Below are 54,411 nucleotides of genomic sequence, written 5' to 3' on the forward strand. Positions count from 1 at the left end.
CCGAAAGTAGTTGGGGGCTTCCCCCTGTGAGGATAGGACGTTGCCAGGCACTTGACCGATCTGTAGATTGCAGATCGGTCTTTTTGTGTTTTCTAAAAAGTCTTATCAGTTGCATTTCTTTTTTTAGATGATTACTATTAAATCAAACAATAGTCAAAGATGGTCAGAGAGGTGGTGCCAATGCAAAACATCACAGATATCATCGAAGCCTATTTAAAGCAAATTTTACACGACGAAAAGACGATTGAAATCAAACGTCAAGAAATTGCACAACGTTTTGACTGTGTTCCATCACAAATCAACTACGTCATTAATACTCGTTTTACGGTCGAAAAGGGTTATTTCGTTGAAAGTAAACGGGGTGGCGGCGGATACATTCGGATTCAAAAAATCGTTGTGCTCGATAGTCACGATCTATTAGACGAAGTCAGTTCATGGATCGGTGATCATTTGACGGAACAAGCTGCAGAAGATTATTTGATTCGTTTGATGAACGAACAATTACTGACGCGGCGGGAAGCTATTTTGATTCAATCGCTGTTGCAAAAAGAGAGTTTGCCAATGGCGGTCGAAGATCAACACCGGATGCGTGCCCACTTGATGCGGACGCTTCTTCAAACCATGAAGCGACTCTAGTCGTCGGACATTGGAGGAATGCACGATGCGTTGTCAACGATGTGGCGAACGAGAAGCAATCGTCCGTGTCAAACTTCCACAAGAATCGGAAACCGATGAAAAATTCTTATGCTCGGTTTGTGTGCGGGAGTTAGCACGTGAATATCAAGGGACGGCGTGTCCGTCTTGCGGTATGACCCGTCAACAATTGCTTCATCTTCGTAAAGTCGGTTGCCCGACTTGTTATTCATTTTTTAAAGACGAAGTCGACGGTATGGTTCGTCAGTTCCAACACGGTCATACGCAACATTATGGCTCACGACCTGATGAGGAATCCGTTGAAAAACGATTGAACCAGCAACTCAGTCGACTCAAAGAACAGCTCAACCGCAAAATCTTAGCAGAAGATTATGAAGAAGCAGAAGTCATAAAACAACAGATTGAGAGTGTCGAGGAGGATTTGCGTCATGTTTGAAGAGTTGCTCCAACACCCTTTAAGCGAATCGATGAATCAATCTTCTCCTTTTGACGACATCGTCGTTTCGACACGGATCCGATTGGCGCGTAATACGACACGTTACCCGTTCTCAACGATGTTGTCAGAAGCACAAGCCAATGCACTCATTGAAGAGACAGAACGCCAACTAAACGGGATGAAAGGGTTCCGGTTTGGTCGCGTCGATCAAGCAGATGTCCTGACGCGAACCGCTTTAGTAGAAAAGCATCTAATCAGTCCAGCGTTAGCGAGTCATCCGCGGACAGGACTCTTCATTAGTGAGGATGAGCAGATCAGTGTCATGGTAAACGAAGAGGATCATTTCCGAATCCAGACGTTATTACCGGGACTTCAACTTGAAGAAGCGTTTCGGATCGCAAAACAAGTCGATCGCTTGATCAGTGAACGATTTAAAATTGCTTTTGATGACACGCTCGGTTATTTAACGACGTGTCCGAGTAACGTCGGAACAGGTCTTCGTGCTTCCGTGATGTTGCACTTACCGGGACTGGTCCTGACGAATCAGATTCAAGGCTATATCAAACACTTACGACAGCTCGGATTCGCGATTCGTGGGCGTTACGGCGAGGGAAGCGATGCCTCTGGTCGCATGTTCCAACTTTCGAACCAACGGACGCTTGGGGCAAGTGAGGATATGCTGATCACGGACTATCAATTTGCCGTCGAAGCATTAATTGAAGCAGAACAGGCAGCACGAAAAGGATTATTGGAGATGTATCAAGAAGAACTAGAGGACAGACTATATCGTTCCTACGGTATCCTGACATCAGCTCGACTGATTACAGCGCGGGAAGCAACGGAACGACTATCGGATGTTCGCTTAGCAGACAGTCTGGGACTAGAGGTCATTCTTCCTCCAAATCTTTTTCATCAACTGCTCGTTTCATTACAAACAGGTTTTCTACAAAAGCATTTCGGGAAACAATTAACATCTAGAGAACGGGACATCGAACGGGCGAAACGAATCCGGACGATGTTAACCGAACAGACAAACAGGGATCACACACAAGGAGGTTTTGCATAATGATGTTTGGACGATTCACAGAACGTGCACAACGTGTATTGGCACTTGCTCAAGAAGAGGCAGTACGGTTGGGGCACCACAATATCGGAACAGAACACATTTTACTCGGACTTGTACGTGAAGGAGACGGAATCGCTGCGAAAGCCTTAACAGCACTCGGTCTCAGTTCAGATAAAATTCAGATGGAAGTCGAAGCATTAATCGGTCGCGGACAAGATGGTGCAACGACGATTCACTATACACCACGTGCGAAAAAAGTCATCGAGTTATCAATGGATGAGGCACGTAAACTAGGTCACTCTTACGTTGGAACAGAACACCTCTTGCTCGGATTGATTCGAGAAGGAGAGGGCGTTGCTGCTCGTGTCTTGAATAACTTGGGCATCAGTCTTTCAAAAGCCCGTCAGCAAGTACTCCAGTTGCTCGGGAACAGCGAAACGACAGCAAACGCGTCGCAAGCAGGTTCAGGTGTCGCAACACCAACACTTGATGGTCTTGCTCGTGATTTGACACAACAAGCGCGCGAAACACGTCTTGATCCAGTTATCGGTCGTGCGAAAGAAATTCAACGTGTCATCGAAGTCTTGAGCCGCCGGACGAAAAATAACCCGGTCTTGATCGGGGAACCAGGGGTCGGTAAAACGGCTGTCGTCGAAGGTCTCGCTCAACAAATCATCAACAATGAAGTACCGGAGACGTTACGCAATAAACGTGTTATGGTACTCGACATGGGGACACTTGTCGCTGGTACGAAATACCGTGGTGAATTCGAAGATCGTTTGAAAAAGGTCATGGATGAGATTCGTCAAGCGGGGAACATCATTCTCTTCATTGATGAGTTGCATACATTGATCGGAGCGGGTGGAGCAGAAGGTGCGATCGATGCATCGAACATCCTTAAACCATCGCTCGCACGAGGCGAACTCCAGTGTATCGGAGCAACGACTCTTGATGAGTACCGGAAATACATCGAGAAAGACGCGGCACTCGAACGTCGTTTCCAACCGATCCAAGTCGCAGAGCCAACAACGGATGAAGCAACACAAATCCTATTTGGTCTTCGCGATCGTTATGAAGCACACCACCGTGTGACGATCACAGACGAAGCGATTCAAGAAGCCGTCACATTGTCAGATCGATACATTTCGGATCGTTTCCTTCCGGATAAAGCGATCGATTTGATCGACGAAGCGGCATCGAAAGTTCGGTTGCGTTCATACACAGCACCACCGAACTTAAAAGAAGTCGAAGCGAAACTTGAAGGCATCCGCAAGGACAAGGACGAAGCGGTCCAAAGCCAAGAGTTCGAAAAAGCAGCAAGCCTCCGTGATACGGAACAAAAATTACGCGATGAGCTTGAGCGTTTGAAAGAGGAATGGCAGAATAAACAAGGCAACGAAAAACTTGAAGTCACAAAAGATGACATCGCACAAGTTGTTGCCAACTGGACAGGTGTACCGGTCACGAAGATCGCGGAAGAAGAGACGGATCGTCTCCTTCGCCTCGAAGAAATCCTTCACAATCGTGTCATCGGACAAAATGAAGCCGTTAAATCGATTTCAAAAGCCATCCGTCGCGCACGTGCTGGACTGAAAGATCCAAAACGTCCGATCGGTTCGTTTATCTTCCTCGGTCCTACTGGGGTTGGTAAAACAGAACTCGCCCGTGCGGTTGCCGAAGCGATGTTCGGAGATGAGGATGCAATCATCCGGATCGACATGTCAGAGTACATGGAGAAACATGCAACGAGCCGTCTCGTCGGTTCACCTCCAGGATATGTCGGTTACGAAGAAGGCGGTCAATTGACTGAAAAAGTTCGCCGGAAACCATACTCGGTCATCTTACTTGATGAAATCGAGAAGGCGCACCCGGAAGTCTTCAACATTCTCTTGCAAGTACTTGATGATGGACGCTTAACAGACTCGAAAGGTCGGACGGTTGATTTCCGTAACACGATCATCGTCATGACATCGAACGTCGGTGCAAGTGCCCTTAAACGTAATAAATATGTCGGATTTGCTGTTTCTGAAGATACGGATCGCGAATACAAAGACATGAAAGATAAAGTCATGGAAGAACTTAAACGGGCGTTCCGTCCAGAGTTCTTGAACCGAATTGATGAAACGATCGTCTTCCACTCACTCGAGAAACAACACATCGAAGAGATTGTGAAGTTGATGGCGAAAACCCTTGAAAAACGTTTGGCTGAACAGGAAATTCATTTCGAATTGACACCAGCTGCCCTCTCGAAGATTGCCGATATCGGATACGATCCAGAGTACGGTGCACGTCCAATCCGTCGTGCCCTTCAACGGGAAGCGGAAGACCGGTTGTCAGAAGCATTGCTCGCAGGCGATATCCAAAAAGGAGAACGTGTTGCGCTTGATGTCGAAGAGAACGAATTCATCGTTCGCCGGAATCACGTGAGTTCTGCAGCAACGGAATAAGCACTGAGCACAGGGCCAGCTTTCGCACTTTCTGAGCGAAGCTGGTTCTTTTTTTGAAACAGAAAGGATGAATCGATTGGCTAAGTTAAAAACAAAATTCGTTTGTCAAAGCTGTGGGACCGAATCACCGAAATGGATGGGACGTTGTTCAGGATGCGGAGAATGGAACACGATGGTCGAAGAAGTCGTCGAAGAGAAAAAAGGGCGGCGCGGTGCCGCTTTCGTTCATACGACAACAAAACAATTGAAGCCAGAGCGCCTCGCGAACATCGTCTCGCAAGAAGAGAGTCGCGTCTTTACCGGAAGTGGTGAATTCGACCGTGTCCTCGGAGGCGGTATCGTTCCAGGTTCGATGGTGCTTGTTGGAGGAGATCCGGGGATCGGGAAGTCGACGATTTTACTGCAGACGAGCGCACGTCTTGCCCAACGTGGCGAAAAAGTGCTCTACATCTCAGGAGAAGAATCGCTCAAACAAACAAAATTGCGGGCGGAACGGCTTGGCTTACCGACACAGGATTTGTTCGTCCTGAGTGAGACGGATATGAACATGATTGAACGTGTCGTCGATGAAGAACAGCCACGTTTTTTAATCATCGACTCGATTCAAACCGTCTACATCGATGAAATCCAGTCCGCACCCGGGAGCGTGACACAGGTACGTGAATGTACGGCGATGCTGATGAAAATTGCGAAGAGTCGCGGTATTGCGATCTTCATCGTCGGTCACGTCACGAAACAGGGTTCGATTGCTGGACCACGTTTACTAGAGCACATGGTGGATGCCGTCTTGTATTTCGAAGGCGAACGTCATCATACGTTCCGGATTCTGCGTGCCGTCAAAAACCGATTTGGTTCAACGAATGAGATCGGAATTTTTGAGATGCGGGAGTCTGGTCTTGAAGAGGTCTTGAATCCGTCAGAAATTTTCCTCGAAGAGCGGACATCCGGTGTATCCGGTTCGACGATTGTCGCTTCCATGGAAGGGACACGGACCGTCCTTGTCGAACTGCAAGCACTGATTTCACCGACATCATTCGGGAATCCAAGACGGATGGCGACCGGAATCGATCAAAATAAGGTGGCCTTATTGATGGCTGTTCTTGAGAAACGGTCGGGTCTTCTCCTTCAGACACAAGATGCGTACCTCAAGGCAGCCGGGGGTGTGAAGCTTGATGAACCAGCGATTGACTTGGCGGTTTGTGTGGCAATTGCTTCTAGTTTCCGTGACAAGCCGACGCGTCCGACGGATGTCGTGATTGGTGAGGTCGGATTGACAGGTGAGGTTCGCCGTGTATCGCGGATTGAACAACGTGTAGCAGAAGCAGCTAAACTCGGTTTCACGCGGGCGATCATTCCGAAAAACAACTTAGGTGGTTGGACGTATCCAGACGGAATTACGGTCGTCGGTGTCGAGAGTGTGGACGAAGCATTACGTGAAACGATTCCGTTTTAAGCTGGAATGACGCAAAAAATGGGGGAACTGTAATGGATATGTAAACAGTTTCCCCTCCTTCCGGCGTAGGTAGTTCAAATCAGTACATGTTACAATGAACTTAAAATAAGCAAAGGAGGTGAGAAGATTGAAAATCGTCATTCGGGTATTTTTTGCATTACTCGGACTTGCCCTCGGGATTTTGTTGCTTCCTCAGTTCTTCCAATTAATTGAAACGGCAACGAATACGACATTCCCTGCATGGTTGATGAGCGAATACGTAACTGGAACGATTGGTGCACTCATATTCTTATTAATTGGATTATTCATTACGGATTCGGTAATTCGACTTCTCCGATTTTTAGAAGAACGACTCGTCAAAGCCCCAGTAGCAGATCTCTTTTTTGGAACATTTGGTTTGTTGATTGGGTTGGTACTAGCCTTCCTCGTCAGTACATTGATTGATTTAGTAGGTATTCCTGTCCTCAGTAACGTCTTAACGATCTTCGTGACCGCGTTGTTCGGATATCTTGGCTTTACGGTCGGGTATCGTAAACGTCATGAATTGACGAAAATCTTCTTACGTAGTAACCAAAGTGAGAAAAAGGCGACGCCAGAAGTCGTCGTCCCAGTTAAATCAAACAGCAAGGTACTCGATACGAGCGTCATCATCGACGGACGAATTACGGATATCACGAAGACCGGTTTTGTCGAAGGAAAACTGATCGTCCCGCAATTCGTCATCGGTGAGTTGCAGTACATCGCCGATTCTTCGGATACGTTGAAACGAAACCGTGGACGTCGTGGACTCGATGTTTTAAAAGAGTTACAAGAGATTCCTGGAGTCGAAGTCGAAATTTATGATGGCGATTTCGAGGATGTACCGGAAGTCGATATTAAACTGATCAAACTCGCGGAACTCGTCAAAGGGATCGTCGTCACGAACGACTATAACTTGAACAAAGTCTGTGAAGTCCGACATGTTCCTGTTCTTAACATCAATGACCTGGCGAATGCCGTCAAACAAGTCGTCATTCCAGGAGAAGAGATGACCGTTCTTGTCATCAAGGAAGGAAAAGAACAAAAACAGGGCATTGCCTATCTCGAAGATGGGACGATGGTCGTCGTCGAAGGCGGAAAACATCTGATTTCGAAAACGATTGGCGTTGTCGTCACAAGTGTCTTGCAGACGTCAGCTGGACGAATGATTTTTGCGAAACCACAAGAAAAATGAGACACTATGCCTAGAGAGACATCGAGAGGCATTCGGATAGACCCCGCAACGGATTCGATTTCATGATCGAGTCCGTTTTCGGTGTGATGGAATGGATCACGATGATCAGTGAGAAAGAAAAGAGGGAATGGGATGTCTACAGCCACATATCGCGTCGTCATCCCCGCTGCCGGTGCCGGTAAGCGGATGGGCGCAGATCGTAATAAATTGATGCTTGAACTAAGAGAACGTCCAATCATCGCTTGGACACTAGATGTCTTCGAGGCAGATCCAGCATGTACGGAAATTGTCCTTGCGATCAATCCATTAGAACAGGAATGGTTTACAAGTATTATCGCGTCTTATAAGACATCGATTAGACTTGTCGCGGGTGGTGCCGAACGTCAGGAAAGTGTTCTCCGTGGTCTTGAAGCGTTAGAAGGCGAAGGAATCGTTCTGATCCATGATGGTGCCCGACCGTTCATTTCACAAGCAGCGATTCATGCAGTCGTCCAGGCGGCAGTCCTAGATCAGGCAGCGATTCTTGCCGTGCCGATTAAAGACACGGTCAAACGGATTGAAGCGAACCATATCAGCGAGACCGTCCCGCGGGAACACCTGATGGCAGCCCAGACACCACAAGCGTTTGATCTTGCGACGATTCGCACGGTTCACGAAAAAGCGGCAACGAAATACCTAGGAACCGATGATGCAAGTTTGATAGAATGGGACGGAGGAAAAGTAACGATCGTCCACGGTCACTACGAAAATATCAAGATGACGACACCGGACGATTTGTGGTTCGGTGAAGCGATTCTAATGAAACGAGGGAAATGACGATGATTCGAATTGGACAAGGTTTTGATGTACATGCCTTTGCAGAGGATCGGAAATTGATTTTAGGCGGCATCGAGATTCCGCACACGAAAGGATTGCTCGGTCACTCGGATGCAGACGTCTTGTTACATACGATTGCCGACGCGGCACTTGGTGCAATCGCAGCAGGGGATATCGGAAAACATTTTCCGGATACGGATCCGGAATTCAAGGATGCCGATTCAGCAAAATTGCTGCAGCATGTCTACGCGCTCGTTAAACAACAAGGGTATGAGCTTGGCAACCTAGATGCGACAGTCATCGCACAGGCACCAAAGCTTCGTCCGTACATCGACACGATGCGTGCGCGGATCGCGGAATTACTTGAAGCGGACATTGAACAGATCAATGTCAAGGCAACGACGACGGAATGGTTAGGTTTTACGGGACGAGAAGAGGGAATCGCTTGTCAAGCAGTGATTCTACTGAAACGAATCGAAGAATAAGGTATACTAGATAAGCGAATTTTAGTCGAAGGAGTGATTGGCAATGGCAGAAGTACGAGTACGTTATGCCCCAAGTCCAACAGGACACTTGCATATCGGGAATGCCCGGACTGCATTATTTAACTATCTGTTTGCGCGCCACTTAGGCGGTAAGATGGTATTACGAATCGAGGATACGGACCAAAAGCGGAACATCGCAGGTGGTGTCGAGAGTCAAATGAAGAACCTCGAGTGGCTCGGTGTCGATTGGGACGAAGGTCCAGGTCGCGGTGGCGAGTACGGTCCTTATTCACAAATGGAGCGTCTCGATATCTACCAAAAGTACACGGACGAGTTACTTGAAAAAGGACTTGCTTACCGTTGCTACATGACATCGGAAGAGCTCGAAGCAGAACGCGAAGCACAAATCGCACGCGGAGAAGCACCACGTTATTCAGGAGCGCACCGTAACCTGACAGCAGAACAAGAAGAAGCGTTCCGCGCAGAAGGTCGCACGCCGTCGATTCGGATTCGTGTACCGGAAGATGTCACGTATACATGGAATGATATCGTTAAAGACGACGTCTCATTCGAATCAAAAGACTTCGGTGACTGGGTCATCGTCAAAAAAGATGGCATTCCGACGTACAACTTTGCCGTCGTCATCGACGATCATTTAATGGCGATCAGCCATGTTCTTCGTGGGGATGATCATATTTCGAACACACCGAAACAGATGATGATCTATGATGCGTTCGGTTGGGAATACCCGACGTTCGGTCACATGACATTGATCGTCAACGAATCACACAAGAAACTTTCGAAGCGTGATCACTCGATCATTCAGTATATCGAGCAGTATAAAGAGCTCGGTTATCTCCCGGAAGCATTGCTCAACTTCATCACGCTTCTCGGTTGGTCACCAGTCGGTGAACAAGAAATCTTCACGAAAGAAGAGTTCATCGAAATCTTTGACGCGGATCGTCTGTCGAAGAGTCCAGCTGTCTTTGACCAAAACAAATTGGCTTGGATCAACAGCCAGTACATGAAACATCAATCGTTCGAAGAAGTATTCGAAGCCAGTCTTCCGTTCTTACAAGAAGCAGGTCGCGTCGAAGCGTCACCTTCAGAAGAAGAGCTCGCTTGGGCACGTGATCTCGTTGCGTTATACCGCGAACAGATGACGCATGGCGCGGAAATCGTCAAGCTTTCAGAGATGTTCTTTGAGGACGAAGTGGTGTATGATGAAGAGGCAAACACTGTCTTGAGTGGCGAGACGGTTCCGACTGTACTTGCAGAATTCGCGAACCAGTTACGCGCTCTCGAAGAGTGGACACCAGAAGCAATTAAAGCATCGATCAAAGCGACGCAAAAAGCGACTGGTCAAAAAGGAAAGAATTTATTCATGCCAATTCGTGTCGCGACGACAGGACAGACGCATGGTCCAGAACTCCCGAACACGATTCAATTACTAGGAAAAGACCGTGTGCTTGCACGGCTTGAAGCAGAATAACGAAAGCGTAGACGAGGAAAGTAACGATGCGTCTTCTTCTCCAGAGACAAGCTCGAATGGTGCGAGGGCTTGAAGAAGCGAATCATGAAATGCCCCTCTGAGTGCTGCCCGAAATCCGTGAGAGTAGGCGCAGACGTATCTCCGGCGTTAACGGACGTCGAGAGGGACGAGTCAATCGTCCAAACAGAGTGGGACCGCGCTTCGTTAGCGTCTCTGTGCAGCAATGCATAGAGGCGCTTTTTCTTATGGAGAGGAGAACGTATATGACACGGATACGAGAAGATATCCGCAATGTGTTTGAGCAAGATCCAGCTGCCCGCAGCACGTTAGAAGTCATTTTGACATACCCGGGCTTACATGCGATTTGGATGCATCGCCTGGCCCATCGACTCTGGAACGCAAAGTTTCGCTTACTCGGTCGATTAATTTCGCAGTTCAGTCGCTTTTTGACAGGCATCGAGATTCATCCAGGAGCGACGATTGGACGCCGATTCTTTATTGACCACGGGATGGGTGTCGTCATTGGTGAGACGACGATCATTGGGGATGATGTCACGTTGTTTCAAGGCGTGACACTCGGCGGAACGGGGAAAGAAACAGGAAAGCGTCATCCGACGATTGAAGACGGCGTACTTGTCTCTGCCGGTGCCCGTGTCCTTGGTGATATCACGATTGGGGCATACTCAAAAATCGGTGCTAGTTCCGTCGTCTTAAAACACGTTCCTCCCAATGCGACTGTCGTAGGCATTCCGGGACGTGTCGTCATTCAAGACGGCATGAAGGTCGAAGCACCACTTGATCATCGTTTCCCGGATCCGGTCAGCGAATGCCAAGAGCGGATTGAAATGGAACTAGAAGTATTAAAACAAGAAATTGAACGGATTAAAGGAGGGCGACGTCATGATTCAACTGTACAACAGCATGACCGGAAAAAAGGAACCATTTAAACCATTAGAAGAAGGAAAGGTCAAGATGTATGTCTGTGGCCCGACGGTTTACAACTACATTCATATCGGGAACGCGCGTCCAGCCATCGTTTTCGATACGGTCCGTCGCTACTTCACATACCGCGGATACGAAGTTAAATATGTCTCGAACTTCACGGACGTCGATGATAAGATCATCCGGACAGCGAACGAACTCGGAGAAGACTATCATGCGTTGACGAAACGTTTCATCGAGGCGTATCACGCGGATACGGGCGCCTTGAATGTCCAAAAAGCGGATATCCATCCACTCGTCACGGAAACGATGGACGATATCATCGCCTTCATCGAAGTCCTCGTCGAAAAAGGCAATGCCTACGCATCAAGCGGGGATGTCTACTTCCGGACGCGTAGTTTCAAGGATTATGGTCAATTGAGCCAACAGTCGATCGATGAATTGCGCGCAGGCGCACGAATCGAAGTCGGAGAGAAAAAAGAAGATCCGCTTGATTTCGTGCTCTGGAAAGCAGCAAAACCAGGAGAGCCGGCATGGACAAGTCCATGGGGCGAAGGGCGACCAGGCTGGCACATCGAGTGCTCGGCGATGGCGAAGAAATATCTCGGGGAGACGATCGACATTCATGCTGGTGGACAAGACTTGAAATTCCCGCATCATGAGAATGAGATCGCCCAGTCTGAAGCATGCAACTCACAGAAATTCGCGAACTACTGGATGCATAACGGGTTCTTGAACATCGAAAACGAGAAGATGTCGAAGTCGCTCGGTAACTTCTTGACGGTCCATGAAGCGATCCAAGCGGTTGATCCGATGGTGTTACGTTTCTTCATGTTATCGGTTCAGTATCGTCACCCGATCAACTACAGTCGTGAACTGATCGATCAAGCAGCGAATGGTCTCGCACGGATTCGGGAATCGGTCGCAAACATCGAACACCGCCTTGACATGACGGCTGATCTCGGAACAGGTGACGAGAAGTGGTTGAATCGTCTAGCGGCGATCAAGGAACATTTCATCACATCGATGGATGATGATTTTAATACAGCGAACGCTGTGACGGATTTATTCGATCTTTCGAAAGAAGCCAACTTGTACCTCGGAGAAGCACATGTGTCGAAACAGGTGCTCGAACAGTTCCTCGCACTCTTCTCGGAATTATCAGATGTCCTCGGTGTCACGTTGACAGTCGACAAAGGCTTACTCGATGAAGAAGTCGAACAGTTGATCGAAGAGCGGAACACAGCCCGTCAAAATCGTGACTTCGCACGAGCGGACGCAATCCGCGATCAGCTGCGTGATCAAGGCATCTTGCTGGAAGACACAGCGCAAGGGATGCGGTGGAAGCGCGGATGAAGAACTACAAACAACTGAATGCACTCGCGTTAGCGTACATGGGCGATGTCGTCTATGAGATTCGTGTGCGGGAGCGATTGCTCGAACAAGGTTATGTGAAGCCGGGCGAGTTGCATAAAGTAGCTGTCCGGTACGTTCGGGCTCAAGCACAAGCGACGGTCGTGACGCACTGGTTGAACACGGATGCGCTGACGGAAGAAGAAGCAGCGGTCGTTCGGCGCGGAAAGAACGCGAAATCCGGTTCTGTCCCGAAGAGCACGGACGTCCACACGTATCGCTACGCGACAGCATTTGAAGCATTGCTCGGTTATATTTATCTTTCAGAAGGAGGGGATCGCCTTGAAGAACTCATCGGACAAGCGTTCGAACTACTCGAAGCCGAAAAAACAGACGAATCCTAAGGCTACCGGTGCGAAGCCGAAAACGAAGGCACAGCGCCCAGCACAAGAGAAACGAAAAGCCGCTCCAGTCAAGGAACAGCCCGTCGTGATCGAACCACTCGAAGAAGGACAAGATTTCTTGTCAGGTCGTAATCCGGTCCTAGAGGCATTGCGGAGTGGACGAGAGATGAACAAGCTGTTCTTGCAGGAAGGACAACAAAAAGGACCGCTTGCCGTCATCCATGCGATGGCGCAGGAAGCGGGCATTCAAATCCAGCTCGTCCCGCGTTCGCGGTTAACCGGTTTAGCTGGAACGGAAAATCACCAAGGTGTCGTCGCAGCGGTTGCTGCGTATGAGTATGCCGAGATGGAAGATATCTTCGAGCTTGCACGTCAAAAGGATGAAACACCGCTCTTGATCATGCTTGATGAGCTCGAAGATCCACACAATCTCGGATCAATCTTGCGGACGGCAGATGCTGTCGGGGCACACGGGATCATTATTCCGAAGCGTCGCTCAGTCGGATTGACACAAGTCGTTGCGAAAGCATCAACAGGCGCGATTGAACATATCCCGGTCGTTCGCGTGACGAACCTCGCTCGGACGATGGAGGATCTAAAGAAACAAGGCATCTGGTTCGTGGGAACGGATGCACGTGAAAGTGACGACTACCGGACACTCGATGGGACGATGCCGCTCGGAATCGTCATTGGAAGTGAAGGAAAAGGAATGAGCCGGCTCGTCCGTGAGAAATGTGACTTCCTCGTCCACCTCCCGATGGCAGGACATGTCACGTCGCTCAACGCATCGGTGGCGGCTTCGCTATTATTATATGAAGTCTACCGGACTAGAAAGCCGTATGCGCGATGAAATATGATCGTCTCATCGTAGATGGCTACAATATCATTGGCGCATGGCCAGAATTTAGGACGTTGCGGGAGCAAGACTTTGAATTAGCACGGGAACGGTTGATTCATGCGATGGCGGAGTACCAAGCCGTCACAGGGATCAGCGTTACGATCGTCTTTGATGCCTATCTGCAACCGGGCCGTGAGTCTCGGATGCAAAAAAGTGGAATCGAGATCGTCTATACACGGGAGAACGAAACGGCAGATGAATGGATTGAAAAGACAGCTGCTGATTGGTTACAGGATATTCGGGTCAAGCTAACAGTAGCGACGAATGATTACACGGAGCAGTGGGTCATCTTCACGCTTGGCGCACTCCGTATATCGGCGCAGGAACTCCGGCGTGAATGGAAAGCGGCAGTTGCCGTCATCAAACAACAGACGACGTCCGCGAAGACAGCGGCTCAACCGCGCTCGAAGATTGATTTACCGGAAGACGTCCTCGCACGTCTCGAAGCGATTCGTCGCCGAAAGAATTCAGATACATGATATGAACCATTCGCATGAGCGATCCACCGTTCTCCTTTATTCGGAAGAACGGTGGTTTTTTATAGAAAAGATACATTTTGGATACAACAAAAGAGGTCATGCCAATTTTCATTGTCGTGCGACAGGTAATTATTGTATAATTAAAAACAATTGAACTATTCGTCAATGATGCTTGGAGGGATACAGGATGAGTTTGGTTTCGTTCGACCAGTTTGAGTGCATGACCGATGAAGCGCTTGTAGAACAAGCGAAAGAGTTCGATAACAGCGATGCGCTCGAATTTTTGATCGAGCGGTATCGAAATTTCGTACGCGCCAAAGCCCGTTCTTATTTTTTGATTGGGGCAGACCGAGAAGATATCATTCAAGAAGGAATGATTGGTCTCTATAAAGCGGTACGAGATTACCGAACGGATAAGCTCGCCTCGTTTAAAGGATTTGCCGAATTATGCATCACGCGACAGATGATCACTGCGATTAAGACAGCAACACGTCAGAAACATATCCCATTAAACTCGTACATCTCGCTCGATAAACCGATCTATGACGATGAATCAGAGCGGACGTTACTGGATATCATCACGTCGACAGCACCTTCTGATCCACAAATCTTGATCGTCAACCGGGAAGAATACGCAGACATCGAATCAAAGATGGAGGAGATTCTGAGTGATCTCGAACGAAAAGTCCTCGCGCTCTATCTTGACGGACGGACGTATCAGGAAATCTCCGACGACCTTGATCGTCATGTCAAATCGATCGATAATGCCTTGCAACGCGTCAAGCGGAAGCTTGAACGTTACCTCGAAGCACGAAAGATGACGGTCTAACAGAGAGGTAGATTGACCGTAATCCCTTCCTATGCTACTGTATAACTAGCGCCTTACTAGCGAGACGCCGCTCATAGGCGTTTTTTTTTACGCTCTTTTTTGGGAAGGAAAGTAACACAACAGAAGAGAAGAGTGGCAAAGAAGGAGGGCTTTGAGATGGCGAAGAAAGTAGGCCTTGCTTGTGATAATTGCGGTGCCCGCGACTATACGACGATGAAAAAAGAGGACGTCACTGTCCGCTTGGAATTGAAGAAATTCTGCCGTCGTTGTAACGCGCATACGATTCATAAAGAAGCGAAATAAGGCTTCATCTGTCCCGATTTATTACATCCTGGAGGGAAAGTACGATGAAATTTTTGCGTGACGTATGGAATGAATTGAAAAAGACGAGCTGGCCAAAACGGAAAGAGCTGACGAAATACACATTGACGGTCATCGGTATGGTGATCTTCATGGGTGTCTTCATCTTCGGCGTCGATTCAGGGCTTAGCGCATTGATGAGCTGGTTGATTAAGTAAAAAGAAGAGGTGGCCTACCATGGAGAAACAATGGTTTGTCGTCCAAACGTATTCCGGATTCGAAAACAACGTCAAGGCGAACCTTGAACGTCGGATTGAATCCATGAACATGGACGAAAAAATCTTCCGTGTACTCGTTCCGATTGAAACAGTACAAGAAGAAGTAACGAACAAAAAGGGAGAAACGAAAATCAAGGAACGTGAAGTCAAGATCTTCCCGGGGTATGTCCTCGTCGAGATGGTCATGACGGATGATTCTTGGTATGTCGTCCGGAATACTCCGAACGTCACGGGCTTCCTCGGATCAGTCGGCGGCGGTTCAAAACCGACACCACTCCTTCCGGAAGAAGCAGAAAACATCCTTGGATCAATGGGTCTCGTCGATCTGAAGAGCCGTTACGACTTCTCACTCGGACAAATCGTCCGAATCAAAGAAGGAGCTTTTGAAAATCTCGAAGGTACGATCGAGGAGCTTGATACAGATGCTGAGAAAATGAAAGTCTCTGTTGATATGTTCGGTCGCGAAACGAAGGTCGAGCTTGATTTCGCACAGGTCGATAAAATCGATTAAGTTTCCTATTGCGAATGTTTTGTTTTAATGATACAATTTTTCGTGTTTGATGTTGTGCTTATTTCGATAAATAACTCGTCGAATAGAATGAGTGGGAGGACGCGCAACGTCCAATTAAACCACATTAAAGAATTAAGGAGGTGTGTCTCGTGGCGAAGAAGGTTATGAAACTCGTAAAACTTCAAATTCCTGCGGGCAAAGCAAACCCAGCTCCACCAGTTGGACCGGCACTCGGTCAAGCAGGTGTGAACATCATGGGCTTCTGTAAAGAGTTCAACGCTCGTACACAAGACCAAGCCGGCTTGATTATCCCTGTAGTCATCACGGTTTTTGAAGATCGTTCATTCACATTCATCACTAAAACTCCTCCAGCAGCAGTTCTCTTGAAGAAAGCAGCTGGAATCGAGAGTGGTTCAGGTGAACCGAACCGTAAGAAAGTAGCGACTGTCAAACGTGACAAAGTTCGTGAAATCGCTGAAACAAAAATGCCAGACCTTAACGCATCATCTGTTGAAACAGCAATGTTGATGGTTGAAGGTACTGCACGTTCTATGGGTATCGTAATCGAAGACTAATGTCTTTTTGATTACCATGAACAACGATGAGGGTCGCAGGCGGATAGTTTCTTGAAGCCTGCTACCCTTTCATTATGTGGGAGGATTTTCCGCACAACCACAAAGGAGGAACCTAAAATGGGTAAGAAGTACAAAGAAGCTGCTAAGCTTATCGATCGTACGGTTTCATACGAACTCGCAGAAGCTGTAGATTTGACTAAAAAATCTGCAACTGCGAAATTCGATGAGACTATCGAATTGGCTGTTCGTCTCGGAGTAGATCCGAAGAAAGCAGACCAACAAATCCGTGGAGCAGTCGTATTGCCGCACGGTACTGGTAAAACACAAAAAGTTCTCGTCTTCGCGAAAGGTGAGAAATTAAAAGAAGCGGAAGCTGCTGGAGCAGATTACGCTGGTGATGCTGAGTACATCAACAAAATCCAACAAGGATGGTTCGATTTCGACGTTATCGTCGCGACACCAGACATGATGGGTGAAGTTGGTAAACTTGGTCGCGTTCTCGGACCAAAAGGCCTCATGCCAAACCCGAAAACAGGTACAGTTACATTTGACGTCACAAAAGCAATCAACGATATCAAAGCTGGTAAAGTTGAGTACCGTGTCGACAAATCAGGTAACATCCACGTTCCTGTCGGTAAAAAATCATTCGATAACGAGAAACTCGTTGAGAACATCAACACAGTTATCGAAACTCTCGTAAAAGTTAAGCCTGCTACTGCTAAAGGTGTATACCTTAAGAACATCGCGATCGCTTCTACAATGGGTCCTGGTGTAAAAGTATCTTCAGCTGACTTCGCGAAATAATTTCGTCTAAAACGAACTTGACAACGTTCTAAGAACGCTGTTACAGTATAAAACGTTGATATATTTCGACATACCGTAGACAGAAGGTGCTCACATGGGCATAAATCCTTCCGAGGTGTTCTTGCTCAGAGAGCCTGTTTGTTCAGGTATCCTTTTTGACGATTACGCCTCCTCTGCTCTGCAGACGGAGGCTTTTTATTTGAAATCGAGCAGCCCCTCGCACCGGTACATTTCATCTACCAGGAGGTGCAACAGAAATGGCAAACGAAAAAGTTATCGCTGTCAAAGCGGATCTCGTATCTGAGATCGCTGAGAAACTCCAAGCGAGCGCAGGAACAGTTGTCGTCGACTACCGTGGTCTCACAGTAGAAGAAGTCACTGAACTTCGTAAACAACTCCGCGAAGCGGGCGTTGAATTCAAAGTTTACAAAAACGGTCTCCTCCGCCGCGCGGCAGTTCAAAGCAACCTCGAAGGTCTTGATGAAGTCTTCACAGGTCCTAGTGCGATCGCCTTCAGCAATGAAGACGTTATCGCGCCAGCTAAGATCTTGAACGACTTCGCTAAAACGCACAAGGCTCTCGAACTTAAAGGTGGTATCATCGAAGGCAAAGTCACTTCAGTAGAAGATGTCAAAGCCCTTGCGGAACTTCCATCACGCGAAGGTCTCCTTTCGATGCTCCTCAGCGTGCTTCAAGCGCCAATCCGTGGACTCGCGGTGGCAACGAACGCAATCGCAGAGAAAAAAGAAGAACAATCTGCTTAATTTCTGCTTAGCGGGATAGGCAACTAACACAATTTTCACACCCCAACGTGGGCTAAATCAAAGGAGGAAAACCATAATGGCTTTCAACAAAGAGCAATTTATCGAAGACCTCAAGGGCATGACTGTTCTTGAACTTAACGAACTCGTAAAAACAATCGAAGAAGAATTCGGCGTATCAGCAGCAGCTCCAGTAGCAGTTGCAGGTGCTGGCGCAGGCGCAGCAGCTGAAGAGCAAACTGAATTCGACGTTATCCTTACTAACGCTGGATCTGGTAAAATCAACGTCATCAAAGCAGTTCGCGAATTGACTGGTCTCGGTCTTAAAGAAGCGAAAGCTCTCGTAGACGGAACTCCAGCACCAGTTAAAGAAGGCGTTTCGAAAGAAGACGCTGAAGCAATGAAAGCTAAGCTTGAAGAAGCTGGCGCTACTGTAGAAGTTAAGTAATTTTCTTCTTCCGTAGAAACAAAAGAAGCTCGCATTGCGAGCTTCTTTTGTTTTCATCTTTTACATGAGAGGGGAAGGAAGCATGGCGGATCATTATTATACGAATGACCCTTCATCGAAACGAGATCCGAAGACGTGGGAATATGTTCTGCGTGGTCAGACGCTCCGCTTTACATCGGATCATGGTGTCTTTTCGAAGAACGGAATCGATTTTGGTTCCCGTCTGTTGATCGAGGCATTCACGGAACCGGCTGTAGCGGGAGACATCTTGGATGTCGGTTGCGGATACGGACCGATGGGTATTGCGCTTTCGAAGTCGACTGGTCGTCCGGCACACTTGATCGATGTCAATGAACGGGCGCTCGAACTAGCGGCAGACAATGCGCGCGCGAACGGTGTTTCCGTGACGACCGGTGTGAGTGACGGGTATGATGGGGTAGGCGAATCGACATTCGCAGCGATCGTGACGAATCCACCGATTCGGGCAGGAAAAACGGTCGTTCATCGTATTCTCCGGGAAGCATATGATCACCTTGTCGTCGGCGGCGAGCTTTGGGTCGTCATTCAAAAGAAACAAGGTGGACCATCAGCGAAGAAATTGATGGAAGACGTATTCGGTATGTGTGAGACAGTTACCCGCGATAAAGGGTACTCAATATTTAAATCAATTCGGTCTTGACAAATCGAAGGATTTGTCGTTGACCGCATGTTGTGTCTATGATAGTATTATAAAATGCCATTGGAGTGATTTTTGGATAAGATGTTTGAAAGCAGCTGGCGTTCTCGACTACAGATGATTGAGTAGACAAGACGTCGCTTTTTTGCGCTTATCAATCAAAAAATGGCTTCAATGTTCGATATTACACCCGTCCTTCTCTATAAGAAGAAGTGGGTCTGAGAGGTGAATCAGTTGACTGGTCAACTTGTTCAGTACGGTCGTCACCGTCAGAGAAGAAGCTATGCACGTATCAGCGAAGTATTGGAACTTCCAAACTTAATCGAGATTCAAACGAATTCGTATGAGTGGTTCCTGCGGGAAGGTCTTCGTGAGATGTTTCATGACATTTCGCCGATTTCCGATTTCACAGGGAATCTCGTATTAGAATTCATCGACTACTCGCTCGGAGAGCCGAAGTATTCGATCGATGAATCGAAAGAGCGCGACGTGACCTATTCGGCACCACTACGCGTTAAAGTCCGTCTTCAAAATAAAGAGACGGGTGAATTGAAAGAACAAGAAGTCTTCATGGGTGACTTCCCGCTTATGACGGAGTCGGGAACATTCATCATCAATGGAGCGGAGCGCGTAATCGTTTCGCAGCTTGTTCGTTCGCCAAGTGTTTATTACAACAATAAGTTAGATAAGAACGGTAAGCGTGGATTCTCCGCGACAGTCATCCCAAACCGTGGTGCATGGCTCGAGCTCGAGACAGACGCGAAAGACATCGTTTATGTTCGCATTGATCGCACGCGTAAGATTCCAGTAACGGTTCTTTTACGTGCTCTTGGTTTCGGTACGGATCAGGAAATCATCGATCTTCTCGGTGATGATGAGTACCTCCGGAATTCACTTGAAAAAGATAATACGGAATCAACGGAAAAAGCCCTCATCGAGATTTATGAGCGTCTACGTCCGGGAGAGCCGCCGACAGTCGAAAACGCAAAAGCGTTGCTCGTGTCGCGCTTCTTTGACCCGAAACGTTATGATTTGGCAAACGTTGGTCGTTATAAAATCAATAAAAAGCTTCATCTTAAGAACCGTCTCTTCGGTCAAAAACTTGCGGAAACGCTTGTTGATCCTGAGACAGGTGAAGTCATCGCGGAAGCAGGAACGGTCCTTGATCGTCGTATGCTCGATAAAGTCCTTCCATTCCTTGAAGGATCCGTTGGTTACATCGAAGCGACGCCTACAGGCGGCGTGACGCAGGGTGAGGCTTTCAACTTACAGTCAATCAAGGTGTTCGCACCGGACGATGCTGAAGGTGAACGCATCATCAATATCATCGGTAACGGTAACATCGATCGTGACATCAAGCACATCACGCCTGCTGACATGATTGCTGCCATCAACTACTTCTTCAACTTGTTGCATGAAGTCGGTACGACAGACGATATCGACCACCTTGGTAACCGTCGTCTTCGTTCAGTCGGTGAGCTGCTCCAGAACCAATTCCGGATCGGTCTCTCACGGATGGAACGTGTCGTTAAGGAACGGATGTCGATTCAGGATCAGAATGCGATCACGCCACAGGCATTGATCAACATTCGTCCAGTTATCGCATCGATTAAAGAGTTCTTCGGTAGCTCGCAGTTGTCTCAGTTCATGGATCAAACGAACCCGCTTGCGGAATTGACGCACAAACGTCGTCTTTCAGCACTCGGACCTGGTGGTTTGACACGTGAGCGCGCTGGTTTCGAAGTTCGTGACGTACACTACTCGCACTATTCCCGTATGTGTCCGATCGAAACGCCAGAGGGACCAAACATCGGTTTGATCAACTCGTTGTCTTCGTACGCGAAGGTCAATGAGTACGGCTTCATCGAAGCGCCATATCGTCGTGTCGATCCAGAAACGGGCGTCGTCACGGATGAAATCCACTACATGACTGCTGACGAAGAGGATCTCTACGTCGTCGCACAGGCAAACATGTTGTTGACGGAAGAGAAGACGTTCCAAGATTCACACGTCCTTTCACGTTTCCGTGGACAAAACTTGTCTGTCGAACCAGCACGTGTCGATTACATGGACGTTTCGCCGAAGCAGGTTGTATCTGCCGCAACGGCTTGTATCCCGTTCCTTGAGAACGATGACTCGAACCGTGCCCTCATGGGAGCGAACATGCAACGTCAGGCCGTCCCACTTCTGAACCCGGAATCTCCGATTGTCGGTACAGGAATGGAGTACGTGTCTGCGAAAGACTCAGGAGCCGCTGTCGTTGCGAAGCACGCAGGGATCGCTGAGCGTGTCACGGCGCGTGAAATCCTTGTCCGTCGTACGACGGAAGTCGATGGCAACATCGTTGAAGGTGAACTCGACCGTTACAAGATTCAAAAATTCATCCGTTCTAACCAAGGAACGTGTTATAACCAAAAACCAATCATCAAAGCAGGCGACCCAGTCGATAAAGGCGAGATCCTTGCAGATGGTCCATCGATGGACGGTGGGGAACTTGCGCTTGGTCGCAACGTACTCGTCGGTTTCATGACATGGGATGGTTACAACTATGAGGATGCTGTCATCATGAGTGAGCGTCTTGTCAAAGATGACGTCTACACATCGATCCACATCGAAGAATACGAATGTGAGTCGCGTGATACGAAACTCGGACCGGAAGAAATCACACGTGATATTCCGAACGTCGGTGATGATGCCTTGAAAAACCTCGACGATCGCGGAATCATCCGCGTCGGTGCGGAAGTCAAGGACGGCGATATCCTCGTCGGTAAAGTTACGCCGAAGGGTGTAACGGAATTGACAGCGGAAGAACGTCTTCTTCATGCAATCTTCGGTGAAAAAGCACGTGAAGTCCGTGATACATCTCTCCGTGTACCACACGGTGGTGATGGAATCATCCTCGACGTCAAAATCTTCGATCGCGATAATGGGGACGAGCTCTCACCTGGTGTCAACCAGTTGATCCGTGCTTATATCGTTCAGAAGCGTAAGATTCACGAGGGTGACAAAATGGCGGGTCGTCACGGTAACAAAGGTGTTATCTCGCGTATCCTTCCAGAAGAAGACATGCCGTACATGCCAGACGGTACGCCAATTGACATCATGTTGAACCCACTTGGGGTTCCATCACGGATGAACATCGGGCAGTTGCTCGAGCTTCACCTCGGGATGGCAGCACGTCAACTCGGCATCAAAGTCGCATCACCGGTATTCGATGGTGCGCGTGAGGAAGATGTTTGGGCAACGATTGAAGAAGCAGGTATGGATCGCGACGCGAAGACTGTCCTTTATGATGGTCGTTCGGGTGAAGCGTTCGACAACCGCATCTCTGTCGGTGTCATGTATATGATTAAACTTGCTCACATGGTCGATGATAAACTTCACGCACGTTCGACAGGACCATACTCACTCGTCACACAACAACCGCTCGGTGGTAAAGCCCAGTTCGGTGGTCAGCGTTTCGGTGAGATGGAAGTATGGGCACTTGAAGCATACGGCGCAGCCTACACGCTCCAAGAGATCCTTACAATCAAGTCGGATGACACGATCGGTCGTGTTAAAGCGTACGAAGCAATCGTTAAAGGTGAGAATGTACCACAACCGGGCGTACCGGAATCGTTCCGAGTCCTCATTAAAGAGCTTCAATCCCTTGGTATGGACGTCAAGATGATGTCTGCTGATGATGAAGAAATCGAAATGCGCGACGAAGACGAGGACAATATCCCGAACGCGACTCCAGCACTCGAAGAAGTTCAAGCGCCTGTCGCACCAGTTGTTACTGAAGAGGAATAAGCGAAAGGGAGGTCCACCCCTTGGTAGATGTTAATAGATTTGAATATATGCAAATCGGCCTCGCTTCCCCCGAAAAGATCCGTTCATGGTCTTTCGGGGAAGTGAAAAAGCCGGAGACGATCAACTATCGTACACTCAAACCGGAGAAAGACGGTTTGTTCTGTGAACGTATCTTTGGTCCAACAAAAGACTGGGAATGTTACTGTGGTAAATACAAACGGATCCGCTATAAAGGAATCATTTGTGACCGCTGTGGCGTTGAAGTCACGAAGTCGAAAGTCCGTCGTGAGCGCATGGGTCACATCGAGCTCGCAGCACCGGTTTCGCACATCTGGTACTTCAAAGGAATTCCTAGCCGTATGGGACTCGTCCTCGACATGTCACCGCGTGCGTTAGAAGAGATCATCTACTTCGCGTCGTACGTCGTCACAGATCCAGGCGAATCGACACTTGAGAAGAAACAACTCCTTTCAGAGAAAGAATACCGTGCCTATCGTGAGAAGTTCGGTCGTTCGTTCACTGCTGAAATGGGTGCGGAAGCAGTTCGTAAATTGCTCCGTGACGTAGAACTCGATAAAGAAGTCGCTGCATTACGTGAAGAGCTTCGTATGATTCAAGGACAACGTCGTACGCGTGCGATCAAACGCCTTGAAGTCCTCGATGCGTTCCGTAACTCAGGCAACAATCCAGAATGGATGGTGCTTGAAGTACTTCCAGTCATCCCACCGGAACTTCGTCCGATGGTTCAACTCGATGGCGGACGTTTCGCAACGTCTGACTTGAACGACTTGTACCGCCGCGTCATCAACCGTAACAACCGTCTCAAGCGTCTTCTTGACCTTGGCGCTCCGAACATCATCGTTCAGAATGAAAAACGGATGCTTCAAGAAGCAGTTGATGCTTTGATCGATAACGGTCGTCGCGGTCGTCCAGTCACTGGACCAGGTAACCGTCCACTTAAATCACTTTCACACATGTTGAAAGGGAAACAAGGACGTTTCCGTCAAAACTTGCTCGGTAAACGTGTCGACTACTCTGGTCGTTCGGTTATCGTCGTTGGTCCAAACCTGAAGATGTATCAATGTGGTCTTCCAAAAGAAATGGCCCTTGAGCTCTTCAAACCGTTCGTCATGAAAGAACTCGTCTCTCGTGGCATCGCACCGAACATCAAGAGTGCGAAACGGAAAATCGAGCGCGTTCAACCTGAAATCTGGGATGTCCTCGAAGAAGTCATCCGTGAGCATCCGGTTCTCTTGAACCGTGCACCGACACTTCACCGTCTCGGTATCCAGGCGTTCGAACCAACGCTCGTCGAAGGACGCGCGATTCGCCTTCACCCACTCGTATGTACGGCATACAACGCCGATTTCGATGGTGACCAAATGGCGGTTCACGTACCACTTTCGGCAGAAGCACAAGCAGAAGCGCGTCTTCTCATGCTCGCTGCACAAAACATCTTGAACCCGAAAGACGGTAAACCTGTTGTTACACCATCGCAGGATATGGTCCTCGGTAACTACTACCTCACGCTCGAGCGCGAAAACGCGATCGGCGAAGGTAAAATCTTCTCGACAGTGAACGAAGCGCTCATCGCTTACCAAAATGGTTATGCGCACTTCCATACACGTGTTGCGATTCCAGCCGGCGTTCTGAAAAACCCGACATTCACGGAAGAGCAAAACGAGAAATTATTGATTACAACAGTCGGTAAGTTGATCTTCAACGAGATCCTCCCAACGACGTTCCCTTACTTGAACGAACCAACGATGACGAACCTTCAAGAAGCGACGCCAGACAAGTACTTCCTTGAAAAAGGAACAGATGTCGCGGCAGAACTGAAGAACCGTCCGATCATCGACCCGTTCAAAAAAGGATTCCTTGGAAATGTCATCGCGGAAGTCTTCAAACGGTTTGAGACAACAGAAACAAGCCGCATGCTCGACCGCATGAAAAACCTCGGATTCAAACACTCGACTCGTGCCGGTATCACGGTAGGGATCGCGGACATCATCGTTCTTCCGGATAAACAAGAAATTCTTGTTGAAGCGCAGGACAATGTCGACCGCGTCATGAAATCGTACCGTCGTGGTCTCATCACAGAAGACGAGCGCTATGAGCGCGTCGTTAAATCGTGGAATGATGCGAAGGATGAAATTCAGTCTCGTCTGATGAAATCCCTCAACCGTCTCAACCCGATCTTCATGATGAGTGACTCCGGTGCCCGTGGTAACGCGTCGAACTTCACGCAGCTCGCTGGTATGCGTGGACTCATGGCCGCTCCAAGTGGACGGATCATCGAGCTCCCGATCAAATCATCGTTCCGTGAGGGTCTAACGGTACAGGAATACTTCATCTCAACACACGGTGCGCGTAAAGGTCTTGCCGATACAGCCTTGAAAACGGCTGACTCAGGTTACCTGACTCGTCGTCTCGTTGACGTCGCTCAAGACGTCATCATCCGTGAAGATGATTGTGGAACGGATCGTGGTATCCGCGTCACAGCACTCCGTGAAGGAACGGAAGAGATTGAAAGCCTCTACGACCGCCTTGTCGGCCGTACGGCATTCGAAAACGTCGTTCACCCTGAAACAGGAGAAGTCCTCGTTTCAACGAACGAACTCATCGATGAAGACCTCGCGCGTGCCATCACGGACGCTGGTGTCGACAACGTTGAGATCCGTACTGCCTTCACATGTAACACAAGCCATGGTGTCTGTAAGAAATGTTACGGACGCAACTTGGCAACAGGCAACGACGTCGAAGTCGGCGAAGCTGTCGGTATCATCGCGGCACAATCAATCGGTGAGCCAGGAACGCAGCTTACGATGCGTACCTTCCACACAGGTGGGGTTGCCGGGGACGATATCACACAAGGTCTTCCGCGTATCCAAGAGTTGTTCGAAGCGCGTAACCCGAAAGGTCAAGCGGTCATCTCGGAAATCGATGGTCAAGTCATCGACTTCACGGAATCGCGTGACAAACGTGAATTGACGGTCCAAGGACTCAGCGAAACACGCACATACACGATCCCATTCGGTTCGCGTCTACGTGTTCAGCTCGGGGACGAGGTCAAAGCCGGTCAAGTCTTCACGGAAGGTTCGATCGATCCGAAAGAACTCTTGAACGTTAAAGGTGTATCCGGCGTTCAGAACTACTTGCTCCAAGAAGTTCAAAAAGTATACCGGATGCAAGGGGTTGAGATCGGTGACAAACACGTCGAGGTCATGGTTCGCCAAATGATCCGTCGCGTACGTGTCATCGAGTCTGGTGAGACTTCACTCTTACCAGGTTCGCTCGTCGATATCAGCACGTTCAAGGAAGCTTGTAAAGAAGCGCTCCGTAACGGGAAAGCCCTCGCTTCGGCGAAACCAGTTCTTCTCGGTATCACGAAAGCGTCACTTGAAACAGATTCATTCCTATCGGCTGCGTCGTTCCAAGAAACGACTCGTGTCCTTACGGATGCAGCGATTAAAGGGAAGAGCGACTACCTTCGCGGCTTGAAAGAGAACGTCATCATCGGTAAGTTGGTTCCAGCTGGTACTGGGATGGCACGTTACCGTCAGATCGATCTCGAAGTAGCTGGCGAAGCACCTGTAGAAGCCGATTCTCCGGTAGAATAAAACGCCTTGACACGCCGGTATGGCGGTGCTACTATGATATAGTGTTGCCAACCGGCTGTGTTATTTTGGAGGATATCTTCATGTCTTACAAAAAAGTAGTCGGCGCAGATTTGAAGTTTGTCGGTCAAAAGCAAACGCTCAAAGCATTGCGATCTGGCAAGGCGTCGGAAGTGATCATTGCGGATGACGCAGATGAACACGTAAAACAAGCATTGCTCGATGCGGCGAAACAAGCTAACGTTCCAGTCGTGAATGTTCCTTCTAAGCAAGAGCTTGGAAAAGCTTGTGGAATCGATGTCGCAGCAACCGCTGTTGCCATTAAGAAAGTTTGATAATGCGTTTTGTGTGGCGATGGAATGCCTGAGCCACGCAAAACGTTTCATTATGACTTTCGATGAACCACCCGGCTCGGTGGTTTTGAAATTTGTCATGAATTCAGGAAGGGAGGATCTCAAAGATGCCTACTATCAACCAATTAGTCCGTAAAGGACGTCAATCAAAAGTTGTGAAATCAGATTCGCCAGCGCTGAACAAAGGGTACAACAGCTTCATTAAAGCTCGTACTGACATCAGCTCACCACAAAAACGTGGTGTTTGTACTCGTGTAGGTACAATGACTCCGAAGAAACCGAACTCGGCTCTTCGTAAATACGCACGTGTACGTTTGACGAACACAATGGAAGTAACAGCTTACATCCCAGGTATCGGCCACAACCTTCAAGAGCACAGTGTTGTTCTTATCCGCGGCGGCCGCGTAAAAGACTTACCAGGGGTACGTTACCACATCGTTCGTGGTGCGCTTGATACAGCTGGTGTTGACGGCCGTATGCAAGGTCGTTCGAAATACGGTACTAAACGTCCTAAAGTTAAAAAATAATCTAGATATCTTAAGATATCACCTCACTATATGAAAGGAGGGACTCGGAATGCCACGTAAAGGTCAAGCAGAACGTCGTGATGTAATGGCTGATCCGATCTACAACTCTAAACTCGTTACCCGCCTTATCAACCGTCTTATGTTAGATGGTAAAAAAGGTACTGCTCAACAAATCTTATACAAAGCTTTCGAAACTATCGCTGAACGTTCAGGTCGCGATGCAATGGAAGTCTTTGAAGAAGCGATGAACAACATCATGCCAGTTCTTGAAGTTAAAGCACGCCGTGTAGGTGGAGCTAACTATCAAGTTCCTGTCGAAGTTCGCCCAGAGCGTCGTACGACACTCGCACTTCGTTACCTCGTGAACTACTCACGTCTCCGTAACGAAAAAACTATGGATGCGCGCCTTGCTAACGAAATCATGGACGCTGCAAACAACACTGGTGCTTCTGTTAAGAAGCGCGAAGATATGCACAAAATGGCGGAAGCGAACAAAGCGTTTGCTCACTACCGCTGGTAATTCCGAAAATCACCACCTCATGCATGCCATTTTTTATGGAATTATGAGGTGGCTTTCGGGTATAGTCATGACGTGTGGCAACACACGACCACTAAACTAAAATGCGAAAGGAGAATGTTTAAAGATGGCAAGAGAATTCTCCCTTAAGAACACTCGTAACATCGGGATCATGGCTCACATCGATGCTGGTAAAACAACAACGACTGAGCGTATCCTGTATTACACGGGTCGTATCCACAAGATTGGTGAAACGCACGAAGGTGCTTCACAAATGGACTGGATGGAGCAAGAGCAAGAGCGTGGGATCACGATTACATCAGCAGCAACAACTGCTCAATGGAAAGGTAACCGCGTAAACATCATCGATACACCTGGACACGTAGACTTCACAGTTGAGGTTGAACGTTCACTTCGCGTACTTGATGGTGCGGTAGCAGTACTTGACGCTCAGTCTGGTGTTGAGCCACAAACTGAGACAGTATGGCGCCAAGCTACAACTTATGGCGTACCACGTATCGTTTTCGTTAACAAAATGGATAAAATCGGTGCAGACTTCTTGTACTCGGTTGGAACGCTTCGCGAACGCCTCCAAGCGAACGCACACGCGATCCAAATTCCAATCGGTGCGGAAGATGAATTCAAAGGAATCATCGACCTCGTCGAACAGAAAACATACATGTACGGCAACGATCTCGGAACTGACATCGAAGTGACTGACGGTTTCCCAGCTGATCTCGCTGATCAAGCTGAAGAACTCCGTGGATCATTGATCGAAGCAGTTGCGGATTACGAAGAAGAATTGATGATGAAATACCTCGAGGGTGAAGAAATCACAATCGACGAGTTGAAAGCGGCTATCCGTAAAGCAACTCTGACAGTTGACTTCTATCCTGTACTCGTAGGTTCGGCATTCAAGAACAAAGGTGTTCAGCTTATGCTTGACGCAGTTCTCGATTACCTCCCATCACCAATCGACGTTAAAGCGATCTCAGGTATCGACATGGATACGGATGAAGAAATCGTGCGTGAGTCTTCGGACGAAGCACCATTCTCTGCACTCGCGTTTAAAGTCATGACTGATCCTTACGTCGGTAAACTTACATTCTTCCGTGTGTACTCTGGTACAGCTTCGGCAGGATCGTACGTTAAAAACTCAACAAAAGGCAAACGTGAGCGTCTTGGACGTATCCTTCAAATGCACGCAAACAGCCGTGAAGAGATCCCGATGGTATACGCGGGTGACATCGCTGCAGCTGTAGGTTTGAAAGATACAACTACTGGAGATACGCTTTGTGCAGAGAAAGACAACGTCGTTCTCGAATCAATGACATTCCCAGAACCAGTTATCTCGGTCGCTATCGAACCAAAAACGAAAGCTGACCAAGATAAAATGGGTCAAGCCCTCGCTAAGCTTGCTGAAGAGGATCCAACGTTCCGCACTGAAACAAACCCAGAGACTGGTCAAACGATCATCTCAGGTATGGGTGAGCTTCACCTCGACATCATCGTTGACCGTATGCGTCGCGAGTTCAAAGTCGAAGCAAACGTTGGTGCTCCACAAGTAGCTTACCGTGAAACGATCCGCCAAGCGGCGAAGATCGATTCGAAGTTCGCTCGTCAATCTGGTGGTCGTGGTCAGTATGGTCACGTCGTCGTAGAATTCGAGCCGAACGAAGAAGGCGCTGGCTTCGAGTTCAACAACAAAATCGTCGGTGGTGTTGTTCCACGTGAATACATCCCAGCGGTTGAGCACGGAATCGAAGAAGCACTTCAAAACGGTATCCTTGCTGGTTACCCGGTCGTTGACGTAAAAGCTTCACTCGTCTTCGGATCGTACCACGATGTCGACTCAAACGAGATGGCATTTAAAGTTGCGGCTTCAATGGCAGTCAAACAACTCAAAGATAAGAGCGGCGCTGTTATCCTTGAGCCAATGATGAAAGTTGAAATCGTCATCCCAGACGAATACATGGGAGACATCATGGGTGATGTTACATCACGCCGTGGTCGCGTAGAAGGTATGGAAGCACGCGGTAACGCTCAAGTTGTCCGTTCAATGATTCCACTTTCTGAAATGTTCGGATACGCTACTGGTCTTCGTTCACGCACACAAGGTCGCGGAACGTACTCGATGCACTTCGATCACTACGAAGAAGTACCGAAATCAGTTGCAGAAGAAATCATCAAAAAAGCGAACGGCTAATCCTTCACAGGTTGTCACGCTTTTATGATTAGTGTAAGCTAAGGAAGGTGTACGTTATCTTACGACTCACCTTCCTAGTTATAAAAAATTATTAGACACATAGAGGAGGAATTCAGAATGGGTAAGGAAAAATTCGACCGTTCTAAACCGCACGTTAACGTTGGTACAATCGGCCACGTCGACCACGGTAAAACAACTTTAACAGCAGCTATCTCAGCTGTACTTGCAAAAGCACAAGGTAAAGCTGCAACTAAGTTTGACCAAATCGATGGTGCTCCAGAAGAGCGCGAGCGCGGTATCACAATCGCAACAGCTCACATCGAGTACGAAACAGAAAAACGCCACTATGCACACGTTGACTGCCCAGGTCACGCTGACTATGTTAAAAACATGATCACTGGTGCTGCACAAATGGACGGCGCGATCCTCGTTGTTTCTGCAACAGATGGTCCAATGCCACAAACACGTGAGCACATCTTGCTTTCACGTCAAGTAGGTGTTCCTTTCATCGTAGTATTCATGAACAAAGTTGACATGGTTGACGACGAAGAGCTTCTTGAGCTCGTCGAAATGGAAATCCGTGAGCTTCTTTCTGAGTACGACTTCCCAGGTGATGACCTCCCAGTTATCCAAGGTTCTGCTCTTGGCGCGCTTAACGGCGAAGCTAAATGGGAAGAAAAAATCATGGAACTCATGGCAGCTGTCGATGAGTACATCCCAGAACCAACTCGTGACACTGAAAAAGACTTCATGATGCCAGTTGAGGATGTCTTCTCAATCACTGGTCGTGGTACAGTTGCTACTGGCCGCGTTGAGCGTGGAGTTCTTAAAGTCAACGATGAGATCGAAATCGTTGGTCTTCACGAAGAAACTAAAAAATCAGTATGTACTGGTGTAGAGATGTTCCGTAAGCTTCTTGACTATGCTGAAGCTGGCGACAACATCGGTGCTCTTCTCCGTGGTGTATCACGTGACGACATCGAGCGTGGACAAGTTCTCGCGAAACCAAACACAATCACACCACACAAAAAGTTCAAAGCGCAAGTTTACGTTCTTTCTAAAGAAGAGGGTGGCCGTCACACGCCATTCTTCGCGAACTACCGCCCGCAGTTCTACTTCCGTACAACTGACGTAACTGGTATGGTTCAACTTCCAGAAGGTACTGAAATGGTTATGCCTGGGGACAACATCGAAATGACTGTTGAACTCATCGCACCAATCGCTCTTGAAAAAGAAACTCGTTTCTCAATCCGTGAAGGTGGCCGTACAGTAGGCGCTGGATCAGTTACAGAAATCGTTGAGTAATTTTTAAGACAAAGGTCTTCCGTCTCCCGTGGCGGAAGACCTTTTTTCATTTCTTTGAAAACAGTCTTGCAACATGGTCTGACATCTTATATACTGAGGAAAGTGTTTGTGCGAGTGGTGAGAGACTTGAATACATATTCTATTTTATTAGTGCTTGCATTCTTGCTGGTGATTCAGTATGATAGAATATGTTGGTCACAAACACAACGCGATGAAGCGGGAGGTTATGACACACCAGGCGGCATTGCCATGGCTAGTGTGGAAATTTCCGCGGAGAATGTCTATTTACAAAATAGGCGAAAAGGAGGGAAATAACATGGCAAATGAAAAAATTCGGATCCGTTTGAAAGCATACGATCACCGCGTGCTTGATCAATCGGCTGAGAAAATTGTCGACACAGCAAAACGTTCAGGTGCTACTGTATCTGGTCCGATCCCACTCCCAACGGAGAAAGCGGTCTACACAGTACTTCGTGCCGTTCACAAGTACAAAGATGCTCGTGAGCAGTTCGAAATGCGTACACACAAACGTTTGATCGACATCGTTAACCCAACACCGAAAACTGTTGATGCGCTTATGCGTCTCGAACTTCCATCGGGCGTTGACATCGAAATCAAACTTTAATTTTTCTTCTATAGATAGTTGATACTAGCCAGAAGATCAAAATCATTCAATATTAGGAGGTGTATCTCATGGCTAAAGGAATCTTAGGAACTAAACTCGGTATGACACAAATCTTCAACGAGTCAGGCGAAGTCGTCCCTGTTACTGTCGTTTCAGTCGAAGGTAACGTTGTTCTTCAATTGAAAACAACGGAAGTTGACGGTTACGAAGCAGTTCAACTCGGCTTTGGTGATATCAAAGAAGGTCGTCAAAACAAACCGCAAAAAGGTCACGCTGCGAAAGCAAACGCGACACCTAAGCGCTTCATTAAAGAAATCCGTACATCAGTAGCAGATTTCGAAATCGGTCAAGAGATTAAAGCAGATACTTTCGCTGCAGGCGAAATGGTTGATGTAACAGGTACGTCGAAAGGTAAAGGTTTCGCTGGTGCAATCAAGCGTCACAACCAATCACGTGGTCCAATGGCTCACGGTTCGCGTTACCACCGTCGCCCAGGTTCAATGGGTCCTGTTGCTCCTAACCGTGTATTCAAAGGGAAATTGCTCCCTGGACGCATGGGTGGAGAGCAAATCACTGTTCAAAACCTTGAAATCGTAAAAGTTGATGCAGAACGCGGCTTACTCCTCGTCAAGGGTGCTATCCCAGGCGCACGTAAGAGCCAAGTTGTCATCAAAACTGCGGTTAAAGGCAACTAATCCGTTTGCAAGGAAAGGAGGAATAACGAATGCCTAAAGTAGCTTTGCTTAACCAAACAGGTACACAAGTTGGAGACATCGAGCTCGCAGATGCCGTTTTCGGAATCGAGCCAAATGAAGCAGTCGTATACGATGCAATCGTCATGCAACAAGCTTCACGTCGCCAAGGTACACATGATACAAAAGGTCGCTCGGAAGTTCGCGGTGGCGGCCGTAAACCATGGAAACAAAAAGGTACTGGTCGTGCACGCCAAGGTTCGATCCGTTCGCCACAATGGGTTGGCGGTGGAACAGTCTTCGGTCCAACACCACGTTCGTACGCTTACAAACTTCCTAAAAAGGTTCGTCGTCTCGCACTTCGTTCAGCACTTTCTTCGAAAGTCGCTAACAACGAGTTCATCGTTCTTGAAGGATTGACAATCGATGCTCCTAAAACTAAGGACATGATCGCAGTATTCGCTGCTCTTTCAATCGAACGTAAAGTTCTCGTCGTTACTGCTGATTACAACGAGTCAGTCGTTCTTTCAACACGCAACATCCCAGGTGTCACAGTCGTTGACGCTGCAGGTGTAAACGTCCTTGATCTTGTCGCTCATGACAAAGTCATCATTACGAAGGACGCTGTTGCGAGAGTAGAGGAGGTGCTTGCATAATGGCACACACACACGACATTATCAAACGTCCTGTCATTACTGAACGTTCAGTAAACCAAATGGCTGAGAAAAAGTACACATTCGAAGTAGACGTGAAGGCATCTAAGACTCAAATCAAAGATGCAGTTGAAGCGATCTTCGGAGTGAAAGTTGACAAAGTCAACACATTGATCTCAAAACCAAAAGCAAAACGCGTAGGTCGTCACGCTGGTTACACAGCACGCCGCAAAAAAGCGGTCGTCACGCTTACTGCAGATAGCAAAGAACTCGATTACCTCGGTTAATCGGAACTCTGTAGAAAAGGAGGGAACTCTCGATGGGAATTAAAAAGTTTAAACCGACCACTAACGGTCGTCGTAATATGACTGCACTTGACTTTGCTGAGATTACGGCTTCACGTCCTGAAAAATCGTTAACTGAAAAGCTTTCGAAAAAGGGCGGACGTAACAACCAAGGTCGCTTGACAGTACGTCACCAAGGTGGCGGACACAAACGTAAATATCGTATCATCGACTTCAAACGGAACAAGGATGGCATCGCTGGTCGTGTCGCTACAATTGAGTACGATCCAAACCGCTCTGCTAACATCGCATTGATCCACTACATCGATGGTGAAAAACGCTACATCCTCGCACCGAAAGGCTTGAAAGTAGACATGCAAGTCATGGCTGGACCAGAAGCTGACATTAAAGTCGGTAATGCTCTTCCACTTTCAAACATCCCAGTCGGTACGTTGATCCACAACATCGAACTTAAGCCAGGTAAAGGTGGTCAGCTCGTTCGCGCAGCTGGTACTTCTGCTCAGCTTCTCGGTAAAGATGGTAAATACGCGATCGTTCGTCTTCAATCAGGCGAAACTCGTATGATCCTTGCTACTTGCCGTGCAACAGTCGGCGCTGTCGGTAATGAAGAGCACGAGCTCGTCAATATCGGTAAAGCTGGTCGTTCACGCTGGCTCGGAAAACGTCCTACAGTTCGTGGTTCTGTCATGAACCCAGTCGATCACCCACACGGTGGTGGTGAAGGACGTGCTCCAATCGGTCGTTCGGGCCCACTTACTCCTTGGGGTAAACCGGCACTCGGATACAAAACTCGTAAGAAAAACAAAGCGAGCGATAAATATATCGTCCGTCGTTCTAAAAAATAATTACATGATTTCTGGACGGTTCGTAGGAACCGTTCCTGAATCATGCCAAAGGGAGGTACAACTATGGGTCGCAGCTTGAAAAAAGGTCCATTCGCAGATCACCATCTGCTCGCTAAGGTTGATAAAGCCAACGAAGCTGGTGACAAACATGTCATCAAAACTTGGTCACGCCGCTCGACAATCTTCCCAGAGTTCATCGGTCACACGATCGCTGTCTACGATGGTCGTAAACACGTACCGGTTTACGTGACAGAAGATATGGTCGGTCACAAACTTGGTGAATTCGCTCCAACACGTTCTTACAAAGGACATGCTGGAAACGATAAGAAAACGAAACGTTAATCTGAGGGGAGGTACTCATTATGCAATCAAAAGCATCGGCTAATATGGTTCGCATTGCTCCTCGTAAGGCACGTCTCGTAGTAGACTTAATCCGCGGGAAGCAAATCGGCGAAGCACTTTCGATTCTTGCTTACACGAACAAGGCAGCAACGCCAATCGTTGAGAAAGTATTGAAATCGGCAATCGCGAACGCTGAGCACAACTTCGACATGAACATCGAAAACCTCGTAGTCACTGAGGCTTACGTAAACGAAGGTCCAACGCTCAAACGTTTCCGCCCACGTGCAATGGGTCGCGCAAGCCGCATCAACAAACGTACGAGCCACGTTCACATCGTGGTATCTGAAAAATAAGGAGGGATTACCGTGGGTCAGAAGATTAACCCAACTGGTCTTCGCGTAGGTATCATCAAAGACTGGGAATCACGTTGGTTCGCAGATAAAGACTATGCTGATCTCCTTCATGAAGACTACGTAGTTCGTGAATATATCGAAAAACGTCTTAAAGACGCTAGTGTCTCTAAAGTAGAAATCGAGCGCGCAGCTAACCGCTTGAACATCTCACTTCACACTGCTAAGCCTGGTATGGTTATCGGTAAAGGCGGTTCTGAAATCGAAACACTTCGTAAAGACATCACTAACCTTGCAAAAGGCAAACGCGTTCACGTTAACGTCGTTGAAGTGAAAAACCCGGATGCAGTTGCTAAGCTCGTCGCTGAGAACATCGCTCGCCAACTTGAAGGTCGCGTATCGTTCCGTCGTGCTATGAAGCAATCAATCCAACGCTCAATGCGTTCTGGTATCAAAGGAATCAAGACTGAAGTTTCTGGTCGTCTTGGTGGCGCTGATATCGCTCGTTCTGAGAAGTATTCGGAAGGAACAGTTCCACTTCATACACTCCGTGCAGACATCGATTACGGTACTGCAGAAGCTGATACAACTTACGGCAAAATTGGCGTAAAAGTATGGCTCCACCACGGTGAAGTGCTTCCTACGAAAAAAGCAGCAGCAAACGAAGAATAATCCACATCCGTCTAGGGAAGGAGGCAACACAACATGTTGTTACCAAAACGTGTAAAATATCGTCGTGTTCACCGCGGCAACATGCGTGGTAAAGCGAAACGTGGTACTACAGTACACTTCGGCGAGTTCGGTATCCAAGCTCAAGAAGCTAGCTGGATCACTAGCCGTCAAATCGAATCAGCGCGTATCGCGATGACTCGTTATATGAAACGTGGTGGTAAAGTGTGGATCAAGATCTTCCCACACAAGCCATACACTAAAAAACCTCTTGAAGTCCGAATGGGTTCAGGTAAAGGTGCTCCGGAGGGCTGGGTAGCAGTCGTCAAACCGGGTAAAGTAATGTTCGAAATCGCAGGAGTATCGGAAGAGATCGCACGCGAAGCTCTCCGTCTTGCATCACACAAACTTCCAGTAAAATGTAAGTTCGTAAAACGTGAAGAAAATGGTGGTGATACGAATGAAAGCAACTGATCTCCGTCAGCAAACAACTGAAGAGCTTAACGGTAAAGTCGGTTCGTGGAAAGAAGAGTTGTTCAACCTTCGTTTCCAACTCGCGACTGGTCAGCTTGAGAACCCTGCTCGTATCCGTGAAGTGCGCAAGTCGATTGCACGCGCGAAAACCGTTCTTCGTGAACGCGAACTCGGCATCAACAACGCATAATTCACTCGGATTCTGAGAGGAGGAACACTCAATGGAACGCACTAACAACCGCAAAGTGTTAACTGGACGCGTCGTTTCTGACAAAATGGACAAAACGATCGTAGTTACAGTTGAAACAAAAGTAAAGCACAAGCTTTACGGCAAACGCGTAAACTACTCTAAAAAGTACAAAGCGCATGATGAAAACAACACAGCTAAAATCGGTGATGTTGTACGCATTCAAGAAACACGTCCATTATCTAAGGACAAACGTTTCCGTCTCGTAGAAGTCATTGAAGAAGCAGTAATCATCTAAACTCTAATTAGTTCGGGTGAATAAACATCCGGAGGGAGGTACAATCGTATGATTCAACAAGAATCTCGCTTAAAAGTAGCAGACAACTCAGGAGCTCGTGAAGTCTTGACGATCAAAGTCCTCGGTGGTTCTGGTCGTAAAACTGCTAACATCGGTGACGTTATTGTTTGTACAGTAAAACAAGCAACACCAGGTGGCGTTGTCAAAAAAGGTGAAGTTGTACGCGCAGTAGTCGTTCGTACTAAACGTGGCGTTCGTCGTAAAGACGGTTCGTACATCCGTTTTGACGAAAACGCAGCAGTCATCATCAAAGATGACAAAAGCCCACGTGGCACACGTATCTTCGGACCAGTCGCACGCGAACTTCGTGAAAAAGACTTCATGAAGATCGTCTCGTTGGCACCGGAAGTACTTTAATTCCAAAGAATTCCTACAAGGAGGTGCTCTAACGATGCATGTCAAAAAAGGTGATAAAGTTCAGGTTATGACTGGTAAAGACAAAGGCAAACAAGGCGTTGTCCTTACAGCTATGCCTAAAAAAGATCGCGTAATCGTCGAAGGCGTTAACATGATCAAAAAACACTCAAAGCCTTCTCAACTCAACCCGCAAGGCGGAATTGTCGAGAAAGAAGCACCGATTCACGTATCGAACGTTATGCTCATCGACCCTAAGACAGGTAACCCAACACGCGTTGGTTTCACTGTGGTTGACGGCAAGAAAGTACGTATCGCTAAAAAATCGGGCGAAGCTTTAGATAAATAAGAAGATTTAAAGAAAGGAGGTCCACTTTCTGATGAACCGTTTAAAAGCGAAATACCAAGACGAAATCGTCAAAGTAATGATGGAGAAATTCAACTACAGTTCTGTAATGCAAGCGCCGAAAGTCGATAAAATCGTAATCAACATGGGTGTTGGTGACGCTGTTACGAACTCTAAGGCACTTGACATGGCAGTCGAAGAGCTTCAGCTCCTCACTGGTCAGAAGCCACTCATCACGAAAGCTAAGAAATCAATCGCTGGTTTCAAACTTCGTGAAGGTATGCCAATCGGTGCGAAGGTTACACTTCGTGGCGAGCGCATGTACGAATTCCTCGACAAGTTGATCAACGTGTCACTTCCACGTGTACGTGACTTCCGTGGCGTATCGAAAAAATCTTTCGATGGCCGTGGTAACTACACGCTAGGCGTGAAGGAACAATTGATCTTCCCAGAGATCGACTACGATCGCGTATCGAAAGTCCGTGGTATGGACATCGTTATCGTAACTACTGCTAACACGGATGAAGAGTCACGTGAGCTTCTCACAGCACTCGGCATGCCATTCCAAAAATAAGGGAGGTCGACAACATGGCTAAGAAATCAATGATCGCACGTGAAGTAAAACGTCAAGCACTCGTTGAGCGCTACGCTGAAAAACGCGCAGAATTGAAAGCACAAGGCGACTACATCGGCTTGAGCAAACTCCCACGTAACTCTTCAGCGGTTCGTTTACACAACCGTTGTAGTATCACTGGCCGTCCACACGGTTACATTGGTAAATTCGGTATCAGCCGTATTAAGTTCCGTGATCTTGCTCATAAAGGTCAAATCCCTGGTGTTAAAAAAGCAAGCTGGTAATTCATTAAAGTTGTGAAAGGAGGTACATCGCATGGTTATGACAGATCCGATTGCAGATATGCTTACACGCATTCGTAATGCAAACATGGTTCGCCATGAGAAGTTGGAAATGCCAGCTTCTACAATCAAACGTGAAGTCGCTGAAATCCTCAAACGTGAAGGTTTCATCCGCGATGTTGAATATCTCGAGGACAGCAAACAAGGTACGCTCCGCGTATTCCTTAAATACGGCGCAAGCAACGAGCGCGTTATCACTGGACTCAAACGTATCTCGAAACCAGGTCTTCGCGTTTACGCGAAAGCTGATGAAATCCCGAAAGTACTCGGTGGTCTCGGAATCGCTATCGTTTCAACATCTAAAGGTGTAATGACTGACAAAGAAGCTCGCCAACAAAAAGTCGGCGGCGAAGTGATCGCATACATCTGGTAATACACGCATAAAAAGAACGGAGGTGTCTTAAATGTCACGTATTGGTAAAAAGCCAGTCGTCATCCCAGCAGGCGTTACAGTAACAGTTGAAAACAACACGGTTACGGTAAAAGGTCCTAAAGGGGAACTCTCACGCGAGTTCAGCCCAGCTATGGCGATCAACGTAGAAGGTAATGAATTGACTGTCACTCGTCCGAACGACGAGAAAGCAAGCCGTACGATCCACGGAACGACTCGTGCGCTTATCGCGAACATGGTCGAAGGTGTTAGCAACGGTTTCGCTAAGACACTTGATATCCAAGGTGTTGGTTACCGTGCACAAAAGCAAGGTAACAAAATCGTACTCAACCTCGGTTACTCACACCCAATCGAGTACACTCCGGAACAAGGCATCGAAGTCGAAGTTCCTACGAATACGCAACTCATCGTTCGCGGAATCAGCAAAGAACGTGTTGGTCACGTCGCTGCATTGATCCGTTCGTACCGTCAACCTGAGCCGTACAAAGGTAAAGGTATTCGTTACAGTGATGAAGTCGTTCGTCGTAAAGAAGGTAAAACAGGTAAGTAATTCGCGAATGCGAATTGACCGGAAAGGAGTGGCATAAATGATCTCAAAGGCAGATAAAAACGCTACGCGTAAAAAACGTCATGGTCGTGTCCGTCGTACAATCATCGGGACTGCAACACGTCCACGTATGAACGTATTCCGTTCGAACAAGAACATTTACGTACAAGTCATTGACGATGCAACACATGCAACACTCGCATCTGCATCATCACTCGACCTTGAAAAAGGCAACACGACTGACGCTGCGGCAGCAGTTGGTAAGCTCGCAGCTGAGCGCGCTCTTGAAAAAGGTATCGAAACAGTCGTTTTCGACCGTGGAGGATATCTCTATCATGGACGTATCAAAGCTGTAGCTGAAGCAGCTCGTGAAGCTGGTCTCAAATTCTAATAGAAAAGGAGGGAACCTCTACATGCGCCAGTTAGAAATTAACATGGATCAACTCGAAGAACGCGTTGTTACCGTAAACCGCGTCGCGAAAGTAGTAAAAGGTGGCCGTCGCTTCCGTTTTGCTGCCCTCGTCGTCGTTGGTGACAAGAATGGTCACGTAGGTTTCGGTACGGGTAAAGCTCAGGAAGTGCCTGAAGCGATCCGTAAAGCAATCGAAGATGCTAAGAAAAACATGGTTAACGTTCCAATCGTTAACACAACAATTCCACACGAAGTCAACGGTGTATTCGGTGCAGGTCACGTCTTCTTGAAGCCTGCTTCTGAAGGTACTGGAGTCATCGCTGGTGGTCCAGTTCGTGCGGTTCTCGAATTAGCGGGAATCAACGACATTCTTTCAAAATCACTTGGATCAAGCACTCCAATCAACATGGTTCGTGCGACTGTCGAAGGTCTCACATCACTCAAACGTGCTGAAGAAGTTGCGAAACTCCGCGGTAAAACCGTCGAAGAACTTCGCGGTTAAGAAAGGGAGGGAAAACAGATGGCGAAACTCGCAGTTACCCTCACACGCAGCATGATCGGTCGTCCGGAGAACCAACGCGTTACTACTCGTACGCTTGGTCTCCGTAAGATGCACCAGACTGTTGTCGTACCTGACAACGCTGCTATGCGTGGGATGATTAACCACGTGTCACACTTAGTGACAGTTAAAGAAATTCAAGAGTAATAGTTCGATATAATTTTATGAGGAGGTGCCCCACTATGAAACTCCATGAATTGAAACCAGCTGCTGGTTCACGTTCAGAACGCAACCGTGTAGGTCGCGGTATGTCTTCTGGTAACGGTAAGACTTCTGGCCGTGGTCACAAAGGTCAAAAAGCTCGTTCAGGCGGTGGTGTTCGTCCAGGTTTCGAAGGTGGACAAAACCCACTTTACCGTCGTTTACCAAAACGCGGCTTCAACAACCCAACTCGTAAAGAGTTCGCGGTCATTAACCTTGACACACTCAACCGTTTTGAAGAAGGAACTGAAATCACTCCAGAACTTCTTGTCGAGACTCGTACAGTCAAAGGCATGAAAGACGGCGTTAAGATCCTTTCTAACGGTAAGATCGAAAAGAAACTAACAGTTAAAGCTCATAAGTTCTCCGACGCTGCGAAGCAAGCAATCGAAGCTGCCGGCGGTACGGTTGAGGTGATCTAATGTTTCAAGCGATCTCCAATATGTGGCGCGTAGCTGACATTCGTCGGCGCATTCTCTTTACCTTGGCATTGGTTATCGTGTTCCGGATTGGAGCACATATCCCGGTGCCGATGGTAAACACGGAAGTGTTCAAGATTGACCAGAATGGTATTCTTGGTTTCTTGAACTCGTTCGGCGGGAATGCTTTGCAGAATTTCTCACTCTTTGCGATGGGAATCATGCCGTATATCACGGCCTCGATCGTTGTCCAACTCTTACAGATGGACGTTGTTCCAAAGTTTGCCGAATGGGCAAAACAAGGAGAGGCGGGCCGTAAGAAGTTAGCAACGGTAACGCGCTATGGAACGATCGTACTCGGCTTAGTCCAAGCGTTTGGAATCGCGCTTGGATTTAACCGTATCTACCCAGGTCTTGTCGACGAACAGTTCGGCACCTGGACATACGTTATGATTGCACTCGTATTGACAGCGGGAACAGCATTCTTGATGTTCATCGGTGAACTCATCACGGAGAAGGGCATTGGTAACGGGATATCAATGATCATCTTCGCTGGGATCGTCGCGGGCTTCCCGAATGCATTCCGCCAGATTTACGAAACGAAGCTCCAAAATGCAGGGGATGCTTTGTTTGTAAACGTGCTTTATATCGTACTCTTGCTTTTAATCATCATCGCGGTCATCGTCGGAGTCATCTATGTACAGCAAGCTGCACGTAAGATTCCGATTCAGTACGCTAAGCGTACGGTGAACCGGACACCAGTTGGCGGTCAATCGGCACACTTACCGATCAAATTGAACGCTGCCGGTGTTATTCCAGTCATCTTCGCGGTGTCGTTCATGGTGACGCCACCAACGATTGCGAGTTTCTTTGCAAGTCCGGAAACGGCAACGAAGATCCGTGACATCTTCGACTACACGAGTCCAATCGGTATGTCGATCTATGTGGCACTGATCATCGCGTTCTCGTACTTCTACACATTCGTTCAGGTTAACCCGGAACAAATGGCAGAGAACCTTCAAAAACAAGGCGGATACATTCCTGGTATTCGTCCTGGTAAGCAAACGGAGCAGTACATCACGAAGATTCTATACCGTCTGACATTCTTCGGTTCACTATTCCTCGCTGTCATCGCGGTGACGCCGACATTCTTCATTAAGTTTGCTGGCTTACCGAACTCGGTGCAGATTGGTGGAACGAGCTTGTTGATCGTCATCGGCGTAGGACTAGAGACGATGAAACAGATTGAAAGCCAATTGGTTAAACGACACTACAAAGGCTTTATCCGATAAGGCGGGAGGAAGGGGACCATCCCTTTCCTTTCTGTTGTGTCTATAGAGCTATAGAAGTGGAGGCTACCGACATGAATCTAGTATTGATGGGTTTGCCGGGTGCTGGTAAAGGAACGCAGGCTGCGAAAATCATCGAAGACTATGCGATCCCCCACATCTCGACAGGCGACATGTTCCGCGCGGCGATCAAAGATTCAACGCCACTCGGACAAGAAGCGAAATCATACATGGATAAAGGGGAACTCGTTCCGGACGAAGTCACAATCGGCATCGTACGTGAGCGTCTCGCCAAAGAAGACTGTGCAAATGGTTTTCTCCTTGACGGTTTCCCACGCACAGTGAAACAAGCAGATGCTCTTGAAGCATTACTTGAAGATCTGGGCAAACAAATTGATCACGTCATCCACATCGGTGTAGACCCGGAGAAACTTGTCCCTCGTTTGACAGGTCGCCGGATTTGCCCAACTTGCGGAGCAACGTATCATGTTCTCTACAACCCACCAAAAGTGGAGGGGATCTGTGATATCGACGGATCAGCACTTGTACAACGTGAAGATGACCAAGAGGAGACAGTACGTCGTCGCTTGGAAGTCAACGTCGCTCAAGCGCAACCTTTGATTGACTTTTACGCAGAAAAAGGGTATCTTCGTAATTTGGACGGTGATCGTCCAATCAACGATGTATATTCCGATGTTCAGGCACTCCTTGGTGATCAGTAATGATCATCACGAAAGCGCCGCGTGAAATCGACATCATGCGTAAAGCAGGACAAATCGTCGCCCGGACGCATAAGGAGCTTCAAGCTCACATTCGCCCAGGTATCACGACGGGGCAACTCGACGCGATCGCTGAACGCTATATTCGAAGTCAAGGGGCAACACCATCGTTTAAAGGGTATAATGGTTTCACGGGTAGCATCTGTGCTTCCGTGAACGAAGAGCTTGTCCATGGTATTCCGGGAGATCGTGTACTTCAGGACGGTGACATCATCTCGATTGACATCGGAGCAGAGTACAATGGGTATCACGGAGATTCAGCCTGGACATATCCGGTAGGTACAATCTCTGAAGAGACGAAGCGGTTACTTGACGTAACTGAAGAATCTCTGTATAAAGGATTGGAGCGCGCCAAAGCTGGCGTGCACCTGACAGATATTTCGCATGCGATTCAGTCACATGTTGAAGCTGCGAATTTTTCTGTAGTCCGCGAATATGTGGGCCACGGCGTGGGACAAAATTTGCATGAAGATCCGCAAATTCCACATTATGGACCACCGGGGAAAGGGCCGCGCCTGAAAACCGGCATGACACTGGCAATTGAGCCAATGGTCAATGTCGGGAAACGCTATGTTCGCACACTATCCGACAATTGGACGGTAGTGACGGTGGACGGTAGCATGTGCGCCCACTTTGAGCACACCATCGCCATCACAGACGACGGCTACGAGATCTTAACGGTCGATGCAGAGTGAGCTGTGCGCGTTATTGGTGTCACCTTTCTATAAGCCAGTATCCACTCGTGTTTGTGACCGATGATCTCTCAATGGCTCTTGTAGAAAGCCCCTAGCGCTACAAATCGTCTGGGCTCCCAATCAACTTTATAGAGAAAGGGGTATAATTGATGGCGAAACAAGATGTAATCGAAGTGGAAGGTACGGTTATCGAGCCGCTTCCAAACGCGATGTTTAAGGTGGAGTTAGAAAACGGCCACACGGTCCTCGCGCACGTCTCAGGAAAAATTCGGATGCACTTCATTCGGATCTTGCCAGGAGATAAAGTAACGGTTGAGTTGTCACCATACGACTTGACTCGCGGACGGATCACATACCGTTTCAAATAAAAACTCCGATTTTTTCAGGAGGAGGTATTCACAATGAAAGTAAGACCTTCGGTTAAACCGATCTGTGAAAAATGTAAAGTTATCCGCCGTAAAGGCAAAGTAATGGTTATTTGCGAAAACCCTAAGCATAAACAAAAACAAGGGTAATTAAACAAGGAGGTGCACACATGGCACGTATTGCTGGTGTAGATATTCCACGTGAGAAACGCATCGTCATCTCACTCACTTACATCTATGGTGTTGGTAAAACGACTGCTCAAAAAGTCTTGAAAGAAACTGGTATCTCTGAAGATACTCGTACTCGCGACTTGACTGAGGAACAATTGAACCAACTTCGTGATGGTTTAGACAAAATCAAAGTTGAGGGTGACCTTCGTCGTGAAATCTCACTCAACATCAAACGTTTGATCGAAATCGGTTGCTACCGTGGTGTTCGTCACCGTCGTGGTCTTCCAGTTCGTGGTCAAAACACTAAAAACAACTCGCGTACTCGTAAAGGCCCACGCCGTACAGTAGCGAACAAGAAGAAGTAAGGGAGGGTAAACTAAGATGGCAAAACGCAAACAGAACGTTCGTAGTAAACGTAAAGTCAAAAAGAATATTGAATCTGGTATCGTGCATATCCGTTCAACATTCAACAACACGATCGTTACGATCACTGATATGCAAGGGAATGCAATCTCTTGGGCAACTGCAGGTAACATGGGCTTCAAAGGCTCACGTAAATCGACTCCTTTCGCTGCACAAATGGCATCTGAAACAGCTGCTAAAACAGCAATGGATAACGGTATGCGTACTGTAGAAGTTAACGTTAAAGGTCCTGGTGCAGGTCGTGAAGCAGCTATCCGTGCTCTTCAAGCGATCGGTCTCGAAGTTACTGCAATCCGTGACGTTACTCCAGTACCACACAACGGTTGCCGCCCTCCAAAACGTCGTCGCGTGTAACCCGTCTTGTACTGCAGAGCGGGGATTCGAGTAGACTTTTGTTGATCGTTTGACCAAGCAAGGCAGTAGAAACGTACACAAGACGGTTGGCGATTGAACGCGATGGCCAACATGACGATATTCAAGGAGGGGTTCAGATGATCGAAATCGAAAAACCGAAGATTGAAACGATCGAGTTAAGCGAGAACGCTACGTTTGGTAAATTCGTAGTTGAGCCGCTTGAGCGTGGATTCGGTACAACGCTTGGTAACTCATTGCGTCGTATCCTATTGTCTTCACTTCCGGGTGCTGCAGTCACTGCAGTCCAAATCGATGGCGTTCTTCATGAGTTCTCGACGATTGATGGCGTTGTAGAAGACGTTACCCAAATCATCTTGAACCTTAAGAAACTCGCCCTCAAAGTGTACTCGGAAGAAGAGAAAACGCTTGAGATCGATATTCAAGGCGCTGGTGTTGTCACTGCTGCGAACATTACGCATGACAGCGACGTCGAAATCCTCAACCCAGAACTTCACATCGCAACGCTTGCAGAAGGTGCATCACTTCATATGCGTCTGACAGCACGCCGTGGTCGTGGGTATGTTCAGGCTGAAGATAACAAACGGGACGATATGCCAATCGGTGTAATCCCAATCGACTCGATTTACACGCCAATTCAACGTGTAAATTATCAAGTTGAAAAAACACGTGTCGGTCAAGATGCGAGCTTCGATAAGTTGACGCTTGATGTTTGGACGGACGGTTCAATCCGCCCTGAAGAAGCAGTGTCACTCGGTGCGAAAATCATGACAGAACACTTAAACATCTTTGTTGGTCTTACGGACGAAGCGCTCCATGCTGAAATCATGGTCGAAAAGGAAGAAGATCAAAAAGAAAAAGTACTCGAAATGACGATCGAAGAACTCGATCTCTCAGTTCGTTCGTACAACTGTTTGAAACGCGCTGGTATCAACACGGTTCAAGAACTCGCGAACAAGAGCGAAGACGAGATGATGAAAGTCCGTAACCTCGGACGTAAATCACTCGAGGAAGTTCAAGCGAAACTCGACGAACTCGGACTAGGCTTGCGCAAAGAAGACTAATACTATTAATTGCACGAAGGAGGGAATCCATCCATGGCATACTCGAAATTAGGCCGTACAAGCTCACAACGTAAGGCACTTTTGCGTGACCTTGCGACTGATCTCATCATCAATGAGCGTATCCAAACTACAGAACAAAAAGCGAAGGAACTTCGTCCAGTCGTAGAGAAACTCATCACTTTAGGTAAACGCGGTGATCTCCACGCTCGTCGTCAAGTTGCATCGTTCGTTCGCCGTGAAGCTGCTGGTCAAAACGCAGAGGGCAAAGCACAAGACGCGATCCAAAAATTATTCGCTGATGTGGCTCCACGTTTTGCTGAGCGTCAAGGTGGTTACACACGCATCATGAAAATGGGACCACGTCGTGGTGACGGCGCAGAAATGGTCATCATCGAACTCGTTTAATCCTCATTAAATGATTCGCCATAAAAGGGCAGTGCGTATCCCGCTTCTGCCCTTTTGCTACAAAATGAAAGTATTGATTTGATGAAGGAGGAGAGATCATGGACAAGCTGATTGAACTGGAACAGGTCACCTATCGGTATCCGGAACAGGAGCAAGCAGCCCTACAAGAAGTCTCTCTGACGATTCGTTCAGGTGAATGGGTCGCCATCGTTGGTCACAACGGCTCTGGAAAATCAACGCTGACGAAATTGTTTAATGGACTGTTGTTACCGGAGACAGGGACCGTTACGGTTGCTGAACGCTTTTCAAGTGCGAATCCGGAACAACTGTGGGAGATGCGTCGAGCAATCGGCATCGTCTTCCAAAATCCAGACAATCAATTCGTTGGCACGACCGTGCGCGACGACGTGGCATTTGCTCTAGAAAACTGGGGTGTGCCACGCGAGGAAATGGTTCGTCGTATCGACGACAGTCTAGCGCGCGTTGGCCTTACGGATTTTGTTGATCGGGAACCCCATCAACTATCCGGCGGACAGAAGCAGCGTGTCGCAATCGCTTCGGCGCTTGCGATGCGCCCTGATGTTCTCGTGCTCGATGAAGCCACATCGATGCTTGATCCATTAGCACGACAAGAGGTCATGTCGACCGTTCAGGAACTCCATGCGACCCACCCAATGGCGGTCATCGCGATTACACACGAATTAGACGAAGTATTACGGGCTAGTCGTGTCATCGTCATGGATGCCGGGAAAATCGTATTAGAAGGATCCCCTCAGGAAGTCTTTCGTCATGCATCGTTCTTAGAAGACATCGGACTCGATGTTCCATTCGTTGTTCGGGTACAAGAACGTTTACGGGCGCAAGGTCTCTCACTCGAGGAGACGATACTAGATGAAAGAGAATTGGTGAACCGTTTATGCCAATCTTAATCCAGGAATTAAATTATACGTATCAACTCAATAGTCCGTTCGAACGAGTCGCGCTACGTGATGTGAATCTTGAGATTCCGTCAGGGGCGCTTGTTGCGTTTGTAGGGCACACCGGATCCGGGAAATCGACGCTCGTGCAACACATCAATGGGTTGCTCAAGCCGACAGCGGGGAAGGTACAAGTCGATGACATCATCGTCGAACCGAAGAAAAAACAAGATCTCAAGCCATTAAGACGTCGCGTCGGGCTTGTTTTTCAATATCCGGAATATCAATTGTTCGAAGAGACGGTCTTAAAAGATGTCATGTTCGGTCCTATGAACTTCGGTCATGACGCCGCGACGGCTGAGCAATTAGCGAAAGAGGCATTACGGACTGTCGGACTCGATGAAGTCTTTTGGAGTCGTTCGCCGTTTGACCTGTCTGGTGGGCAAATGAGGCGTGTTGCAATTGCCGGCGTACTCGCTAGTCAACCAGACGTGTTGATCGTCGATGAGCCGACGGCAGGACTCGATCCGCAAGGACGCAAGCATATGCTGAGTCTATTTGCCCGGCTCCATGCAGAGACCGGTATGACGTTGCTCCTGATCACGCACGACATGGATCAGGTGCTTGAGTATGCCGAGCGCGTCATCGTCATGGAAAACGCTCAGGTGGCGTTTGACGGGCTACCGCTTGACCTGTTTAAAGAAGAGACATTGCTCGAGCAATTCCACCTCGATCTTCCGCACGTCTTATCGCTTGCTTGGCAAGTTGCTGATCGGCGTGGATTGCAACGACCGGACATCCGGACGGAGACCGAGTTGATCGAGTGGTTGATGACGAAAGGGGTGAGCGAATGATCGTCGGACAACATATTCCCGGTCAGTCGTACTTGCACCGGTCGTCGGCACTCGCGAAGATCATCTTTGCTTTCTGCTTCATTCCGCTCGTCTTTCTCGCGAACAACGCAGCAACGAATATTTTTTTACTTGTCTTTACGTTCTTAGCACTCATGAGTAGTCGCTTACCGCTTCGTTATGTTCTAAAAGGACTGCGACCGATTTTATTCCTGATCGTCTTTACGTTCGTCATCCAGCTATTCTTCACGCGCGAAGGGGCTGTACTCTTTGAGTTCGGCTGGCTTCGGATCTATGAAGAAGGACTGCGACTCGCGATCATCGTCTCATTGCGTTTCTTCTATCTTGTCTCGATCACGACACTCGTCACGCTGACGACCTCACCGATCGAATTGACAGATGCGATTGAGTTGTTGTTAAAGCCGTTCAAGGTCGTCCGTGTTCCAACGCATGAGATCGCGCTCATGTTATCGATCTCGCTTCGGTTCTTACCAACCTTAGCGGAGGAGACGGAGAAAATCATGAAGGCACAGCAAGCACGTGGTGTTGATTTATCGGCAGGACCAATCAAGGAACGTTTACGGGCGATCATTCCGTTATTGATTCCGTTGTTCATCTCCGCCTTTAAGCGGGCAGAGGATCTTGCGACAGCAATGGAAGCGCGGGGATACCGTGGAGGAGAGGGGCGGACACGCCTACGGGAATCCAAGTGGACGATGCGGGATACAGGTCTGATGATCCTACTCGTCCTCCTAACGATCAGTTTAGTAGGATTGCGAGGGATCGGTTAATGCGTCGTTTAAAATGTACGATTCAATATGACGGAACCGGCTACGCCGGGTATCAGGTGCAACCAAACGGATTGACGATTCAAGAAGTGATTGAAACGACGCTTGCGCGGATGCACAAACATCCCGTCAAGATCATCGGGTCGGGACGGACGGATGCGAGGGTGCATGCCTACGGGCAAGTCATTCATTTTGATACGGAACTAGCGATTCCCCCGGAGAACGTCGTCAAGGCACTGAATACGCTCTTACCAGCGGATATTCGTGTCCGGAGCTGCGAGGAGGTCGAACCGACCTTTGAAGCGCGTTACGACGTCGTAGGGAAGGAATACCGCTATTTCGTCCGCCGCGAAGAAAATGCGTTTCGTCGGAATCTATCGGTTCATATTCCGTATCCGCTCGATCTCGAGCGCATCCGTCAAGGGATGGCCCATCTCGTCGGGACGCACGACTTCAGTTCGTTCTGTGTTGCGAAGACGGAAACGGATAACCGGGTTCGGACGATTTACGAGGCAGAGTTGATGACGATCGGTGACGAACTCGTCTTTCGGTTCCAGGGCAGTGGGTTTCTCTATAATCAAATCCGGATCATGGTCGGGACATTACTTGACGTCGGACGCGGTCGTTTTGCACCAGAGGACATTAAAAAAATGTTGCTGGCAAAGGACCGGAACGTCGCAGGCGTGACGGCGCCTCCTCATGGACTCTATCTATGGGAAGTTTTCTATCCGGAGTGAAAAAAGGCAATTGACATTGGCTATTAAAAAACATACAATGTTTATTGGCATTTCATTTATTATGAAACCACAATCTTAGCCCCGTACACCTAAGATTATGATAGATTCACCTAGTGAATAAATGAAAAATCAAAAACAGAACTTTTAATTCCTTAGGAGGTATTTTACATGCGCACAACTTTCATGGCGAAAGCTACTGATGTAGAACGCAAATGGCTCCTTATCGACGCTGAAGGTAAAACACTCGGTCGCCTTGCGAGCGAAGTTTCATCACTTCTCCGTGGTAAGCACAAGCCTACGTTCACACCACACGTTGACTGTGGGGATAACGTTATCCTCATCAACGTTGAGAAAATCGTTTTAACTGGTAACAAACTCGACAAAAAAGTCTACTACCGTCACTCTGGTCATCCAGGCGGCTTAAAGCAGACTGTTGCACGCGATATGCTTGCTAACAAACCTGAGCGCATGCTTGAACTCGCGATCAAAGGGATGCTTCCAAAAGGTAGCCTCGGTCGTCAAATGTTCAACAAACTCCACGTCTACGCTGGAGCTGCACACAAGCACGAAGCACAACAACCAGAAGTTTACGAACTTCGCGGTTAATACGAATTTAGGAGGAACTACACGATGGCAGATGTACGTTACTACGGCACTGGTCGCCGGAAACACGCGGCAGCGCGCGTTTTCCTCGTTGCTGGAGACGGTAAAGTCACAGTTAACGGTCGCGATATCAGCGAATACTTCGGTTATGAGACATTGATCATGACTGCAAAAGAACCACTCGTAATCACAGAAACAGAAGGCAAGTACGATGTAATCGTAACGGTCAAAGGCGGCGGCTTCACTGGTCAAGCAGGCGCTATCCGTCACGGTATCTCACGTGCTCTTCTTCAAGCGGATCCAGAATTCCGCGGCGCACTCAAAGCGAAAGGCTTCTTGACTCGTGATGCTCGTATGAAAGAGCGTAAAAAATACGGTCTTAAAGCAGCTCGTCGTGCACCACAATTCTCGAAACGTTAATTCTTTTCGAATCCCTCTCACCCTTGTGGTGGGAGGTTTTTTTGTGCATTGAAAAATCGCTCTCCTGACGAAGTGTCAGAACAGCGATTCAAGTCAAGACGACGGAGTGGAGCGTAATCGGTGCAATATCGTCAGAAGAAGATAGAGGATGACGATCGTCAGCGGGATGCTCCAAATAAAGAGAGATTGTATGAATTGGGTAGGTGTATGTGTCGTCGCTTGACCGACATGTCCCATAAAAGAGGTTTCTTCACTCAAGACGGTTGCATTGTCCGGTAACTCCGTCTTGGTAGCTACGGTCGGTTGCAGCGTCAGATACAGGATGAAGCCAAGGTGTAAGAGACAGGTGACGCCAAGCGTCCAAATAAAGCGTTTTTTCATAGGATGCTCCTTTTGATATGAGTTAAAATCATTCTGCATTCCATAAGTATAGCGGATTTTGTTTTCGGGAACAGGAGACAAAGGGAGTGAGCATAGATGGCATTATCGATCAACTGGTTACTCGAGCGAGCGAATCGGAAGTTGAATGCTTCGGGACTGTCGCGAGAAGTCGCCAAACGGACGCAAGAGGTCATCCGGGAGATGCATGCGCAAGGGATTTATGTCGGCGTCGCACAAGGGTACCGATCCATCGCAGAACAGAATCGGTTGTACGCACAGGGACGGACACTACCGGGACCAATCGTAACGAATGCACGCGGGGGACAATCGAATCATAACCGCGGCATTGCCGTCGACCTCTTTCAATATTCCAAAGACGGTACACAAGCGCTGTTTCGAAACGACCAAAGCTTTCAAAAGATTGTTGCTGCGATGAAACGACGTGGCTTTTCTTGGGGTGGGGACTGGACGAGCTTTAAGGACTATCCACACTTTGAATTACTAGGAGTGTCTGAAGAAACGCCGAATCGCTCTCGTGATATCGTTCCGTATCCAGGTCGTCCGTTGTATCAAGGTGCAGCCAATATGAATCCGCGGGATATCGAACGGATCCAACGTGCAGTCAAAGCAACCGTGACTCGGCGCTTTGATGCAGAGACGGCTCAGAAGGTGCGTGCCTATCAAACACGTCAAGGACTTGATGTCGATGGTGTCGTGGGTCCTCGTACATGGAACCGAATGTTCTAAAACGAGTGAATGATCGAGAGAAATGATGAAAACCGACACTGGACATGGAAAAGTCATCCTTTCCGGTGTCGAAATGTGCAAGCGCTCTCTTATTTTTGTTATACTAATAAGGATTAAATCGAACGTTTTCAGGGGGAAGGCACTATGTTGAATGAACAAGAAATTCGCGAGGTAGTCGGAACGCTCGTCGATCCGACGATTGACCGCCCGCTTGCAGATACGAACGGCATTCGTGACGTCCGGATTAAAGGTGATTATGTCAGTCTGAAAATTGCTTTAGCTCAATCTGGTTCTGGGGAGCAACTCGTGCTCCAACAGCAAATCGTCAAGGAACTAAAAGAAAAAGGATTCAAGACGGTGGGACTTCGTTTTGAAGCACTTGGTGATCACGGGATTCAAGCAGCTACGACACCGTCGATCCTCAAACCAGAATCTGGTACGACGTTCATCGCGATCGCTTCTGGTAAAGGGGGCGTCGGGAAATCAACGGTTTCCGTTAACTTAGCAGTCGCCCTCGCGCGAGCAGGGAAGAAAGTCGGGTTGATTGATGCCGATATCTACGGCTTTAGTGTTCCAGACATGATGGGAATCGAAACACGTCCGACTGTCGTCAACGACCGAATCGTTCCACCAGAACGCTTTGGCGTTAAGGTGATCTCAATGGGCTTCTTCGTCGAAGATAATGCACCAGTCATCTGGCGGGGACCAATGCTTGGGAAGATGCTCAACAACTTCTTCGCAGACGTCGAATGGGGCGATCTCGATTACTTGTTGCTTGATCTTCCGCCGGGGACAGGGGATGTCGCGCTCGACATTCATTCGATGCTCCCAAGTTGTCAGGAAGTCATCGTCACGACACCTCACGCAACAGCCGCTTTCGTTGCAGCACGAGCAGGAGCAATGGCGATCAAGACGAACCATCGTCTCCTCGGAATCGTCGAGAACATGGCGTACTTTGAAAGCAAAGTGACAGGCGAAAAAGAATATGTCTTCGGTAGTGGTGGCGGAGAGAGGTTGTCAGAAGCGTTAAAAACCGATATTCTAGCTAAGATTCCACTTGGACAACCATATGCGAACGATGCGGACTTCGCCCCATCGATCTATCGCGATGAACATCCATTTGAGACGTACTATAATGAACTCGCCACGCGTGTCATCGAAAAAGTAGAGGGATAAGAATGAAGATTAAAGGATTTTTGAAGCTGTTTTGGATGACGCTCCTAATCGGAACGCTCGCCGGCTTCGTGTTTAACTTGGTAGCGGAACCTGGATATATCCGAAATCAATCGATTAGCGGATATGTGACGGCTTTCTCCTACAGTAGTACGTGGACAGCCATCAGTTTGATGGGATTCTTCTCGTACTTGATCTTACATCGCGTCGGACTCGATTTATTCCGCGGCGCAAAGCTTTGGAATCGTGTCCAGGTCGTCTTGATCGCATTTGCACTATTTGATGGTGTCTACCTACGCGGATTAGCATATGGCTTTGATAAGACGAGCCTTTATATTGGTGAAATGGTCGTCTTGCTGTTAATAGCGTTCTTAGTCGCGCGGACGAAAGCACGGGAAACGAACTTTACAGCGTTCATTCCGACATTGTTCCTCATGACAGTCATCACGTTGATCGAATGGGTACCTGCTTTGCAGGCAACACAAGATAAGCGGATGTTATGGGCGGCGCTTGCGACACTTTTAATCTGTAATGCGTATCAGATTCTAATGCTGCATCGCTTGCAAGAAAAGCCCGCTTCTCAAGGACAATCTCAAAAACAGGCGTAACGAAAAAGACCCGCGAACGGGTAGTGTTTTACCGGTTCAAGCGGGTCTATCTTTTTTCTAAAGTTTTTTTAGAAAAACAGTTGACGAAAAAAACAAGAGTTGATATATTAATACATGTCGCTGAGGCACACGCCAAACGCGAGCGTCACAGACGAAAAAAACTTCAAAAAAGTAATTGACATTACATATTACTTTACTGTAAGATTTAAAAGTCGTCAAATGACATATTGGACTTTGAAAACTGAACGATGAGGCAAAAATCGTATTCTACGGAATACAAAAAACGAATGAAGCGCAAGCTTCGTCAATCGTGACTTCGGTCACAACAACGAGCAAGTCAAA

The 54,411-nt window shown here is 48.0% G+C and carries 70 protein-coding genes and 2 other annotated features; of the genes, 69 read left to right on the top strand and 1 reads right to left on the bottom strand.

Features of this window, described 5'->3' with window-relative positions:
* Window positions 1–180: 180 nt before the first annotated feature.
* From ASF99_RS02020 to rpsI, 66 genes are all read left to right on the top strand, one after another.
* Complete coding sequence (locus ASF99_RS02020) at window positions 181–636, top strand: CtsR family transcriptional regulator (protein ID WP_023466578.1); 456 nt, start codon at window positions 181–183, stop codon at window positions 634–636.
* A gap of 25 nt (window positions 637–661) precedes the next feature.
* On the top strand, window positions 662–1,090 hold the full coding sequence (locus tag ASF99_RS02025; protein WP_023466580.1) for a hypothetical protein: 429 nt from the start codon (window positions 662–664) through the stop codon (window positions 1,088–1,090).
* Entirely contained in the window at window positions 1,083–2,156 is a 1,074-nt protein-coding gene (locus ASF99_RS02030; protein ID WP_055966745.1) for a protein arginine kinase, read from the top strand. Before ASF99_RS02025 ends, ASF99_RS02030 begins: the two co-directional genes overlap by 8 nt.
* Window positions 2,156–4,603 carry an ATP-dependent protease ATP-binding subunit ClpC gene (gene clpC / locus ASF99_RS02035; RefSeq protein ID WP_055966748.1) on the top strand — a complete coding sequence of 816 codons (2,448 nt, stop codon included), beginning with the start codon at window positions 2,156–2,158 and terminating at the stop codon, window positions 4,601–4,603. The genes ASF99_RS02030 and clpC overlap by 1 nt, the downstream gene beginning before the upstream one ends.
* Before the next feature lie 76 nt (window positions 4,604–4,679).
* Complete coding sequence (gene radA, locus ASF99_RS02040) at window positions 4,680–6,056, top strand: DNA repair protein RadA (RefSeq protein WP_029343076.1); 1,377 nt, start codon at window positions 4,680–4,682, stop codon at window positions 6,054–6,056.
* A 127-nt stretch (window positions 6,057–6,183) separates the two neighbouring features.
* Window positions 6,184–7,269 (top strand): PIN/TRAM domain-containing protein, encoded by a 1,086-nt coding sequence (locus ASF99_RS02045; RefSeq protein ID WP_023466590.1) that lies wholly within the window; start codon window positions 6,184–6,186, stop codon window positions 7,267–7,269.
* 132 nt (window positions 7,270–7,401) lie between these two features.
* A complete protein-coding gene (gene ispD, locus ASF99_RS02050; RefSeq protein WP_055966751.1) occupies window positions 7,402–8,085 on the top strand; it encodes a 2-C-methyl-D-erythritol 4-phosphate cytidylyltransferase in 684 nt (227 codons plus the stop codon).
* Between the two features lie 2 nt (window positions 8,086–8,087).
* Window positions 8,088–8,570 carry a 2-C-methyl-D-erythritol 2,4-cyclodiphosphate synthase gene (ispF, locus tag ASF99_RS02055; RefSeq protein WP_029343079.1) on the top strand — a complete coding sequence of 161 codons (483 nt, stop codon included), beginning with the start codon at window positions 8,088–8,090 and terminating at the stop codon, window positions 8,568–8,570.
* Between the two features lie 43 nt (window positions 8,571–8,613).
* Window positions 8,614–10,062 (top strand): glutamate--tRNA ligase, encoded by a 1,449-nt coding sequence (gene gltX, locus ASF99_RS02060; RefSeq protein ID WP_023466595.1) that lies wholly within the window; start codon window positions 8,614–8,616, stop codon window positions 10,060–10,062.
* Window positions 10,062–10,280 (top strand) — a binding site (T-box leader). Its footprint overlaps the gene before it by 1 nt.
* Before the next feature lie 9 nt (window positions 10,281–10,289).
* Window positions 10,290–11,009 (top strand): serine O-acetyltransferase EpsC, encoded by a 720-nt coding sequence (epsC, locus tag ASF99_RS02065; RefSeq protein ID WP_255343794.1) that lies wholly within the window; start codon window positions 10,290–10,292, stop codon window positions 11,007–11,009.
* Entirely contained in the window at window positions 10,963–12,360 is a 1,398-nt protein-coding gene (gene cysS / locus ASF99_RS02070; RefSeq protein ID WP_055966755.1) for a cysteine--tRNA ligase, read from the top strand. Before epsC ends, cysS begins: the two co-directional genes overlap by 47 nt.
* Window positions 12,357–12,761, top strand: coding sequence for a Mini-ribonuclease 3 (locus tag ASF99_RS02075; protein ID WP_055966759.1), 405 nt, complete (start codon window positions 12,357–12,359; stop codon window positions 12,759–12,761). Before cysS ends, ASF99_RS02075 begins: the two co-directional genes overlap by 4 nt.
* Before the next feature lie 85 nt (window positions 12,762–12,846).
* Entirely contained in the window at window positions 12,847–13,611 is a 765-nt protein-coding gene (gene rlmB / locus ASF99_RS02080) for a 23S rRNA (guanosine(2251)-2'-O)-methyltransferase RlmB (protein WP_035399377.1), read from the top strand.
* Window positions 13,608–14,138, top strand: a complete 531-nt coding sequence (locus ASF99_RS02085) for an NYN domain-containing protein (RefSeq protein ID WP_035399363.1) — start codon at window positions 13,608–13,610, stop codon at window positions 14,136–14,138. Before rlmB ends, ASF99_RS02085 begins: the two co-directional genes overlap by 4 nt.
* A 187-nt stretch (window positions 14,139–14,325) precedes the next feature.
* Window positions 14,326–14,967, top strand: coding sequence for an RNA polymerase sporulation sigma factor SigH (sigH, locus tag ASF99_RS02090; RefSeq protein ID WP_023469884.1), 642 nt, complete (start codon window positions 14,326–14,328; stop codon window positions 14,965–14,967).
* 156 nt (window positions 14,968–15,123) lie between these two features.
* On the top strand, window positions 15,124–15,270 hold the full coding sequence (rpmG, locus tag ASF99_RS02095; RefSeq protein ID WP_023466603.1) for a 50S ribosomal protein L33: 147 nt from the start codon (window positions 15,124–15,126) through the stop codon (window positions 15,268–15,270).
* 44 nt (window positions 15,271–15,314) lie between these two features.
* Entirely contained in the window at window positions 15,315–15,485 is a 171-nt protein-coding gene (gene secE, locus ASF99_RS02100) for a preprotein translocase subunit SecE (protein ID WP_023466605.1), read from the top strand.
* A gap of 19 nt (window positions 15,486–15,504) precedes the next feature.
* The gene (gene nusG, locus ASF99_RS02105; RefSeq protein WP_023466607.1) at window positions 15,505–16,056 is read left to right on the top strand and encodes a transcription termination/antitermination protein NusG; all 552 of its coding nucleotides are present in this window, start codon (window positions 15,505–15,507) and stop codon (window positions 16,054–16,056) included.
* Window positions 16,057–16,205: 149 nt separating this feature from the next.
* Complete coding sequence (gene rplK, locus ASF99_RS02110; protein WP_023466609.1) at window positions 16,206–16,631, top strand: 50S ribosomal protein L11; 426 nt, start codon at window positions 16,206–16,208, stop codon at window positions 16,629–16,631.
* A gap of 117 nt (window positions 16,632–16,748) precedes the next feature.
* Window positions 16,749–17,435, top strand: a complete 687-nt coding sequence (rplA, locus tag ASF99_RS02115) for a 50S ribosomal protein L1 (RefSeq protein WP_023466610.1) — start codon at window positions 16,749–16,751, stop codon at window positions 17,433–17,435.
* 55 nt (window positions 17,436–17,490) lie between these two features.
* Window positions 17,491–17,642 (top strand) — a sequence feature (ribosomal protein L10 leader region).
* A gap of 50 nt (window positions 17,643–17,692) precedes the next feature.
* Window positions 17,693–18,199: a 50S ribosomal protein L10 gene (gene rplJ, locus ASF99_RS02120; protein ID WP_055966763.1), complete on the top strand. Its 507-nt coding sequence runs from the start codon at window positions 17,693–17,695 to the stop codon at window positions 18,197–18,199.
* Window positions 18,200–18,275: 76 nt separating this feature from the next.
* Window positions 18,276–18,644 (top strand): 50S ribosomal protein L7/L12, encoded by a 369-nt coding sequence (rplL, locus tag ASF99_RS02125; protein ID WP_023466613.1) that lies wholly within the window; start codon window positions 18,276–18,278, stop codon window positions 18,642–18,644.
* Window positions 18,645–18,726: 82 nt separating this feature from the next.
* On the top strand, window positions 18,727–19,323 hold the full coding sequence (locus tag ASF99_RS02130) for a class I SAM-dependent methyltransferase (protein ID WP_023466614.1): 597 nt from the start codon (window positions 18,727–18,729) through the stop codon (window positions 19,321–19,323).
* A 231-nt stretch (window positions 19,324–19,554) separates the two neighbouring features.
* Window positions 19,555–23,112, top strand: coding sequence for a DNA-directed RNA polymerase subunit beta (gene rpoB / locus ASF99_RS02135; RefSeq protein WP_035399374.1), 3,558 nt, complete (start codon window positions 19,555–19,557; stop codon window positions 23,110–23,112).
* Between the two features lie 20 nt (window positions 23,113–23,132).
* Complete coding sequence (gene rpoC / locus ASF99_RS02140; protein WP_035399361.1) at window positions 23,133–26,732, top strand: DNA-directed RNA polymerase subunit beta'; 3,600 nt, start codon at window positions 23,133–23,135, stop codon at window positions 26,730–26,732.
* An 80-nt stretch (window positions 26,733–26,812) separates the two neighbouring features.
* On the top strand, window positions 26,813–27,064 hold the full coding sequence (locus ASF99_RS02145; protein ID WP_023466620.1) for a ribosomal L7Ae/L30e/S12e/Gadd45 family protein: 252 nt from the start codon (window positions 26,813–26,815) through the stop codon (window positions 27,062–27,064).
* Between the two features lie 125 nt (window positions 27,065–27,189).
* Window positions 27,190–27,609, top strand: coding sequence for a 30S ribosomal protein S12 (rpsL, locus tag ASF99_RS02150; protein WP_023466621.1), 420 nt, complete (start codon window positions 27,190–27,192; stop codon window positions 27,607–27,609).
* 49 nt (window positions 27,610–27,658) lie between these two features.
* Window positions 27,659–28,129 carry a 30S ribosomal protein S7 gene (gene rpsG / locus ASF99_RS02155; RefSeq protein WP_023466623.1) on the top strand — a complete coding sequence of 157 codons (471 nt, stop codon included), beginning with the start codon at window positions 27,659–27,661 and terminating at the stop codon, window positions 28,127–28,129.
* A 124-nt stretch (window positions 28,130–28,253) separates the two neighbouring features.
* Window positions 28,254–30,332, top strand: a complete 2,079-nt coding sequence (fusA, locus tag ASF99_RS02160) for an elongation factor G (protein WP_050677142.1) — start codon at window positions 28,254–28,256, stop codon at window positions 30,330–30,332.
* 117 nt (window positions 30,333–30,449) lie between these two features.
* Window positions 30,450–31,637: an elongation factor Tu gene (tuf, locus tag ASF99_RS02165; protein ID WP_023466627.1), complete on the top strand. Its 1,188-nt coding sequence runs from the start codon at window positions 30,450–30,452 to the stop codon at window positions 31,635–31,637.
* A 316-nt stretch (window positions 31,638–31,953) separates the two neighbouring features.
* On the top strand, window positions 31,954–32,262 hold the full coding sequence (gene rpsJ, locus ASF99_RS02175; RefSeq protein ID WP_029343090.1) for a 30S ribosomal protein S10: 309 nt from the start codon (window positions 31,954–31,956) through the stop codon (window positions 32,260–32,262).
* Window positions 32,263–32,330: 68 nt separating this feature from the next.
* A complete protein-coding gene (rplC, locus tag ASF99_RS02180; RefSeq protein WP_023466629.1) occupies window positions 32,331–32,957 on the top strand; it encodes a 50S ribosomal protein L3 in 627 nt (208 codons plus the stop codon).
* Between the two features lie 29 nt (window positions 32,958–32,986).
* Window positions 32,987–33,610: a 50S ribosomal protein L4 gene (rplD, locus tag ASF99_RS02185; protein ID WP_023466630.1), complete on the top strand. Its 624-nt coding sequence runs from the start codon at window positions 32,987–32,989 to the stop codon at window positions 33,608–33,610.
* Window positions 33,610–33,894, top strand: coding sequence for a 50S ribosomal protein L23 (rplW, locus tag ASF99_RS02190; protein ID WP_023466631.1), 285 nt, complete (start codon window positions 33,610–33,612; stop codon window positions 33,892–33,894). Before rplD ends, rplW begins: the two co-directional genes overlap by 1 nt.
* Before the next feature lie 32 nt (window positions 33,895–33,926).
* Window positions 33,927–34,757: a 50S ribosomal protein L2 gene (gene rplB, locus ASF99_RS02195; protein WP_023466632.1), complete on the top strand. Its 831-nt coding sequence runs from the start codon at window positions 33,927–33,929 to the stop codon at window positions 34,755–34,757.
* Between the two features lie 63 nt (window positions 34,758–34,820).
* Window positions 34,821–35,099, top strand: a complete 279-nt coding sequence (gene rpsS / locus ASF99_RS02200) for a 30S ribosomal protein S19 (RefSeq protein ID WP_012369013.1) — start codon at window positions 34,821–34,823, stop codon at window positions 35,097–35,099.
* A 20-nt stretch (window positions 35,100–35,119) separates the two neighbouring features.
* Window positions 35,120–35,452 carry a 50S ribosomal protein L22 gene (rplV, locus tag ASF99_RS02205; protein WP_012369014.1) on the top strand — a complete coding sequence of 111 codons (333 nt, stop codon included), beginning with the start codon at window positions 35,120–35,122 and terminating at the stop codon, window positions 35,450–35,452.
* 12 nt (window positions 35,453–35,464) lie between these two features.
* Window positions 35,465–36,121, top strand: coding sequence for a 30S ribosomal protein S3 (gene rpsC, locus ASF99_RS02210; protein ID WP_023466633.1), 657 nt, complete (start codon window positions 35,465–35,467; stop codon window positions 36,119–36,121).
* Between the two features lie 33 nt (window positions 36,122–36,154).
* The gene (rplP, locus tag ASF99_RS02215; protein WP_012369016.1) at window positions 36,155–36,592 is read left to right on the top strand and encodes a 50S ribosomal protein L16; all 438 of its coding nucleotides are present in this window, start codon (window positions 36,155–36,157) and stop codon (window positions 36,590–36,592) included.
* Window positions 36,579–36,782, top strand: coding sequence for a 50S ribosomal protein L29 (gene rpmC / locus ASF99_RS02220; protein WP_012369017.1), 204 nt, complete (start codon window positions 36,579–36,581; stop codon window positions 36,780–36,782). Before rplP ends, rpmC begins: the two co-directional genes overlap by 14 nt.
* A gap of 31 nt (window positions 36,783–36,813) precedes the next feature.
* Window positions 36,814–37,077: a 30S ribosomal protein S17 gene (rpsQ, locus tag ASF99_RS02225; protein ID WP_023466634.1), complete on the top strand. Its 264-nt coding sequence runs from the start codon at window positions 36,814–36,816 to the stop codon at window positions 37,075–37,077.
* 48 nt (window positions 37,078–37,125) lie between these two features.
* A complete protein-coding gene (rplN, locus tag ASF99_RS02230; RefSeq protein ID WP_012369019.1) occupies window positions 37,126–37,494 on the top strand; it encodes a 50S ribosomal protein L14 in 369 nt (122 codons plus the stop codon).
* A gap of 34 nt (window positions 37,495–37,528) precedes the next feature.
* Window positions 37,529–37,840 (top strand): 50S ribosomal protein L24, encoded by a 312-nt coding sequence (gene rplX, locus ASF99_RS02235; RefSeq protein ID WP_012369020.1) that lies wholly within the window; start codon window positions 37,529–37,531, stop codon window positions 37,838–37,840.
* Window positions 37,841–37,871: 31 nt separating this feature from the next.
* Window positions 37,872–38,411, top strand: a complete 540-nt coding sequence (gene rplE / locus ASF99_RS02240) for a 50S ribosomal protein L5 (RefSeq protein ID WP_023466635.1) — start codon at window positions 37,872–37,874, stop codon at window positions 38,409–38,411.
* Between the two features lie 14 nt (window positions 38,412–38,425).
* Entirely contained in the window at window positions 38,426–38,695 is a 270-nt protein-coding gene (gene rpsN, locus ASF99_RS02245; RefSeq protein WP_023466636.1) for a 30S ribosomal protein S14, read from the top strand.
* A 31-nt stretch (window positions 38,696–38,726) separates the two neighbouring features.
* Window positions 38,727–39,125: a 30S ribosomal protein S8 gene (rpsH, locus tag ASF99_RS02250; RefSeq protein WP_012369023.1), complete on the top strand. Its 399-nt coding sequence runs from the start codon at window positions 38,727–38,729 to the stop codon at window positions 39,123–39,125.
* 31 nt (window positions 39,126–39,156) lie between these two features.
* Complete coding sequence (gene rplF / locus ASF99_RS02255) at window positions 39,157–39,693, top strand: 50S ribosomal protein L6 (RefSeq protein WP_023466637.1); 537 nt, start codon at window positions 39,157–39,159, stop codon at window positions 39,691–39,693.
* Window positions 39,694–39,730: 37 nt separating this feature from the next.
* Entirely contained in the window at window positions 39,731–40,081 is a 351-nt protein-coding gene (gene rplR, locus ASF99_RS02260) for a 50S ribosomal protein L18 (protein ID WP_023466638.1), read from the top strand.
* A gap of 22 nt (window positions 40,082–40,103) precedes the next feature.
* Window positions 40,104–40,604 carry a 30S ribosomal protein S5 gene (rpsE, locus tag ASF99_RS02265; RefSeq protein ID WP_023466639.1) on the top strand — a complete coding sequence of 167 codons (501 nt, stop codon included), beginning with the start codon at window positions 40,104–40,106 and terminating at the stop codon, window positions 40,602–40,604.
* Between the two features lie 18 nt (window positions 40,605–40,622).
* Window positions 40,623–40,808 carry a 50S ribosomal protein L30 gene (gene rpmD / locus ASF99_RS02270; RefSeq protein ID WP_023466640.1) on the top strand — a complete coding sequence of 62 codons (186 nt, stop codon included), beginning with the start codon at window positions 40,623–40,625 and terminating at the stop codon, window positions 40,806–40,808.
* A 35-nt stretch (window positions 40,809–40,843) separates the two neighbouring features.
* Window positions 40,844–41,284 carry a 50S ribosomal protein L15 gene (gene rplO / locus ASF99_RS02275; RefSeq protein WP_055966765.1) on the top strand — a complete coding sequence of 147 codons (441 nt, stop codon included), beginning with the start codon at window positions 40,844–40,846 and terminating at the stop codon, window positions 41,282–41,284.
* Window positions 41,284–42,573, top strand: coding sequence for a preprotein translocase subunit SecY (gene secY, locus ASF99_RS02280; RefSeq protein ID WP_023466642.1), 1,290 nt, complete (start codon window positions 41,284–41,286; stop codon window positions 42,571–42,573). Before rplO ends, secY begins: the two co-directional genes overlap by 1 nt.
* A gap of 71 nt (window positions 42,574–42,644) precedes the next feature.
* The gene (locus ASF99_RS02285; protein ID WP_023466643.1) at window positions 42,645–43,292 is read left to right on the top strand and encodes an adenylate kinase; all 648 of its coding nucleotides are present in this window, start codon (window positions 42,645–42,647) and stop codon (window positions 43,290–43,292) included.
* Window positions 43,292–44,044: a type I methionyl aminopeptidase gene (map, locus tag ASF99_RS02290; RefSeq protein ID WP_023466644.1), complete on the top strand. Its 753-nt coding sequence runs from the start codon at window positions 43,292–43,294 to the stop codon at window positions 44,042–44,044. The genes ASF99_RS02285 and map overlap by 1 nt, the downstream gene beginning before the upstream one ends.
* Window positions 44,045–44,193: 149 nt before the next feature.
* Window positions 44,194–44,412: a translation initiation factor IF-1 gene (gene infA / locus ASF99_RS02295; protein ID WP_012369032.1), complete on the top strand. Its 219-nt coding sequence runs from the start codon at window positions 44,194–44,196 to the stop codon at window positions 44,410–44,412.
* Between the two features lie 33 nt (window positions 44,413–44,445).
* Window positions 44,446–44,559: a 50S ribosomal protein L36 gene (rpmJ, locus tag ASF99_RS02300; RefSeq protein WP_003156543.1), complete on the top strand. Its 114-nt coding sequence runs from the start codon at window positions 44,446–44,448 to the stop codon at window positions 44,557–44,559.
* 20 nt (window positions 44,560–44,579) lie between these two features.
* Entirely contained in the window at window positions 44,580–44,945 is a 366-nt protein-coding gene (gene rpsM, locus ASF99_RS02305) for a 30S ribosomal protein S13 (protein ID WP_023466646.1), read from the top strand.
* Window positions 44,946–44,961: 16 nt separating this feature from the next.
* Window positions 44,962–45,357 (top strand): 30S ribosomal protein S11, encoded by a 396-nt coding sequence (gene rpsK, locus ASF99_RS02310; RefSeq protein ID WP_023466647.1) that lies wholly within the window; start codon window positions 44,962–44,964, stop codon window positions 45,355–45,357.
* 137 nt (window positions 45,358–45,494) lie between these two features.
* Window positions 45,495–46,439 (top strand): DNA-directed RNA polymerase subunit alpha, encoded by a 945-nt coding sequence (locus tag ASF99_RS02315; RefSeq protein WP_023466648.1) that lies wholly within the window; start codon window positions 45,495–45,497, stop codon window positions 46,437–46,439.
* A gap of 33 nt (window positions 46,440–46,472) precedes the next feature.
* The gene (gene rplQ, locus ASF99_RS02320; protein ID WP_023466649.1) at window positions 46,473–46,844 is read left to right on the top strand and encodes a 50S ribosomal protein L17; all 372 of its coding nucleotides are present in this window, start codon (window positions 46,473–46,475) and stop codon (window positions 46,842–46,844) included.
* A 98-nt stretch (window positions 46,845–46,942) separates the two neighbouring features.
* Complete coding sequence (locus ASF99_RS02325; RefSeq protein WP_023466650.1) at window positions 46,943–47,773, top strand: energy-coupling factor ABC transporter ATP-binding protein; 831 nt, start codon at window positions 46,943–46,945, stop codon at window positions 47,771–47,773.
* On the top strand, window positions 47,761–48,615 hold the full coding sequence (locus ASF99_RS02330; RefSeq protein WP_055966768.1) for an energy-coupling factor transporter ATPase: 855 nt from the start codon (window positions 47,761–47,763) through the stop codon (window positions 48,613–48,615). The genes ASF99_RS02325 and ASF99_RS02330 overlap by 13 nt, the downstream gene beginning before the upstream one ends.
* Complete coding sequence (locus ASF99_RS02335; protein WP_035399348.1) at window positions 48,612–49,403, top strand: energy-coupling factor transporter transmembrane component T family protein; 792 nt, start codon at window positions 48,612–48,614, stop codon at window positions 49,401–49,403. Before ASF99_RS02330 ends, ASF99_RS02335 begins: the two co-directional genes overlap by 4 nt.
* On the top strand, window positions 49,403–50,137 hold the full coding sequence (gene truA / locus ASF99_RS02340) for a tRNA pseudouridine(38-40) synthase TruA (RefSeq protein ID WP_023466653.1): 735 nt from the start codon (window positions 49,403–49,405) through the stop codon (window positions 50,135–50,137). Before ASF99_RS02335 ends, truA begins: the two co-directional genes overlap by 1 nt.
* A 168-nt stretch (window positions 50,138–50,305) precedes the next feature.
* Window positions 50,306–50,743, top strand: coding sequence for a 50S ribosomal protein L13 (gene rplM / locus ASF99_RS02345; protein ID WP_023466654.1), 438 nt, complete (start codon window positions 50,306–50,308; stop codon window positions 50,741–50,743).
* Between the two features lie 24 nt (window positions 50,744–50,767).
* A complete protein-coding gene (gene rpsI / locus ASF99_RS02350; RefSeq protein ID WP_023466655.1) occupies window positions 50,768–51,160 on the top strand; it encodes a 30S ribosomal protein S9 in 393 nt (130 codons plus the stop codon).
* A 93-nt stretch (window positions 51,161–51,253) separates the two neighbouring features.
* On the opposite strand, the gene ASF99_RS02355 is transcribed toward rpsI, so the two are convergent.
* Window positions 51,254–51,541, bottom strand: coding sequence for a hypothetical protein (locus ASF99_RS02355; RefSeq protein WP_055966771.1), 288 nt, complete (start codon window positions 51,539–51,541; stop codon window positions 51,254–51,256).
* A 96-nt stretch (window positions 51,542–51,637) separates the two neighbouring features.
* On the opposite strand from ASF99_RS02355, the gene ASF99_RS02360 reads away from it, so the two are divergent.
* The 3 genes from ASF99_RS02360 to ASF99_RS02370 all read left to right on the top strand — a co-directional run bounded on the left by ASF99_RS02360 (window position 51,638) and on the right by ASF99_RS02370 (window position 54,069).
* A complete protein-coding gene (locus ASF99_RS02360) occupies window positions 51,638–52,288 on the top strand; it encodes a M15 family metallopeptidase (RefSeq protein ID WP_055966774.1) in 651 nt (216 codons plus the stop codon).
* A gap of 144 nt (window positions 52,289–52,432) precedes the next feature.
* Complete coding sequence (locus tag ASF99_RS02365; RefSeq protein ID WP_023466657.1) at window positions 52,433–53,464, top strand: Mrp/NBP35 family ATP-binding protein; 1,032 nt, start codon at window positions 52,433–52,435, stop codon at window positions 53,462–53,464.
* A gap of 2 nt (window positions 53,465–53,466) precedes the next feature.
* Window positions 53,467–54,069 carry a KinB-signaling pathway activation protein gene (locus ASF99_RS02370; RefSeq protein ID WP_055966777.1) on the top strand — a complete coding sequence of 201 codons (603 nt, stop codon included), beginning with the start codon at window positions 53,467–53,469 and terminating at the stop codon, window positions 54,067–54,069.
* Window positions 54,070–54,411 lie beyond the last annotated feature (342 nt).

Source organism: Exiguobacterium sp. Leaf187 (genome assembly GCF_001423925.1).
Taxonomy (GTDB): domain Bacteria; phylum Bacillota; class Bacilli; order Exiguobacteriales; family Exiguobacteriaceae; genus Exiguobacterium_A; species Exiguobacterium_A indicum.

Bases quoted from the DNA above. Each gene is read 5' to 3' on its own strand.
- rpmD (WP_023466640.1), top strand. From the start codon at position 40,623: ATGGCGAAACTCGCAGTTACCCTCACACGCAGCATGATCGGTCGTCCG.
- rpsN (WP_023466636.1), top strand. From the start codon at position 38,426: ATGGCTAAGAAATCAATGATCGCACGTGAAGTAAAACGTCAAGCACTC.
- rplX (WP_012369020.1), top strand. From the start codon at position 37,529: ATGCATGTCAAAAAAGGTGATAAAGTTCAGGTTATGACTGGTAAAGAC.
- map (WP_023466644.1), top strand. From the start codon at position 43,292: ATGATCATCACGAAAGCGCCGCGTGAAATCGACATCATGCGTAAAGCA.
- gltX (WP_023466595.1), top strand. From the start codon at position 8,614: ATGGCAGAAGTACGAGTACGTTATGCCCCAAGTCCAACAGGACACTTG.
- ASF99_RS02355 (WP_055966771.1), bottom strand. From the start codon at position 51,541: ATGAAAAAACGCTTTATTTGGACGCTTGGCGTCACCTGTCTCTTACAC.
- ASF99_RS02365 (WP_023466657.1), top strand. From the start codon at position 52,433: ATGTTGAATGAACAAGAAATTCGCGAGGTAGTCGGAACGCTCGTCGAT.
- rpsK (WP_023466647.1), top strand. From the start codon at position 44,962: ATGGCAAAACGCAAACAGAACGTTCGTAGTAAACGTAAAGTCAAAAAG.
- sigH (WP_023469884.1), top strand. From the start codon at position 14,326: ATGAGTTTGGTTTCGTTCGACCAGTTTGAGTGCATGACCGATGAAGCG.
- infA (WP_012369032.1), top strand. From the start codon at position 44,194: ATGGCGAAACAAGATGTAATCGAAGTGGAAGGTACGGTTATCGAGCCG.
- clpC (WP_055966748.1), top strand. From the start codon at position 2,156: ATGATGTTTGGACGATTCACAGAACGTGCACAACGTGTATTGGCACTT.
- nusG (WP_023466607.1), top strand. From the start codon at position 15,505: ATGGAGAAACAATGGTTTGTCGTCCAAACGTATTCCGGATTCGAAAAC.
- rpsI (WP_023466655.1), top strand. From the start codon at position 50,768: ATGGCAGATGTACGTTACTACGGCACTGGTCGCCGGAAACACGCGGCA.
- rplC (WP_023466629.1), top strand. From the start codon at position 32,331: ATGGCTAAAGGAATCTTAGGAACTAAACTCGGTATGACACAAATCTTC.
- ASF99_RS02360 (WP_055966774.1), top strand. From the start codon at position 51,638: ATGGCATTATCGATCAACTGGTTACTCGAGCGAGCGAATCGGAAGTTG.
- ASF99_RS02315 (WP_023466648.1), top strand. From the start codon at position 45,495: ATGATCGAAATCGAAAAACCGAAGATTGAAACGATCGAGTTAAGCGAG.
- ASF99_RS02030 (WP_055966745.1), top strand. From the start codon at position 1,083: ATGTTTGAAGAGTTGCTCCAACACCCTTTAAGCGAATCGATGAATCAA.
- secY (WP_023466642.1), top strand. From the start codon at position 41,284: ATGTTTCAAGCGATCTCCAATATGTGGCGCGTAGCTGACATTCGTCGG.
- rplB (WP_023466632.1), top strand. From the start codon at position 33,927: ATGGGAATTAAAAAGTTTAAACCGACCACTAACGGTCGTCGTAATATG.
- rplN (WP_012369019.1), top strand. From the start codon at position 37,126: ATGATTCAACAAGAATCTCGCTTAAAAGTAGCAGACAACTCAGGAGCT.
- ASF99_RS02285 (WP_023466643.1), top strand. From the start codon at position 42,645: ATGAATCTAGTATTGATGGGTTTGCCGGGTGCTGGTAAAGGAACGCAG.
- rplJ (WP_055966763.1), top strand. From the start codon at position 17,693: ATGGCAAACGAAAAAGTTATCGCTGTCAAAGCGGATCTCGTATCTGAG.
- ASF99_RS02075 (WP_055966759.1), top strand. From the start codon at position 12,357: ATGAAGAACTACAAACAACTGAATGCACTCGCGTTAGCGTACATGGGC.
- rpmG (WP_023466603.1), top strand. From the start codon at position 15,124: ATGGCGAAGAAAGTAGGCCTTGCTTGTGATAATTGCGGTGCCCGCGAC.
- rpsL (WP_023466621.1), top strand. From the start codon at position 27,190: ATGCCTACTATCAACCAATTAGTCCGTAAAGGACGTCAATCAAAAGTT.
- rplD (WP_023466630.1), top strand. From the start codon at position 32,987: ATGCCTAAAGTAGCTTTGCTTAACCAAACAGGTACACAAGTTGGAGAC.
- rplW (WP_023466631.1), top strand. From the start codon at position 33,610: ATGGCACACACACACGACATTATCAAACGTCCTGTCATTACTGAACGT.
- rpmC (WP_012369017.1), top strand. From the start codon at position 36,579: ATGAAAGCAACTGATCTCCGTCAGCAAACAACTGAAGAGCTTAACGGT.
- rplL (WP_023466613.1), top strand. From the start codon at position 18,276: ATGGCTTTCAACAAAGAGCAATTTATCGAAGACCTCAAGGGCATGACT.
- ASF99_RS02330 (WP_055966768.1), top strand. From the start codon at position 47,761: ATGCCAATCTTAATCCAGGAATTAAATTATACGTATCAACTCAATAGT.
- ASF99_RS02025 (WP_023466580.1), top strand. From the start codon at position 662: ATGCGTTGTCAACGATGTGGCGAACGAGAAGCAATCGTCCGTGTCAAA.
- rplP (WP_012369016.1), top strand. From the start codon at position 36,155: ATGTTGTTACCAAAACGTGTAAAATATCGTCGTGTTCACCGCGGCAAC.
- rpsM (WP_023466646.1), top strand. From the start codon at position 44,580: ATGGCACGTATTGCTGGTGTAGATATTCCACGTGAGAAACGCATCGTC.
- rplF (WP_023466637.1), top strand. From the start codon at position 39,157: ATGTCACGTATTGGTAAAAAGCCAGTCGTCATCCCAGCAGGCGTTACA.
- rpsJ (WP_029343090.1), top strand. From the start codon at position 31,954: ATGGCAAATGAAAAAATTCGGATCCGTTTGAAAGCATACGATCACCGC.
- rplA (WP_023466610.1), top strand. From the start codon at position 16,749: ATGGGTAAGAAGTACAAAGAAGCTGCTAAGCTTATCGATCGTACGGTT.
- rplQ (WP_023466649.1), top strand. From the start codon at position 46,473: ATGGCATACTCGAAATTAGGCCGTACAAGCTCACAACGTAAGGCACTT.
- rpsQ (WP_023466634.1), top strand. From the start codon at position 36,814: ATGGAACGCACTAACAACCGCAAAGTGTTAACTGGACGCGTCGTTTCT.
- rpmJ (WP_003156543.1), top strand. From the start codon at position 44,446: ATGAAAGTAAGACCTTCGGTTAAACCGATCTGTGAAAAATGTAAAGTT.
- ispD (WP_055966751.1), top strand. From the start codon at position 7,402: ATGTCTACAGCCACATATCGCGTCGTCATCCCCGCTGCCGGTGCCGGT.
- tuf (WP_023466627.1), top strand. From the start codon at position 30,450: ATGGGTAAGGAAAAATTCGACCGTTCTAAACCGCACGTTAACGTTGGT.
- rpsE (WP_023466639.1), top strand. From the start codon at position 40,104: ATGCGCCAGTTAGAAATTAACATGGATCAACTCGAAGAACGCGTTGTT.
- rpsG (WP_023466623.1), top strand. From the start codon at position 27,659: ATGCCACGTAAAGGTCAAGCAGAACGTCGTGATGTAATGGCTGATCCG.
- ASF99_RS02325 (WP_023466650.1), top strand. From the start codon at position 46,943: ATGGACAAGCTGATTGAACTGGAACAGGTCACCTATCGGTATCCGGAA.
- cysS (WP_055966755.1), top strand. From the start codon at position 10,963: ATGATTCAACTGTACAACAGCATGACCGGAAAAAAGGAACCATTTAAA.
- ASF99_RS02020 (WP_023466578.1), top strand. From the start codon at position 181: ATGCAAAACATCACAGATATCATCGAAGCCTATTTAAAGCAAATTTTA.
- rplO (WP_055966765.1), top strand. From the start codon at position 40,844: ATGAAACTCCATGAATTGAAACCAGCTGCTGGTTCACGTTCAGAACGC.
- rplR (WP_023466638.1), top strand. From the start codon at position 39,731: ATGATCTCAAAGGCAGATAAAAACGCTACGCGTAAAAAACGTCATGGT.
- rplE (WP_023466635.1), top strand. From the start codon at position 37,872: ATGAACCGTTTAAAAGCGAAATACCAAGACGAAATCGTCAAAGTAATG.
- ASF99_RS02085 (WP_035399363.1), top strand. From the start codon at position 13,608: ATGAAATATGATCGTCTCATCGTAGATGGCTACAATATCATTGGCGCA.
- ASF99_RS02145 (WP_023466620.1), top strand. From the start codon at position 26,813: ATGTCTTACAAAAAAGTAGTCGGCGCAGATTTGAAGTTTGTCGGTCAA.
- ASF99_RS02370 (WP_055966777.1), top strand. From the start codon at position 53,467: ATGAAGATTAAAGGATTTTTGAAGCTGTTTTGGATGACGCTCCTAATC.
- ispF (WP_029343079.1), top strand. From the start codon at position 8,088: ATGATTCGAATTGGACAAGGTTTTGATGTACATGCCTTTGCAGAGGAT.
- ASF99_RS02130 (WP_023466614.1), top strand. From the start codon at position 18,727: ATGGCGGATCATTATTATACGAATGACCCTTCATCGAAACGAGATCCG.
- rplV (WP_012369014.1), top strand. From the start codon at position 35,120: ATGCAATCAAAAGCATCGGCTAATATGGTTCGCATTGCTCCTCGTAAG.
- secE (WP_023466605.1), top strand. From the start codon at position 15,315: ATGAAATTTTTGCGTGACGTATGGAATGAATTGAAAAAGACGAGCTGG.
- rplM (WP_023466654.1), top strand. From the start codon at position 50,306: ATGCGCACAACTTTCATGGCGAAAGCTACTGATGTAGAACGCAAATGG.
- rpsS (WP_012369013.1), top strand. From the start codon at position 34,821: ATGGGTCGCAGCTTGAAAAAAGGTCCATTCGCAGATCACCATCTGCTC.
- rpsH (WP_012369023.1), top strand. From the start codon at position 38,727: ATGGTTATGACAGATCCGATTGCAGATATGCTTACACGCATTCGTAAT.
- fusA (WP_050677142.1), top strand. From the start codon at position 28,254: ATGGCAAGAGAATTCTCCCTTAAGAACACTCGTAACATCGGGATCATG.
- truA (WP_023466653.1), top strand. From the start codon at position 49,403: ATGCGTCGTTTAAAATGTACGATTCAATATGACGGAACCGGCTACGCC.
- ASF99_RS02335 (WP_035399348.1), top strand. From the start codon at position 48,612: ATGATCGTCGGACAACATATTCCCGGTCAGTCGTACTTGCACCGGTCG.